The organism is Flavobacterium sp. LM4, assembly GCF_002017935.1.
In the GTDB taxonomy this organism is placed as follows: domain Bacteria; phylum Bacteroidota; class Bacteroidia; order Flavobacteriales; family Flavobacteriaceae; genus Flavobacterium; species Flavobacterium chungangense.
Genome location: NZ_MUFW01000001.1, coordinates 749,731 through 807,401 on the forward strand (window position 1 = coordinate 749,731; position 57,671 = coordinate 807,401).

Consider the following 57,671-nt stretch of genomic DNA (forward strand, 5'->3'; position numbering starts at 1 on the left):
GAGTAATTTCCTTTGTACTGATATAATTTTCCGTTATCTAACTCCAGAATTTCATTGCATACACGTTCTAAAAAGAAACGGTCGTGTGTTACCATAAACAGCGTGATATTTTCTTTAGCAAAATAACTTTCCAGCCATTCAATCATTTCAAGATCTAAATGGTTGGTTGGCTCATCCAAAATCAGTAAATCAGGTCGATTGATTAGAATTATAGCTAATGAAAGACGCTTTTTTTGTCCCCCGGAAAGATTTTTTACTTTCAGTTTAAAATCTTCTAGTTTTAATTTGAATAAAATCTGCTTGTATTGCGTTTCAAAATCCCACGCATTGTGCTGATCCATTCCGTCAAAAGCTTTTTGGTATGCTTCTTCGTCATTCGGGTTCTCTAATGCTTTTTCGTAAGCTTCAATAATTTTTAAAGTTTCATTGTCTGAAGCAAAAATACTTTCTTCAATAGTCAGTTCGTCCTGAAGATTATTATCCTGAGAAAGAAATGCCATTCTAATACCTTTTCTTAAAACAACCTGACCTGTATCTGGTTCATCTAAGCCATTAATAATGCTCATAATGGTTGTTTTTCCAGAACCATTTTTAGCAATAAAAGCAATTTTTTGATCTTTATTGATTCCGAATGAAATGTTGTCAAAAAGCGTTCTTTCGCCAAAAGACTTCGATATATTTTCTACAGATAGGTAATTCACTTTGTAAATTATGAGTTATAAATTATAAGTTATGAATGATTTACAAAACACAACTTTTTTGCAAAAGTAAACTATTATATTACGATTTGCGAATTATTTATGGAGATAGGAATTCAATATAGGACTTAAATCGAAGTAATGGATCTGTTGTCGAACATTTAAAATAGGTTTTTTAATTAAAGCTTCGTTGGTTAAATAATAATGCAAACCATCTTGGGTTGTAATTCCCTCTATCTGATGAAAAGAAAGTTTAAGACTTATTCTTCGTTTGTTTCCGGATAAAAAATCATGATTTTTAAAATCGTACAGAAGATATATAAACGATTTTCCTTTTGCTGAATAGCCACAAAGAGCAATTAGTTTTTTTGATTCTATATAAGTGGCACCTGTTACTAACCCTTTTGTATCAAGTGTTTCTTTTAGTATTGCTTTATGAATTCCGGATTTGTTTGGTAAAGTGTAAATACTTGTTTTTGATGATTTCCATTGTTTTGTAAACAAGTAGATACTATCCTTTGTGACAATAAAAGCTTCACAATCCAGATTTGTAGTGTTTGGTTTCTTTGAAGAAAAATCAGTTTGGTCTGAATATGAAAATGAAATAGTTTCAATTATTGGATCTTCTTTTAAAAATGATTTTTTCTCAATTTTTAAGATTTTCAAGTTGACTCTGTTTCCTGCATAATTATTTCCAAAATCCCCAATATATAAATACGAACTGTCTTGCGAGATTTCTTCCCAATCGTTATTTATGGTGTGTTCCAGAATTATTTTTTTTTTAATTTTTCCCAAAGAATCCAATCCGTAGATAGTTTTATCATGATCATCATTGTGGGTCCATAATAAATCTGCAAACGAAATAATTCCTGAAGTCTCGTTGATAGAATCGCTTAATGTTTTTGAGTATTCTGGTTTTATTTTGATTGTTTTGTACAGACAGCTTCCATCATTTAGAGTTGCATTCGAATTGTATGTTTTTGAAAAGGGATCTGTACATCCTGAAATTTGGCTGTAAGCTGTAGAGATAAAAAAAAAGCAAAAAATAAAATATTCTTTCATAATTAAAATGCAATAAACTAAAATATTAAAAGTTATGTTTTAGACATTATAATTTGAAATTAGTTGCAATATATAAAAAAAGACATGATTTAATTGTATAAATAGATTTAGTAATAATTTTGAAAAGTCAGAAATTTAACATTAAAAAATGTATTATTTTATTTTAAGTGGTACTAAATTAAATTTAACTTATTTTTTTATCAAAAATTAAAAATTGACCACAATTTGTGTTAATTTGTATGTGATTGATAATGAGATTAATGTATTTTTGTGTGGCTTTTATTCATTACCTCCTGATGTTTTTAAGTTTATAATCTAAAAAATGTCAATACATTTGCACAAATTTTATCTATTCTGAATTTCTTTAAAATGGGATTTAGAGGAGCGAAGCTCTGTTAAAATACAATTAATTTTGCAAATTTACAAAGAAAAATACTATTATATATTTTTAAATAATTTATTTTTAACGTTCGTATTAACTTTGTTTTTAAAAATTATGTATTTATTAATTATTTGACAAAATATTGATGATAAAAGAGAATAAAAAAGCAGCTTATGTTGTATGTTAGGAAATAATCTTTAAAAAATTTATTATAAATTATAACAATCCCAAAATTACCAACTTATGAAAAAAATGTTTTTTGCCTTATTATTAATTGCGACAGTTTCACAAGCTCAATACAGATTAAGATACGATAAGCTTTTTATGGAAGCCGGAATTGGATTGGCTGTTCCTTTATCTAAAGTTTCAGATGGAGATGGAAATAGACCTATATCAATTACCCATGGACAGGGTTCATTGCGTTATATGTTTTCTGAAAATGTGGGATTATTAGGTTCTTTGAGTTTTGATCAGTTTGAAAACAAAGCCAAAGACAAGATGAATCAGAAAATAGCCAGCTTAGAACTTTGCTACAATTTAGGCAATGTTATTGATATATCCAGAAATTCAGGAGGACAATTTGGGTTGCTGGTTCATGCAGGTGCAGGTGTTGGTCAAATGTCAAGTGAATATTATAATAGTGACTATGTTGGGGTTTTAATGTTTGGAGCAAAACCATTTATCGCGATAAATGAAAAAGTTTCTTTTTTTACAGATTTGACATATAAAGCTACTGTTGAGCAGAGTTTGAATTTTGATGGACATTTATCTAATAACGGAACAGGAAGCCAGTTGGGGATTACTTTTGGTTTTATTGTAGCTTTGGGACAAAATCGTTTCCATGCAGATTCAGCTTACTAATTTAAAAGAATTATAAAATCATTTTCATATAAATAAATAATGAAAATAGGAATTACTTTTAGTGCCTTTGATTTACTTCATGCCGGACATATCACTATGTTGGAAGAGGCCAAGCGTCAGTGTGATTACTTAATTTGCGCCTTACAAACAGATCCTACATTGGATCGGCCTGAAAAAAACAGACCTACTCAAACTGTGGTTGAACGTTATATTCAATTAAAGGGGTGTAAGTTTGTTGATGAAATCGTACCTTATGCTACTGAACAGGATTTAGAAGATATTTTGCGTTCTTTTAAAATAGATGTTCGTATTATAGGAGATGAGTATCGCGAAAAAAACTTTACCGGTCGTGAGTATTGTGAATCAAAAGGCATCGAATTATATTTTAATACCAGGGATCATCGTTTTTCAAGCAGCGGATTAAGAAAAGTTGTCGCTGAAAAAGAAGCTTTAAAAGTAATTTAAGTTAAAATGGAAAAGAATATTAAAATATATATCGCCGGTCATAATGGTATGGTTGGAAGTGCGATTTGGAGAACACTAGCAGATAAAGGATTTACAAATTTGCTAGGTGTTTCAAGTAAAGAACTTGATCTTCGTAATCAACAAGCTGTTCGTGATTTTATTGCCAGTGAAAAACCGGAAGTTATTATCGATGCAGCAGCAAGAGTTGGCGGAATATTGGCCAACAATGATTATCCATATCAGTTTATTATGGAGAACATGCAAATTCAAAATAATCTGATCGATTCGGCTTTACAAAATAATGTCGATAAATTTATTTTTTTAGGAAGTTCTTGCATATACCCAAAATTAGCACCGCAGCCTCTAAAGGAAGATTACCTGCTAACAGACACTTTAGAACCAACCAATGAATGGTATGCAATTGCCAAAATTACAGGTGTAAAAACGTGTCAGGCTATTAGAAATCAATTTGGTAAAGATTATGTAAGTTTAATGCCAACAAATTTATATGGTACGCATGATAATTTTGATTTAAATACATCGCATGTTTTGCCTGCTATGATTCGAAAATTCCATGAAGCTAAAGAAAATAATCATGCTCCCGTAACTCTTTGGGGAAGCGGAACTCCTATGCGTGAATTTTTATTCGTAGATGATATGGCGCAGGCCGTTATTTTTGCTTTAGAAAATAAATTACCGGATTATTTGTATAACGTAGGAACCGGAGAAGATTTAACCATTAAACATTTAGCAGAAACTATTCAGCAAATTACCGGACATAAAGGAGAAATTATCTGGGACGCTACTAAGCCGGATGGAACTCCACGAAAATTGATGGATGTCTCTAAAATGCATCATTTAGGCTGGAAACATAAAATTGAACTTCAGGAGGGAATTCAAAAAACCTATGATTGGTTTTTAGAAAATAGTGAAGCATTTAAGCAGGTAAAAATGGAATGAATGACTTAAATGTTTTAAGTATTTAGAACTTATCCAGTTTATCAAATAAATGTCAATTAATCAACTATCCAGTTGTTAACATAAAATATATGAGTACAAAAAAAGTTGCATTAGTAACAGGAATAACAGGTCAGGACGGATCTTATTTAGCTGAACTATTATTAGAAAAGGGATATCAGGTACACGGAGTTAAAAGACGAGCGTCATCTTTTAATACTCAACGGATTGATCATATTTATCAGGATCAGCATGAAACAAATGTTGATTTTAAGTTGCATTATGGAGATTTAACAGATTCAACAAATATTATCAGAATAATTCAGGAAGTACAACCGGATGAAATTTATAATTTAGGAGCAATGTCACATGTAAAAGTGTCTTTCGATTCTCCTGAATATGTAGCTAATGTTGACGGATTAGGGACTTTACGAATTTTGGAAGCAGTAAGAATATTAGGTTTAGAGAAAAAGACAAGAGTCTATCAGGCTTCAACCTCAGAGTTATATGGGGGTCTGGCTGAAAATAAAAATGAAAAAGGATTTTATGATGAGAACTCACCATTTTATCCACGTTCTCCATACGGTGCCGCTAAAATCTATGGTTTTTGGATAACAAAAAATTATCGTGAAGCTTATAACATGTTTGCATGTAATGGCATTCTTTTCAATCATGAGTCTCCAAGACGCGGTGAAACTTTTGTAACACGTAAGATTACGATGGCTACTGCCGCTATTGCAAAAGGGAAACAAGAATGTCTGTATCTTGGGAATCTAAACTCGCAAAGAGATTGGGGACATGCCAAAGATTATGTAGAAGCGATGTGGAGAATTTTGCAACAAGATACACCGGAAGATTATGTAATAGCGACAGGTGTAACTACCTATATCAGAGACTTTGTGACGATGTCTTTTGCAGAAGTAGGTATTGAACTGACTTTTGAAGGAGAAAATGAAAGTGAAGTAGCTAAAATTGCAGCCTGTAACAACCCATTATATCAATTAGAAAAAGGAAAAGTTGTAGTGCGTGTAGATCCGGAATATTATCGTCCTACAGAAGTAGATCTTTTAATTGGTGATCCTACTAAATCAAAAACTAAACTAGGCTGGAAGCCTCAATATGATTTAGCTGCTTTGGTAAAAGAGATGGTAGCAAGCGATTTGAAATTATTTTAAAAAAACTGTATTTGGAAAATATTAAATATAGTAAAGTAAAATTATTAATGAATGCTTGATAACACAAAAATTTATTTTGAAAATTTAAACGCAATAAGATTTATAGCAGCTTTACTTGTTATAGTACATCATATTGAGAACCAAAAATTTATTTTTAATATCACGCCCAATTTGTGGTTTGGGTGTGATACAATAAGGTTAATAGGTAGTCTGGGAGTAGTTTTGTTTTTTGTTTTGAGCGGATTTCTTATTACCTATCTTCTTTTTGTAGAAAAAAAAATGACTGATACGATAGATGTAAAAAAATTTTATATCCGTAGAGTTTTGAGAATATGGCCGTTGTATTTTTTTCTAATCATTATTTCTGCTTTCGTCTTACCGGAGATTGATTTTTTTACAATTCCGGGAGCTGGAAAAGAAATTGTTTCTCGAAATTTTATATTTAAAATAGTACTCTATGTTGTCTTTTTGCCCAATTTAGCATTAACACTTTTAGGTGGCATACCCTATGCTACCCAAGCTTGGTCTGTAGGAGCGGAAGAACAATTTTATTTAATATGGCCATTATTAAATAAATATATAAAAAATAAATGGTTGCTGATGTTTGGTATTATTGTAGGTTATTTGATTGTAAAATTTGCTATAAAATTAAATCGAATTAATCCATTAATGAATGAAATTGATCAATTTTGGGAATCAATTTCGATTGACTGTATGGCGATAGGGGGTGTTTTTGCTTTAATTCTATTCGAAAACAATAAGATTACTTATTATTTAAGAGAATTGTTGTTTGCCAAAACGATACAGTATTTTTCTTTGTTTTGTATTTTATTTTTTATAACCATTGGTTTGTTTGTGCCATTTTTTCAAAAAGAATTTTATTCTGTATTTTTTGGAATTATAATTATAAATTTTGCAGCTAATAAGCATAGAATTTTTTCAATGGAAAATGCTTTGACAAATTTTTTAGGAAGAATATCATATGGATTGTATATGTATCATTTAATAGCAATTACTATTGCAATTAAGATAAGCAAGAATTTTAATTACAGTAATTATATAATTTATCCGGTTACTATTCTTTTTACTATTGTGTTTGCAACCATTTCATATTATTTTTTTGAAGTGAAATTTATAAATAAAAAGAAAAAATATTCTCCTGTTTTAAGCGGTGATAATGCAAAATAATACATTATAATTAACTTATCTCGTCACGAATGTTTTAAAGAAAATATTTATTTATTGTTGGTTGTCTTGTTTATTAAATTATTTAAAATTACAAAATGACAAAAGATATATATGAAAGCAGAATACAAGGTAGGAGTTTGTTGAAGTTCTATATTGGTCTTTTGCCAAGATTTAAAAAATATCTTGAAATAAAATACTCAAGATATATTGCTCTGAAAAATGGAGCAACAATAGGAGAAAGTACAGTTATTCCATTGTCACTTGCGAAAAAAGCAAATTCAAATCTTAAAATTGGAAGCCATACTTCTGTTCAAACAAATAATATTGATTTGAGATCTAAAGTGACTATTGGGAATAACGTGATTTTAGGTCAGAATGTAGAAATTATTACAGCATCACATAATATTCATTCAGAAGAATGGGAACAAAAGAATTATGGAGTTGTAATTGAGGATTATGTTTGGGTTGCGACTAATGTTTTAGTTATGCCATCTTGCACAAATATTGGTTATGGTGCTGTCTGCGGTGGAGGAAGTGTATTAGTGAAAGATGTAGAATCAATGACAGTAGTTTCGGGCAATCCTGCTACTGTAATAGGACAAAGAAAAGTAGTGCATAAAAATCTTGTTGTTGAATCTTTATTAGGAGGTGACCTAAAAGCATATATAAGAACATATAAAAACCGATAATTTTAAATTAAGATTAAAATTATAATCAAATAGTGACAAATAATATATCAAAAAGCATAGTTTCAGGCGCAATTTGGAGTGCTTTCCAAATGATTGGGACAAAGGTTTTTTCAATGCTTGGGCAATTGATTTTAGCTTGGATTTTATTACCTCAGGATTTTGGTAAAATTAGCCTTGTTTATACGCTGACAAGTTTAGGTATTGTATTACAAAATTTTGGATTAACAGACGTTTTAATTAGTCGGGGAAAATCTTTCAATGTGTTAATACCTTTAGCAAAATCAATTACTTTAGTTTTAGCTGCAACCTGTTTGATTATTATTCTTATTTTAGGAGTAATTGGAGGAATAATTTATAACGATATTCAAATTACTTATTTAGTCTTAATTTTTAGTCTTTCTATTCCGTTTAATTCTTTTTCAGTTATACCGGATGCTAAATTAAGGCTTGCCCTGCGTTTTAAGCAGCTTTCTTTAGCTCAGTTTTATTCTGTTTTTTTAACACAGCTGTTTACAATTATTCTGGCATTATTATCCTTTGGAGTATATAGTTTTGTTATTCCAACAGTAATTGTGGCTTTTCTAAATTATATTTATCTTAATTTTCATTCAGGTATTGGATATGCTTTTAAAATAACTTTCAAACGATGGAATCATTTAGTAAGTAATAGTGCCTGGGGATTTATTTATGCAATTTGCCAGAGGGTTATTCAGCAATTTGATTTTGCAGTTTTGGGTTTATTTGCATTACAGTCTGAAGTAGGAATTTATTATTTAGCTTTTAGTTTAAGTGTTCAGGCAATAGGTTTATTAGTTGGAAGTATTGCTCCGGTTTTATTTCCGGCTTTAAGTAAAGTTCCAAAAGATGATAAAATACAATTAAAAGTAATAATACTTAGAATAACGTCTGTTTTAGCATTGCTAGGTATGCCTTTTGCTCTATGGCAGGCAGTTTCAGTGAAGCCATTAATTCTTCTGTTTTTGCCACAAAAATGGCATGACTGCATTTATTTAGTTCAAATTTTATCAATCGGGGTTGGTTTTCAGGTGGTTGGTTCTTTATGGACAGTAGCTTTGCGTTTAAAAGCGGATTTTAAAAAGCAGGCATTATATTCTGTTTTGTCTTCGATATACTTTTTAATGTTAATTATTCCATTTTCTTATTTCTATAAATCCACAGGAACAGCTATAGCAGTATCACTTTTTAATATTACTTCCAGTCCAATACTTATTTATTTTTCTTATAAATATTTTGATATTAATTTTAGAGAGGTGATATATCCTTTTATCAAATATTTTGTCATTAGCAGTATTATATTTGGAGGGATATTTTTAATAACTACACTTTTTGAAAACATCTATATCAATCTTTTCTTGAATAGTATTTTATCCCCAATTGTTTATGGGGTTATAGTTTTTATCGCTGATAGAAATCTGATTCTGGATTTGTTTTATAAATTTAAAAGAAGATAAAATTTTAGTAAGATATAATGATAAAAAAAATTTATAAAAAAATATTTATTTCCGGTGCTACCTTTTCTGTTTTTAAAACAATATTTATTCGTGTTTTTGTATTTAGAGATTTTAAGAAAAATATCTACACAGGAAAAAGAACTTTAATATTATTAGATAAAGGTGCTCAAATAAAAATAAAAGGATCTCTACATATTGATGCTAAAAATAATGGGCAATTTTGGTTTATAGCTCAGTAAGACTTTTAGAGAATACGATTGTGGATATTAAAGGGAGTGTAATTTTTTTTAGTGGATTACAATTAAAATTGTTTAAAAATGCGAGGTTGACAATAGGCAATGGTACTTATTTTTCAGGTCCAATAGTCATTCATGCAAGAGAGAATATTTCTATAGGCGAGAATTGTTGTATTTCTTGGTTTTACTCAATTCTTTACTCTAATTGTCATGAAATTGATGAAAACAGTGGAATAATAACGAAAGAAGTAATTATTGGTAACAACGTTTGGATTGGAAATAATGTAACAATATTACCTGGTACTAGCATCGAAAATGATGCAATTATAGGAGCTCAAAGCATTGTGAAAGGGCATTATAAATCTGGTGGAATTTATGCAGGTAATCCGGCAAAATTAATTAGCGAAAGACACTAAATATATTTTTTGTAAATTTTATTAAAATAAATTAATGAAAGTACTTGTTTCTGTAGTAGGACGATTTCATGCTTTTGATTTGGCAAATCAATTGCAAAAAGCAGGGGTATTGTCTAAATTAAATACGACTTACCCTAAAATAATAACAAAACGTTGGGGAATTAGGACAGAGAATATAAATAGCAATATATCATTAGAGTTTTTAAACAGGTATTTTATTAGATTGTTCCCATTTTTAAAAAATTCTATTTCTATTTTTTTATATAAAAAACAGGCAAATAGCAATAAGAAATTTTTATCAGATGCTGATGTTTTAATTTCCTGGAGCGGAGCAAGTTTAGAAGCTATAATTGAAGCGAAAAAATTAAATAAAATAACTATACTTGAAAGAGGAAGTAGCCACTATAGTTATCAAATGAGAATTCTTCAGGAAGAGTTCTTAAAATTCAGTAAAGTTTTTAAACCTAATTATAAAGTTTGGCAGAGGGAATTGTTAGAATATGAATTGACAGATTATGTTATGGTTCCTTCAACTTATGTAAAACGTTCGTTTATAGAACAAGGATTTCCAGAAAAAAAAATATTGCTTAATCCTTATGGAGTGGATCTTTCTTCTTTTAAACAAATTGAAAAACAGGATGATGTATTCAGGGTTGTTTTTGCAGGTGGTTTGAGTTTTAGAAAAGGAGCACACTATTTATTGCAAGCTTTTTATGAATTAGATTTGCCTAATAGTGAATTATGGCACTTGGGTACAGTCACTGAAGAAATTAAACCAATTGTAGAAAGATTCCAAAGTAATAAAATTAAATACTTAGGTCATAAGCCTCAAAATGAATTAAATAGATATTATTCTCAAGGCTCCGTGTTTGTTATAATGTCTTTAGAGGAAGGGCTTGCTTTAGTTCAGCCACAAGCCATGGCATGTGGACTTCCAATTATATGTACTAGTAATACAGGTGGTGAAGATTTAATTACGAAAGATGGAGAAGAAGGTTTTGTTATAGATATTAGAGATGTAAATGCATTAAAGGAAAAATTATTGTTTTTGTATCAAAATCCGGATGTTTGTCGTGAAATGGGACAAAAAGCAAAGCTAAAAGTCAGTAATGGTTTTACATGGAACGATTATGGAGTCAGATATTTAGAGATATTAAACAATATTATCAAATAAAAAAGCGATTACCCGAATCGATTACTTGTAAATGAAAAGAAGGCAAAATGTTAAGTTCTTTATAATTATTGTTTTAATTGTATGGCTATTAGCTTTTTATGGAGTTAGTATTTTATCCTCTATTGGATTATTAATAGTTATTTATATTGGGAATAAGTTTTTGGATGAACTAGGGAATACAATTCCAATTTTGGAGTTGATATTATTTATTAGTGGTTTTCAATGGATAGTTGGACCGTTTATATTATATAGAATAGAGCCAGATTTTATGCACGTCTCAGAAAATGAGTATATGGCCATTACTGTAGGTGCTTATTTAAGTTTTGTTACAGGATGTTTATTTATAAGAAATAAAAAAGCAATTCTTAATAAAACTAAGATTAAAGAAATTATGTCAAGGCCTAAGATAATTTCAATTATTAAATCCATTTATTGGGTTAGTATAGTTTTTTTTATTTTTTCTTTTTTTTTTAAAACATCTTTAGATTTTATTTTTACCACAATATATAGCTTTTCTTTTATTACGGCTATTATGTTATTGTATAGCCCTGTATCTAATAAAAATGTATATGTAATTGCTATTTATTCTCTACTTTTTCTTAAATGTATATATCAATCTGTTTTTGCAGAATTTATTTCACAATGTTTTTTGCTTATTATTTTTATTCCAAATATTTATTCTCTCAGCAAAAAAAAAATAATTATTCTTTTAGTTCTTGGTATGATAATGTTGTCAGTAATAAATACTGCTAAAACAGCTTACAGAAGTAAAGTCTGGAGTGACAGAAGCAGAGAGGTGAATATAAGTTTATTTTTTACGATACTTTTTAATTCTGAAAAATCTGAAAATGATACAGATAATTCTTTTCTTCAAAGAATTAGTTCCGGATCAGTGAATTCTAATATTTTTAGTTATGTGCCTAAATATAAACAACATACTCAAGGTGAGGTGCTTTTTGAAGATTTTGCAAATGCTCTAATTCCTCGATTTCTATATCCAGATAAAAAAGATATTGATAACAGAAAAAATTATATGTTATATACAGGGAGGTATTTAGAAGAGGGAACATCAGTAGGTGTTAATGCTCTTGGAATAGGTTATGCAGAATTTGGGGTATTTGGAAGTTTTGTTTTTATGCTACTATATGGGTTACTACTTAGTAGGATATTAATTTTCATTATTAATAGATCTAAAAGAAACATTTTATATCTTTTTAGTATAATTGTGATTTTTATTGGAGCTACTAAGGCTGAAACAGAATTTGTAGGTTCACTAAACAGCCTTTTGAAAACATTATTTTTTGTATTGTTTTTTGTATATGTGATTAGTAAAAATAAAACTAGATTATTTGTATATGAAAGGTAATTTGAAAATTCTATCTATAGGAGGTTTTTCAGGATATGGAGAAAGCAATACTTGTTTGCATCGTACGTGGGCATTAGAAGAATTGGGAGAAGTAGATAGAATAGATACAGCATCAAAACCTTATACGATTTATTTAAGAGTAATTAATCGCTTATTCCACAAAGGGTTTAATGTGAGATTTCCGGATTTTTTATCTGTTAATGAAAAAATTATAACTCAAGTTAATACTAAAAAGTATGACTTTATTTGGATAGACAAGGGATTGTTTATTAATAATTCAACATTACAAAAAATAAAATTAATAAACCCTAAAGTAATAATTATAGGGTACTCTCCAGATGATATGTCGCAACGACACAATCAAAGTTTAAATTTTATCGAAAGTCTTCCTCATTATGATTATTATATAACTACCAAATCATATATTGTTGAGAAATTAAAAAGGATGGGAGTTAAAAAAGTTTTTTTTACTGATAATGCTTATGAAGATAAATTCCATTTTCCTCGAATTCTGAATGATGTTGAAAAAGAAAAATTAGGTGGAGATGTAGGTTTTATAGGTGTATGGGAAGAAGAAAGAGCAAATAGTATTTTATATCTCGCTAAGAATGGAGTAAAAGTACGAGTTTGGGGTGGTGGAAAGTGGATTGATTATAAAAACAAATTTGCTAATCTTCAAATTGAAGATAAAGGATTGTTTTCTGAAGATTACTCTAAAGCATTGTCTGCTTTTAAAATTTCTCTTTGTTTTTTAAGAAAGATGAATTTTGATTTACAAACAACGAGAACAATGGAAATTCCTGCTTGTGGAGGATTTATGCTGGCAGAAAGAACTACTGAACATTTAAATTTATTTGAAGAAGGAAAAGAAGCTGAGTTTTTTTCAACAGATGAAGAGTTGTTGCAAAAATGCAAGCAATATTTAGATGATAATGAAAAAAGAAATAAGGTAGTATTAGCAGGCATACAAAGATGCAGAGATTCAGGATATTCAAATAAAAAGAGAATAAAGTCTATTTTGAATGTTATTTTGGCAGAGTTGGCTTGATCTTTTTTTATTGTAAATTAAGACAAATGGAAGTAAATTATTTTTTTCGTTCAAAAAATAAAGCATACAGTATTGAAAAGGTTTTTAAAACAATTATCGAGGCTATGCCTGAAAATGTTGTTTCAAAAAATATTTACATGCCCAGAGCTGATGCTTCGCCTATATCTATTGTAAAAAATATTTTGTTTACATACAAAAACAGGAATAAACATGGTATAAATCATGTTACAGGAGATATTCATTATTGCATACTTGGACTGATAGGAAGTAAAGTAGTATTGACTATACATGATTTAGTTTTCATTAAAAATGCCAGAAATCCTATTGATCGATTTTTTAAATGGGTTTTATGGCTGTATATACCTGCTAAAATAGCTAATAAAGTGGTTTGTATTTCAGAAAAAACAAAATTAGATTTGTTAAAATATGTGAAAGTTAAAAATGTATCAGTAATTTATAATCCTGTTGATCCTACGTTAAAAAAAAATATAAAAGAAATTAATGATATACCTGTGATTTTACATATTGGAGTTGGCTGGAATAAAAACTTGGAAAGAGTGATTAACGCAATTTCAGGTATAAATTGTCAATTAAGAATAATTGGTAAGATCAAAGAAAAACAATTAGATTTATTAAATAAATTCAATATCAATTATTCAAATGCGTACTCGTTATCTGATCAGGAAATTGCCGATGAATATAGAAAATGCGATATTGTAAGCTTTCCTTCGTTATATGAAGGTTTTGGTATGCCAATTATTGAAGGACAAATTGTTGGTAGAGCAGTTTTAACATCACAGATTGAACCTATGACAGAAATTGGAAATGATGCTGTTCATTATGTCAACCCGTACAGTATTGAGTCAATCGCTGATGGTTTTAAAATGCTTATAATTAATAAAGAGTACAGGGAAAATCTTATAAACACAGGATTAATCAATGTTGAGCCATTTAAAAGAAAAAATATTACTTATTCTTATTTTAAATTGTATAATATTTTATTAAAATGAAAATAACCCATTGTATTTCATCCATTGACGAATCTACAGGAGGCCCTGCAAGAAGTGTAACCCATTTAGTTGAAGCTTTAGGAAAAATTAAAGTAATTTCAGAAGTTAACTTATTGACGATTAAATCTGAAAGCCCTTTAATATCAAAATTTTCGAATACCAAATTGCACATTGAATTTTATGCATCTGGATTGTTACAATACTCATCAGGACTGTGTAGTAAACTGCGTTCTGTTCAAACAGACTTGTTCCATGGTCATGGTATTTGGCAACAACCAGTACACCAAATGGCAAGAATTGCAAGAGAAAGAAAGTTGCCTTATGTTGTTTCTGTTAGAGGAATGCTTGAGCCTTGGTCTTTAACTCAGGGAAAGCTCAAGAAAAAAATTGCCTTAATGTTATTTCAGTATAAAGATTTACAAAAAGCGAATTGTTTGCACGCTACCGGTAAAATGGAATTGGAAAGTATAAGGGCATTGGGATTTAAGAATCCAATAGCCGATATACCTAACGGAATAAAAATAGATCAATATCCTATTAAAGATTTTGCTAAAAAATCAGATTTAAAAAAAATACTTTTTCTATCCAGAATACATCCAAAAAAAGGGATAGAGAATTTGATTAATAGTTGGGGAGATTTAAATGCTGTTATTCGCAAAAATTGGATTATAGAAATAGTAGGTAACGGAGAAGAAAATTACATAAAATCTTTGCATAGTATAATACAGGCAAAAAATCTGGAAGACCAAATAACTATTATTGGACCAGTATTTGGCAATGAAAAAGTTAACTGTTACCAAAATGCAGATATATTTGTCCTGCCTACCTATAGTGAAAACTTCGGAATAGTAATTGCAGAAGCATTATGCTGTGGAGTTCCTGTAATTACTACTAAAGGAACACCATGGGAAGAATTAGAAAAAATGGATGCAGGGCGATGGATAGATATGGGTGAAGAACCCTTAAAAAAAGCCTTGTATGAGTTAATGATGAAAAGTGATTTACAAAGAGAAACAATGGGCAAAAATGGAAGAAAATTAATTGAAGAAAGGTATTCCATTGAAGCGGTTGCAAAAAAAATGAAACAGTTGTACGAATGGATTCTTTTTAAAGGAGAGAAACCTGATTTTGTATATTTATAACGGTAAAAATAGCAACTTGTATCTTAAGCATATTAGAATAATATATAAATGAACAACAAAAAAATATTAATTTGTGGTTATAAATCTTTTGCAGCTGAAGGGCTTGCAGCATTATTAACAGCTTCAGGATATTCTGTAGATTGTTTTTCAAGAGGAATTGAGAATAAAGCAGGTACTCTGATTAGCGGTGATGTTAATAAGATGCATACGAATAAGTATTTGGAAAAAGAATATGATATATTAATCAATTTTACTATTATAAAAGATGAAAGTGTTGAGGAGAATATAAAATATTTAGAGTCACTTCATTTATATTGCAATAAATATGTGAAAAATTTATTGCATGTATCTTCAATAAGTGTTTATAAAAATGAAGAGAGTGTTGTAAATGAAGAAACTGAAATTGAATTTGATAGTGCAAAAAAAGGGAGTTATGCTGCCCTTAAAGTAGAATCAGATAAATTTTTATTAAAACAAACTAAAAATTATAATCTTAGTTTTCTTAGACCTGGTTTTATTGTTAGTTCGGAAAAAGAATCTTCTACTGCTGGAATTTGTATTCATCTGCCCTTTAATTGTGCTCTTTTATTAGGAAATAAAAAAACTTCTTTGCCTTTAATAGACCGTCAAAGAATGCATTTTGCAATTGAAAAAATTATTGCATCTCAAAATAGATTGTCCTGTTATTTATTATTGGAAAACCGAAATGAAACTAAAATTAGTTTTTTAAAAAAGAGGTTTAAAGGAAAAGTTTTTCAACTGCCTTCATGGGGAATTTTACCTATTGCATCATTGTTTAATAGAATTAAATTACTTAATAAAACAAAGTATTGGCAAATTAGAGGTCTGTTTAAAGCTACTTATTTTGATTCATCGATTACAGAAAGTAATCTTAAATTATCTTTAACATATCGTTCTGTGTGCGTAATAGGGTCAGGAGTATATGGAAGTTATGCTATTCATACCATTACGGAAAAATATCCAGATTCAAATATTACACTTTTAGAAGTTGGAAATGATAAGATTAAGACTGAAAAAGAAATTGGTTTTTCTACAAAATTGCTAAATGAAAAATATTCAGGATTATCAGATGGAAGATATTTTGGATTAGGTGGTACTTCAAATAGATGGGGCGGACAATTGTTGTTTTTTACAAAAAATGATTTTAAAAAACCTACTCAATTTATCAAGGATATAATTGAAATTAGTGAAAAATATAAAATTGAAATTTTCAGAAAATTTAAAATTAAAGACAAATTTGAAGAGAAAATATTAAATGAGAATCAATTCTCAAAAACGGGTTTATGGTTGGGGTATTTTGATAGAAATTTATTTAAATTTTTTAAAATAGAAAAGTTAAAAAATGTCAAAATTGAGCAAAACACTCGTGTTGTTAAATTAATTTCAGAAAGAAATAAAATTGTAGCTGCAGAAATAGAACATAATAAAGAGGTTAAAATTGTATATTTTGATTCTTTTATTTTAGCAGCCGGAGCATTTGAAAGTAATAGGATTTTATTGCAATCAGGATTAATTAATGAGGAAAAGATTTATTTTTCAGATCATCTTTCTCAAAAAGTTTTTAAGATAATTGGTAATAGTCGTATTGGTGAAGAGGATTATAAATTTAAAGTTTCTGGGGCAGCATTAATTACCAAAAGAATTATTGGAGAAGTTGATGATTATTCTTATTTCGCAAATCCAATTTACAACTCAGATTTTCCTTTTTTTCAAAATTTTAAAAAGTTACTATTTAAAAAAGAAATTAGCTTCGATATTATTAAAAGTATACTTTTAGATTTACCGTATGTCGTAAAATTTATTTATTGTATGTTACTTAAAAAAGAGGTATATATTTATAAAAACATGTGGAATTTATATGTAGATATTGAAAATCCAAAATCAAATAGTTTTATAACTTTAGGGAAAGAAACCCAGAAACAAAGTGTGATTAAAGATTTGGATGTTTATTTTGATTTAGATAAAGAGAAAATAAATGGACTTTACACACAAGCCATTGAGGAAGTTAAAAACTTACTTGTATCAAATAATATAAAATTTGATTTGTTAAGCGATGACTTTTCTTTTGAAAAAATAGAGGATACTTATCATCCTTACAATATGGCTATGAGTGACTCAGAAAATTTAAGGTCATTTTACAATCGATATAATTCTTTATTAATTGTAAATACAGGAGTCTTACCAAGAGCGGGAGGTATAAATATTACTGCTGCGTTATTTCCATTAATTGATGATTATGTTGATAATTTACTCTATAAAAATATACAATAATGGAAAGAAATGATCGTATGAATCGTATTTCAACTATAAATCGTTTTAAACGATTATTATGGAATATTATATATCTGTTTTTATTTAGACCCTTTCCTACAAAGTTTTTTAGAAGTTGGAGGAACGTCCTTTTAAGGCTGTTTGGTGCCAAAATTCATAGTAAAGCAGGAGTATATTCATCTGCCATTATTTGGGCTCCTTGGAATTTAGTTTTAGAAGAAAATGCATGGATTGGCCCGAATGTTAATTGTTATAACGTTGACAAAATAATAATGAAAAAAAATGCAACAGTATCTCAGGGAACACATTTATGTACGGCTAGTCACGACGTTTTTTCTATTGGTCATGAATTAATTACAGCACCAATTCTAATAGAATCCGATTCTTGGGTTGCAGTTGATGCATATGTACATAAAGGAGTCATTATAGGAGAAGGTGCTGTTGTTGGAGCAAATGCTTGTGTATATAAGAATGTTGAGCCTTGGACAATTGTAGGGGGCAATCCTGCAAAATTTATTAAAAAAAGAATATTTGAAAATGAATAACCCCCCATCACTTACTGCAATTGTATTAACTTATAATGAAGAAATTCACCTGCAACGTTGTTTGGATTCTTTAAAAGGAGTATGTAGTGAAATAGTTGTGATTGACTCTTATTCAACTGATAAAACAAAAGAAATTGCTATTCAAAACGGAGCACGTTTTTATCAAAACAAATTTTCTAATCATGCCAATCAATTGAATTGGGGGATTGAGTTTGGACATATTACAACAGATTGGGTAATACGTGTAGATGCGGATGAATATTTATCTGAAGAATTGGGCAGGAATATTAAAAAAGACCTAATAACAATGAATGCTAATGTTCATGGAATAAGAGTAAAGCGGTTGATGTACTTTTTTGACAGACCCTTAAAAAAAGGAGGAATGTATCCTATTTGGCATACAAAATTGTGGCGTAATGGTTCTGCTTTTTGTGAACAACGCTGGATGGATGAAAGGATGAAGCTTAATCAGGGAGAAACGGCATCTTTAGAAGGAGACTTAGTAGATCATAATTTAAATAATTTGACATGGTGGATTCAAAAACATAATGGATATGCTACCAGAGAAGCTATTGACATTTTAGATAAGATTTATAATTTTACAGATGCTGAATTAGTACCATCTAATTTATTTGGTAATGGAGAAGAACGCAGGAGGTGGTTCAAACAAAAATATTTGATGTTGCCCTTGTTTGTTAGACCTCTTCTTTTTTGGTTTATTAGATATGTTTTGCAAGGAGGTTTTTTTGAAGGGAAGAGAGGATTTATTTGGAACATTCTTCAATGTGGATGGTACCGCTTTTTAGTGGATGTAAAAATTTATGAGGCATATAAAAAAGCTGGTTATAATAAAGAAAATCTTATTTTGTTTTTCAAAAAAGAGTATGGCTATGATGTAACAAAAATAGGTTAATAAATAAAGAAATGAAAATTACCATAATAACAGTTTGTTACAATAGTGCTACTACGATTGAAAAAACAATTCTTTCAGTAGCAGAGCAAACTTATAAAAATATCGAATATATAATAGTGGATGGCAATTCAAAAGATACTACACTTCAAATAATACAAAATCACGAAGATAAAATTACTAAATGGATTTCTGAGCCCGACAAAGGACTTTATGATGCTATGAATAAAGGAATAGCTTTGGCAACTGGAGATATTATTGGAATTTTAAATTCTGATGATACTTTTTACTCAACAACAGTATTAAAAGAAATTGCAGCCTTTCATGTTAATAATAGCATTGATGCATCAGTAGGGAATATAATACAGCATAAGGAAGACGGAAAGGTTGTTCGTCTTTATTCTTCGAAATACTGGAATCCGGAGAAATTAAAAATTGGTTATATGCCTCCGCATCCTTCCATTTTTTTTAAGAGAGCCTTGTTTACACAGTTAGGTTTTTATGAACTTGGATTTGCTATTGGTGCGGATTATGAGTTGATTACTCGTTTTTTTCTAAAAGGAAAAATTAGCTGGAAATATTCAGGAATAACCACTACAGCTATGTTAGTTGGTGGGCTAAGTAGTTCAGGCAGGAGTTCCTATAATTTAATTACCAAAGAAATCCAAAAAGCCCTTCATATGAATGCTATCGATTTCTCAGGTTTAAAAATCAGGATGAGATTTGTTTGGAAAACAATTGGATTTTTAAAGAAATGAAAATAAACAAACAAATTTTAATTACAGGAATCACCGGATTTGTAGGTCAGAATCTCAGTGTATATTTAGCCGATGATTTTGATGTGAAAGGCATTACAAGAAAAGGATATAATGGATTAACCTACGAAGCTTTCCTGGAAGGCAGTAATCCATATGATGTAATGATCCACCTTGCCGGTAAAGCACACGATCTGAAAAAAACGTCCAATGACAACGAATATTATGAGGTTAATTTTGAGTTAACAAAGAAATTATATAACCAGTTTTTGCAGTCTGAAGCTAAGCAATTTATTTACATAAGTTCTGTAAAGGCGGTTGTAGATTCTATAGATGGAATTTTGACAGAAGATGCCATTTCAAATCCGGTAAGCGTTTATGGAAAATCAAAACGAATGGCTGAAGATTACATTTTAGCAAATTTGCCTGAAACTAAAAAAGTGTACATTTTACGTCCCTGTATGATTCATGGCCCGTTAAATAAAGGAAATTTAAACTTGTTATTTGGTTTGGTTCAAAAAGGCTTTCCCTGGCCTTTAGGAGCTTTTAATAATCAGCGTTCTTTTTTAAGTGTAGAAAATTTATGTTTCGTTATTAAAGAATTATTAATTCAGGAAACAATTCTTTCCGGAGTTTATAATATAGCAGATGATGATTCAATTTCAACTAACGAATTAGTAACTTTAATTTCTAAATCTCAAAATAAGAAAGCTAGAATTCTTTCTCTTCCAAAAAAAATGATTATCAATATTGCAAGAACAGGAGATTTTCTTAGTCTCCCATTGAATATGGAGCGGCTCCATAAATTAACAGAGAGTTTTGTAGTATGCAATTTAAAAATTAAGCAGGCTATTAATAAACCATTTCCTGTAAATGTTAAAGATGGTTTGCTGAAAACTTTTACTTCATTTAAAATGTAGAATGATAGTGTGTTAGTGTCATTTATTCAAAATAATTAAAGCCGATAACATTTTAATTTATTTTTTTTTTTTGTAAACAACTATTTTAAAGTATAAGAATTTAAAGAATTTATTGCACTACCTTAGTAAGACTAAAAAAAATATTTTAATTATGGATACAGAGAAGCAGGAAATTTGATAAGAATAAAAATGTACTCATAAATCTTTGAACCTGTTTCTTATTATCTATCTTTGCAAATTTTAAAATCTCAAACCGCATGAAATATGTATTTTTAATGAAAAAAACATTTCCACTTTTCGTTTTTTTCTTGTTTTTCTCCTGTGCATCTAAAAAAGATATTGTCTATTATCAAAATATTGATGGATTGAACAGACCAGAAAATGCTTCTTCTTATGAAGTGAAAATTCAGCCTGATGATTTATTGATGATTATAGTTTCTGCTGAAGATCCTGAAATTGCTATGCCTTTTAATTTGGCATCAGTTACAGTGTCAAGTACAGCAAATTTAATGTCGGCAACTGGACAACAGACTATTCAGCCTTATTTGGTTGATAAAAATGGAGACATAGAATTTCCTGTTTTAGGGAAATTAGCTGTAGGGGGATTAACCAGAACAGAAGTGTTAAAATTGTTAAAAGATAAAATAGGAATTTACATTAAAAATTCAATCATTAATTTGCGAATCATAAACTTTAAAGTTTCCTTACAAGGTGAAGTTAATTTACCAGGTACATATACTGTTGCTTCTGAAAGAATTACTTTGATTGAAGCTTTAAGTATGGCGAAAGATTTAACTATTTATGGAAAACGGGATAATATTTTGGTTATTCGTGAAATTAGTGGCGTAAAGTCATATAACAGGATAGATATTACCAAGGCAGATTTTATAAATTCCCCTTTTTATTATCTGGCGCAAAACGATGTGGTGTATGTAGAACCGAATAAGACTAAGATAAATGCTGCAGCTGTAGGCCCTAATACATCTGTCATTATATCTGCGATTTCTATTTTAATATCGCTTTCTGTTCTACTTTTTAAATAAAACTGATAAATTAAGACAAATGCAAGATTTTTATAATGAAGAGTCAGAGGATGAAATTAATGAAATAAATCTTCGGGAACAACTGAATAAATATTTAATTCACTGGAAATGGTTTGTTTTAAGTGGATTCCTTTGTTTGGTTTTTGCGTTTTTATATTTAAGATACACTACTCCAAGTTATGAAGCCAGCACCTCTATCTTAGTAAAAGATGAAAAAAAAGGAGGTATGCTTTCTGAATTATCTGCTTTTTCGGACTTAGGACTTGGTGGAGGTTCTGTAAATAATGTTGATAATGAGATTGAGGTATTAAAGTCTAGGACTTTAGTAGAATCAACGGTGAAAAAACTAAATTTAAATATCAGTCTTCAGGTTGAAGGGAATGTGGTCGATCGTGATATTTACGGAGGAGCACCTGTAAATGTTTTCTTTATCAATAAAACAGAATTATTTGAAGAGGCTAATGTAGTTTTAAAATTTGATTTATTACCTCATGATAGTTTCTCTTTACAGAATGCTGCAACTAAAGCTGCAGTTGATAATATTATTTTGTCATCTAAAAAGGAATTTAAATTTGGAGAAAAAATTCCTACAACTATAGGTGTTTTAATTATTGCTAAGACCGCATTTTACAAACAAAATAATATAGGGAAAAATAAATCAATTCGAATAGTAATTAATCCGATTGAGAGTATAACAGCAAGCTTTAGAAACAGATTAAAAGTAGAAGCTATAAGTAAATCAAGTAGTGTAGTTAATGTTTCTATCACTGATCCTGTTCAAAAAAAGGCTGAAGAGTTTTTGGATAATATGATTCAGATTTATAACGAAGATGCAGCTGAGGATAAAAATTTTATTTCTGAGAATACCTCCAAATTTATTGCTGAGCGTTTAGCATTAATTACTCAAGAATTGGATGGTGTAGAACAAGACGTAGAAAGTTTTAAAAAATTAAACCAATTAACGGACATTGAATCCGAAGCAAAACTTTTTATTGAAGGCTCAAATGAGTATGATAAAAAAGGAGTAGAAGCTGAAATTCAATTAAATGTGGTTTCTTCTCTGCTTGATTTTATTAAAAAAAGTACTAATGCCGATTTATTACCCACCAACATTATCGCTACTGATGGTGATGCAGGCGGTTTAATTACATCTTATAATCAGTTGGTTTTGGATCGTAACCGAATTTTAAAATCGGCGACTACTGAAAATCCTTCGGTGATAAAATTAGATCAGCAAATTTCTTCTTTGAAAGCTAATGTAGCGACAAGCTTAAGAAGGATGCAGTCGAATTTACAAATTCAAAATCGTGATTTAAAAAATCAGGAAACCTTATTGAATAGTAAAATTGGTAAAATTCCAGTACAGGAACGACAGTTCAGGGTAATTGCAAGACAACAAAAAGTAAAAGAGGAATTATATTTGTATTTGCTGCAAAAGCGTGAGGAAACTGCTATTTCATTAGCGGCTACGGAACCTAATGCGCGTATAATTGATGCGGCAAAAGCTAATAAAACTCCAGTAAGCCCAAAGAAAAGAGTTATTTACTTAGCAGGGTTGTTAATTGGACTGTTAATTCCGTTTGGGATTATATATGGTCATAATTTATTGGACACTAAAATTAAAAGCAGATTAGATTTGGAAGGTAAAACCCAGATACCTTTTATTGGAGATATTCCAACATCTGAAGATGCTAATGAATTGATCAAAACAGACAGTAGAACGAGTTCAGCTGAAGCGATACGAATTGTCAGGACAAATCTTGAATTTATGTTAACAAATGTACCGGAGGGCAGAGCAAAAACAATTTTTGTAACCTCTACTTTTCCAGCAGAAGGAAAAACCTTGGTATCTGTAAATCTTGCTGCTACATTTGCGCTCTCAGGAAGAAAAGTTTTGCTAATAGGTATGGATATTAGAAATCCTAAATTTATGGATTATTTCGCAATGCCTAATTTGGGATTGACTAATTATTTGTCTTCAAATGATATTGATATCAACAAATACATTATTAAGCATAATGATTATGAAAATTTCTATATATTACCTTCCGGTGTAATTCCTCCAAATCCGGCAGAATTGCTGATGAGTAAAAATGTTGATAAGCTTTTCGAAATAGTAAAAAAAGAGTACGACTATATTATTGTTGATACTGCTCCTGTAAGTTTAGTTGCTGATACATTATTGGTTGCAAAAAATGCCGATACTTTTGTATATGTAATGCGTGCGAATGTTTTAGAGAAGCGCATGTTGTCTATCGCAAACACTTTTTACAGGGAAAAGAAATTACCAAATATGTGTTTGGTACTTAATGATACTGATTCAACGAAAGGGTACGGATACGGTTATGGATACGGGGTTAAATCAGAGAGTAAATCCTGGTTTAAAAAAATCAAAAATCCAAGTTAAACTTAATGAGTTTTCATAAAAAAAGTCCAGCATTTGGACTTTTTTTATGAAAGTTATTTTTTTTAACGAGAGTTAAAATTTAAAAAACTGATTGTTAGATATGATTTTTTTTAATGCATCAAGTGAATTGACTTTTATTCTTTGTTCAAATGCTGCTATATGGTTATCATGATGTACATCGGTGCCTACAAAATCATACATGCCTTTTTTTAATAATTGTTCAGAAATTTTAGCGATCTCTTCACCATAATAGCCTACAACAGCTAGTAGATTTAATTGAAACAAGCAGCCTGCTTTTTTTAACCTTTCGTATTCATTAAAGTTTTTGTGATAAAATAAATATCGTTCCGGATGCGCTAAAACCGGTATGTATCCTGCAACTTGCAAATCGAACAGTATTTTATACAATTGTATTGGAGCATTCATGTAAGACATTTCTACTAATACATAATTGTCTTTTAGAGGAAGAAGTTTTTCTGTTTTAAAATGCTTTTCGAACCAATCGTCCATAAAGTATTCTGCTGCTGCCTTAAAAGGGTCTTTGATATTATTTTCAGATAACAATAGTGTGGTTTCGTAATGATTATCACAAACTGCTTTAGGAGAATTATTCCATATGTAATGGCTAATATGGGGTGTGGTAACAAATTGTGAAATTCCGATCTTTTTAAGCGCCTTTATTAATCGTACAGTGTCAGAGATCGTTTTTGCACCATCGTCAATTCCGGGCAGTAGATGGGAATGTATATCGATAAAATTATCCGATAAAAGATCTTTTAAGTATGGTTTTTGTTTTAAGAATGATAGCATAGTAGCAAAAATAAATAAAATTGGTAGAAATATTAAGAGTAAAGAGCATAAAGATTTATTTTGTTTTTAAAACCCTTATGCTGACTTAACTGAAATTATTAAATCACTGCAATCTTCCCGTTGGAATTACTTTATGTATTAAATGATATAAAAAGAGAACATGAATTTATAGAAGATTTTCTAAATATTGTAAAAACGATTGGTCAACAACGTTTTTATTGAAGTGAAAATTTTTAACTTTCCCAAAATATTTTAATTTCATGCAATTATCTGTTATTATTCTTAATTATAATGTGCGCTACTTTTTAGAACAGTGTGTTTTAAGTGTTCAGGAAGCTCTTTCGGTAATTGATGGAGAAATTATTGTAGTAGATAACAACTCGGATGATGACAGTTGTCAGATGATTAAAAATAGGTTCCCAGAGGTAAAGCTTATTCAAAATAAAGAAAATTACGGGTTTCCAAAAGGGAATAATATTGGTGTACAACAAGCAAAGGGGAAATATATTTGCATTCTTAATCCTGATACGGTAGTAGCCGAAGATACATTTTCTAAAATTTTGGTTTTTGCTGAAAGGCAAACAAATCCTGGAATTATTGGATGTAAACTTATTGACGGTACAGGTAATTTTTTACCTGAAAGCAAACGAGGAGTTCCAACCCCCTGGGTAGCTTTTACCAAAATTTTTGGATTGTATAAAATTTTCCCTAATCTAAAACTTTTCAATCAGTATTATGCACAGCATTTAAGGGATAACCAAACAGGAAAAGTAGATATTTTGGTAGGTGCTTTTATGGTAATGCAACGTGAATTGTATCTGGAAACAGGCGGATTTGATGAAGATTGTTTTATGTATGCTGATGATATTGATTTGTCCTATTCCGTTTTGCAAAAACAAAAAAGCAATTACTATTTTCATGAAACATCAGTCATACACTATAAAGGAGAAAGTACCATAAAAGATGAGAAATATATGAGAAGATTTCAGGAAGCAATGGAGTTTTTTTATCAAAAGCATTTCAGAAAATCGATATTTTTCTCTGTTTTTATTAAAATCGGAATTCTCTTTTTTTCGTTTATAAAAATGTTTCAGGGAAAACCAAAAGCAAATCTATTACCGGAAAGCTATATTTTCTTGTCTTTAAATAAAATATTGAGCGAACAATTGTCTTTGAGTTTAAAAAATAAAGTTTCTTTTTTGGATTTAAAAAGGGAAAAAATGGTAAATTCGTGCCTCGTTTCAAAGGGTAAAAGAGTTGAAATTATTTTGGATAATCATTATGTTTCTTTTAAAAAATGTATCGAAATCTTAGAAACTCTTAGAGATAAGCGTATTACTTTTAAAATTTTACCTAAAAATGCTAACTTTATTATTGGAAGTGATTCTAAAAATGAACGTGGTAAAATGGTGAAAATTGATTAAAAATTATATTTTATGTAATTTATATTTAAAATATTCAGTAATTTCGCAATATCAAAATCGAAATCACCTTTTAGGTTAATAATATGGCAAGATTTGAATTAAGGCTTCCAAAAATGGGAGAAAGTGTAGCTGAAGCAACCATTACAAATTGGTTGAAGCAAGTGGGAGACAAAATTGAAGCTGATGAAGCGGTGCTTGAGATTGCAACAGATAAGGTTGATAGTGAAGTACCAAGTGAAGTGTCAGGAGTTTTGATCGAGCAATTATTTGATAAAGATGATCTGGTTCAGGTTGGTCAAGTTATAGCGATTATTGAAACAGAAAGTGATGGTGTATCAGAGGTTGAGTCTGTAGAAGAAGTTGTCATTCCTGCTGAAGCAGTTGAGATTGAAAAAACAATCGATGTAGTAAAAGAAGCTGTTTTAGCTCCTCAGGTTTTCTCTAATTCGGATAAATTCTTTTCGCCGTTAGTAAAAAACATTGCTAAAGAAGAAGGTATTTCTCTTTCTGAATTGGAAAGTATTCCGGGTTCAGGAAAAGAGGGGCGAGTTACAAAAGAAGATATTTTAAAATATATTGAGAACCGTAAACCAGATGTTGAGGAGGTAAAAGTTGCTCTTGCTCCAAAATCAATACAACCGACAGTTCAAAAAAGTCAACAAGTAGTTCCGGTTTCTGTAAACGGAGAGGATGAAGTAATTGAAATGGATAGAATGCGTAAGCTTATCTCAGGTTACATGGTGGCTTCGCTTCAAACTTCTGCTCATGTTCAGTCTTTTATAGAGGTAGATGTGACCAATATTGTAAAATGGAGAGATAAGGTTAAAGCGGCTTTCGAAAAAAGAGAAGGTGAAAAACTTACGTATACTCCTATTTTTATGGAGGCGGTTGCAAAAGCGATAAAAGATTTTCCGGGAATCAATATTTCTGTTGAAGGTGATTATATCATTAAAAAGAAAAATATAAATTTAGGAATGGCTGCTGCTTTGCCAAACGGAAACCTAATTGTTCCTGTTATTAAAAATGCAGATCAATTGAACCTCGTCGGAATGGCAAAAGCTGTAAATGATTTGGCAAATCGTGCAAAAACCGGAAAATTAAAACCGGATGATACCCAGGGAGGGACATATACAGTGACGAATGTTGGTACTTTTGGAAGTGTTTTTGGTACTCCAATAATCAATCAGCCACAGGTTGGAATCCTTGCTTTAGGAGCAATTCGTAAAGTACCTGCGGTTATTGAAACGCCTGATGGTGATTTTATAGGGATTCGTCAAAAAATGTTTTTATCGCATTCATATGATCACAGAGTGGTTGATGGTGCTTTAGGTGGAAGCTTTGTGAAGCGTGTAGCTGAGTATTTAGAGGCTTTTGATTTGGATCGGGATTTCTAAATAATACATTTATAATATTTAATCCGGCAGAGTTTTGAATTTTGCCGGATTTTTTCGTTTTATAAATGTAAACTTTCTAAAAAATAATTTTAACAGTTGTTTTGAGAGATAAGTTTGTGATAATTCGTCTTTAAAAATTACATTTGTAAATTCAAAAAAAAATAAAAAAAATGGAACTCAAACTTACCAGGCCAATCTGCTTTTTCGATTTAGAAACCACTGGAATAGATATCGGGAAAGACAGGATTGTGGAAATTTCAATATTTAAAGTTTTTCCAAACGGTAATAAAGAAAGTAAAACCTGGTTAGTGAATCCAACAATTCCAATTCCTCCGCAAACGACAGATGTTCATGGAATCACAGATGAAAAAGTAGCTAATGAGCCAACATTTCGTGAATTAGCACCTCAAGTGTACAATATGATTAAGGACAGCGATTTAGGAGGTTTTAATTCAGATCGTTTTGATATTCCTTTGTTGGCAGAAGAATTGCTTAGGTCAGGTGTTGATTTTGATATGAAAAATAAAGTTTCTGTAGATGTGCAGACTATTTTTCATAAAATGGAAGAGCGTACTTTAAGTGCTGCTTTAAAATTTTATTGCGGTAAAAGTTTAGAGAATGCACATTCAGCAGAAGCAGATACAATGGCAACTTATGAGATTTTAAAAGCGCAGTTAGACCGCTATCCTGAACTTGAAAATGATATAAAAGTATTGTCGGAGTTTACGACACGTAAAAAAATTGCTGATTTTGCCGGAATGATTGCCTTTGATAAAGATAACGAAGAAATCTTTACTTTCGGAAAACACAAAGGAGCGAAAGTTGAGAAGGTATTAGAAACCGAACCGGGATATTTCAGCTGGATCCAAAACGCTGATTTTCCTTTGTATACAAAAAAAGTTTTGACGGCAATTAAATTAAGAAAGTTAAATACTAAATAAGTTCTTATTGACTTAGTGTTTTAGTTTCTTGGTAACTTTAGAAAAAATGAAAATAATCTGCATCGGTAGAAATTACACCAATCATATTGAAGAATTAAAAAATGAAAGACCTTCAGAGCCTGTTGTTTTTATGAAACCGGACTCTGCGGTTTTATTAAAACAGCATCCGTTTGTTATTCCTGAATTTTCAGAAGATATTCATCATGAAATCGAGATTATTGTAAAAATTAATAAAGTAGGAAAGTATATTGAGCCTAAATTTGCACATAAATATTACGACGAAATAAGTGTAGGTATTGATTTTACGGCTCGTGATTTACAAACGAAATTAAAAGAAAAAGGTTTGCCATGGGAAAAAGCAAAAGCTTTTGACGGATCGGCAGTAATTGGGGATTTTTTACCGAAGACACTTTTTAGTTCCGTTGAAAATATTAATTTTGAATTGACAAATAACGCTAAAACAGTTCAAAAAGGCAATACAGCTCTCATGCTATGGAAAATAGACGAGCTTATTTCGTATGTATCACAGTATTTTACACTAAAAATTGGTGATATTATATTTACGGGAACTCCTGCTGGAGTAGCGGCAGTTAAGCCAAATGATGTTTTAGAAGGCTTTTTAGAAGATAAAAAATTATTCAGAATACAAGTAAAATAATGGCATTAAAATACAATTTATCAAAAGTATATGCGCTTTCAGACAATGATTCAGAATTTGTAAAAGAGATTCTAAGGTTGTTTGTTACTGAAGTGCCGGAAGATTTAAAACAGATAAAAGAAGGTATTAAGAAAAAAGATCACAAACATGCCTATTCTTATGCGCATAAGATCAAACCTACCCTTGATTTAATGGGGTTAAATGTAGCTTTTGAGGAAATTTTGCAAGTTGAAGCATGGACGAAGGCAGGAGGCAAAAAGAAAGAAATTGTAGAAACTTTTAAAAGTATCAGAAAACAGGTCAATGATGCTATTAAAGAAATTAAGAAAGACTTTGATCTTAATTAAGGCTTATCTATTTTGCCTTTTACATAGACTGAAAAATCAGGTAGGGTTACTCACTGTTTCTTTTGTTTTGAAAGAAAATATTTAATTGGGTATTATTCTTTGACAATTAAGGATGTCGTTTCTATATCTCATGCAAATCTAGCTAGAGAGCTTCTTTTTTAAATAACTTTTTGTAAGTAAAATATCTTATAAATATGAAGGCAACTATTATTACAATTGGAGATGAAATTTTAATTGGTCAGATTGTAGATACAAATTCAGGCTTTATTGCCAAATCACTTGATAGAATTGGAGTTGAAATTGTTGAGATGATTTCGATCAGTGATAATAAAAAACATATTTTAGATACTTTTGCAAAGTTCCAAAATAAGGTTGATATAGTAATTGTTACGGGAGGATTAGGTCCAACAAAGGATGATGTGACTAAAAAGACTTTTTGCGAATATTTTGATGATGAACTTGTTGTGAATCCGGAAGTTTTGGAGCATGTAACCCAGTTAATAGAGGGTTATTTTAAAAGGCCAATCACTCAAATGAATAAAGATCAGGCGCTGGTTCCTTCAACTTGTACAATACTGCATAATCAGGTTGGTACTGCGCCAGGAATGTGGATGAAAAAGGAGAATACGGTGTTTGTGTCTCTTCCTGGAGTTCCTTACGAAATGAAATATTTGGTCGAGGAAGAAATAATTCCGAAAATAGTTCGTGAATATAAGCGTCCATATATAATTCATAAAACTATTTTGACTTATGGACAAGGCGAGAGTTTAGTTGCAGAACGTATCGAAAACTGGGAAAATAATTTGCCGGATTTTATCAAGCTAGCCTACCTGCCGAATCCTGGCCGTGTACGTTTGCGTTTAACCGCAAGAGGAACTGATAAAGATGAGCTGGAAAAAGCAATACAGGATAACGTTAAGTCATTAGATGCGATAATTCATGATATAATAGTAGGTTACGAAGAAAACGAAACAATCGAAACGGTAATAGGGAAGCTCCTTTCGAAAGAAAATAAAACTATTTCAACTGCTGAAAGTTGTACCGGAGGAAGGATTGCTTCACTTTTGTCAGCTGTGCCGGGTTCGTCAGCTTATTTTAAAGGCAGTATTGTTTCCTATGCAAGTGAAACGAAAGTCAATGTTCTCGGTGTTTCACAGGATTTAGTTGATCAGTATTCGGTGGTGAGTACGCAAGTCGCATCGGCTATGGCCCTGAAAGTGAAAGAGATGCTTAAGACCGATTATGCAATCGCGACAACAGGTAATGCGGGACCTTCAAAAGGTGACTCGGACGCTGAAATCGGGACTGTTTTCATTGCTTTAGCTACCCCAAATGGTGTGATTACAGAAGAATTTAACTTCGGACAACCGCGTGAAAAAGTGATAGATAGAGCCACGATTAAGAGTTTGGAAATATTGCAAAAAGAAATTTTGAAAATTGTGTAACATTTTTTTGCTACAATCGTTTATTTTTCTTTTCTTTGCACCCTGATTTTGAATAACGATAAAAGATAAGTATAATGTCAAGAGTTTGTGACCTTACAGGTAAAAGAGCGATGGTAGGAAATAACGTTTCTCACGCTATGAACAAAACTAAGAGAAAGTTTTCTGTAAACTTAGTTAAAAAGCGTTTTTATCTTCCAGAAGAAGATAGATGGATTACTCTTAGAGTAGCAGCATCTACGATAAAAACAATTAATAAAAATGGAATCACTGCTGTTTTGAAAAAAGCACAGTCAGAAGGATTTATCAAATAATCTTTTCCTAAATAAATATATAGCAAGATGGCAAAGAAAGGTAATAGAATCCAGGTAATTTTAGAATGTACTGAACACAAGACTTCTGGTGTTGCAGGTACTTCAAGATACATTACAACAAAGAACAAAAAAAATACTCCGGACAGATTAGAGATTAAAAAATTTAATCCAATCTTGAAAAGAGTAACAGTTCACAAAGAAATTAAGTAATAATTAGAGGTTTAATAAAATTTCAAATCCAGTCATTTGTTTTTTTATTAATTTCAATAACATTTGAATCATGGCAAAGAAAACCGTAGCATCGTTACAAACAGCTTCTAAGAGATTATCAAAAGCCATCAAAATGGTGAAATCTCCAAAAACTGGTGCATATACATTCGTAGAATCTATTATGGCTCCTGAAGAAGTTGATACTTTCTTGAAAAAGAAATAATTACAATTACAGTATATAGAAAAGCTACTTTCACTCCGAAAGTAGCTTTTTTATTTTTATATTTGTCTTAAATTTAGAGAAAGCCAGGCATTAGCCCTTGTTTTAATTATGGTTTCCTACCATTAATCTGTCTTTTCCTGTCTGAAGAAGTTTGGAAAATGATGTTGTTTCTGTCGGGGCTAAATAAAATCAATTTGCTTTCTTTAAAGATTTGGATTTCAGGTCATCTAAAGCCGAAAAGTCCCAACAATTCTAAAAACCTACAAAACAAATGAGTTTTTTAAAAAAATTATTCTCTACTGATAAAAAAGAGACTTTAGACAAAGGTCTTGAAAAAACAAAAACAACTTTTTTTTCAAAGTTAAGTAAAGCCGTAGCGGGAAAATCTAAAGTCGATGATGATGTTTTAGATAATCTGGAAGAAATTCTGGTAGCATCTGATGTTGGAGTAAATACTACTTTGAAAATCATCGAAAGAATCGAGAAACGTGTTGCTGAAGATAAATATCTTGGTACAGACGAATTAAATCAGATTCTTCGTGATGAAATAGGAGCTTTATTGTCTGAAACCAATACAGGTGAAGCAACAGAGTTTGAAATTCCGAAAGACAAAAAGCCTTATGTTTTAATGGTTGTTGGGGTTAACGGTGTCGGTAAAACAACAACTATTGGTAAACTGGCTTATCAGTTTAAAAAAGCCGGGCATAAAGTGGTTTTAGGAGCAGCAGATACGTTTCGTGCCGCCGCAATCGATCAGCTGCAGGTTTGGGCAGACCGTGTTGATGTTCCAATTGTGAGACAAAATATGGGTAGCGATCCTGCTTCTGTTGCTTTTGATACTTTGCAGTCTGCCGTAGCACAAAATGCTGATGTGGTTATTATTGATACAGCAGGTCGTTTGCATAATAAAATCAATTTAATGAACGAATTGACAAAAGTAAAACGTGTAATGCAGAAAGTAGTTGCTGATGCGCCTCACGATGTGCTTTTGGTTTTGGATGGTTCTACAGGTCAAAATGCTTTTGAACAGGCGAAACAATTTACTGCTGCAACTGAAGTGACTTCTCTGGCTGTGACAAAATTGGATGGAACTGCAAAAGGCGGCGTTGTAATTGGAATATCAGATCAGTTTCAAATTCCGGTAAAATACATTGGCGTCGGCGAAGGAATTGAAGATTTGCAAGTCTTTAATAAATATGAATTTGTAGACAGTTTCTTTAAATAATTTATTAAACAATAAAATGAGTTTTTCTTCTTTTAAAAATATATCCCCTATTGCATTTTATTTTGCAAGCGTTTTAAGTTTTGTTTTAGCGAATGTATTAAAGGATAAAAGTTTGTCTTTCTACTATGTTTTATTGGTTTTAGGGCTTGCTTTCTTTTTTGCAGGAATGTTGAAAAGAATCCGTACAAAACGATAGTTGTGTAAAAAACAATTTTAAACCATGTAAGAAATATAAGGTCATTTAAGTAGTGTTAATATTTTGCTTACGTGTACTTATATTTCTTATCTGGTTGAATTTTTATATCGTTTTTTTGATTTCTACTGATACAAAGCATTAATTTTCTCCCATAAAACTTTATCAAAATCAGATAAAGCAAGATTTTCGTCATCTGCAGCATCTCCCATTCTGATGACTACCATTTTTTTGCTTGGAATAACATAGATTTTTTGATCATTTTTTCCCAGAGCCATAAACATATCGCTTGGTGCAGTTGGAATTATACTTCCCTGAAAAGTAAGCGGCGATTGAGGAAGGTGATAATTCGCTTTTCCGTTTAGCCACCATAGGTAACCATATGCTAAATTAATGTTTTGAGATGTAGTAGTAGCTTCATTGAAATAAGCTTCATTCAAAATAGTGTTGTTCTCCCATTTTCCTTTGTTCAGCATCAATAAACCAAAACGTGCCATGCTTCTTGTGGTGCTTGTGTAAACACTATTTACGTCTATTTTGACCCATGTCCCATCCATACCAATTTTGTCTCTCAATTTAGCGTTGAAATAGGTTGACCAGTTCTGTTTACTTGCAGCAGCAGCAGCGTCTTGTAACTTTACGTAAACATTATGATATGCCCAGCGTGTTCCTGCATCGGCTTTGTAGATTAAATCGGCAGGTTCAACATCATCTGTGCTGTCATCAAGGCCTGATGTCATCGTTAACAGATGTTTGCACGTAATTAGATTTTCTTTAGCAAGTGTTTCGCTTGTCCAGCCCGTACCAAGATATTCAGACACTTTATTATTAATGTTGAGTATGCCTTCCTGTTGAGCGATTCCTGTAACGGTGGAGGTTAACGTTTTTCCTGCACTTGCCCAATACCAGTTTTTGGTTGCTGAATGGTCGTTGAAGTAGTTTTCTAAAACGATTCGGCCATTTACCAATATGATAAATGATTTAGAGTTTTTGAGTTCTAAATAATCTAATAGTGGCTGAACAGCATTCTGATTCCATTTTAGGTCAGAAATAGATTGGGTTTCCCAAGCATTTCCGGACAGAGGCGGAAAATACATGCTTTGAGTGGTGGGTGTGTCAGTAGTGTTGTCTTCTTTACTACAGTTGACGAAGAATAATAAAATCAGGATTTTACAAATTGTTTTAGTCATGGTTTGTCTTTTTGGTTTGTGGTATGACCAAAAATATGTAAAATAGTTTAATGTGTTTAGCAAATTTTCATCTCTTTTCAACTTTATAAAGTTTAACTTTGTAGTTCTCTAAAAATCTTTTGAAAACGGAATGTTTAGCCCTGATGGAAGCGGCATCCTTTTATGGCAGGGTTTGCCATAAAAGATAGAGCGGACAGCGGGAAATAGCTTCTTATAAATAATACAATATGAAAAACACTTTTATGATTTTGGTTTTATCGCTTTTGTTTGTAAGCTGCAAACAGGAAATTAAACCGGCAGATATTGCAAAACTGAATGGCTACTGGGAAATTGAAAAGGTGGTTTTTGATAAAGGAGAGGAGAAGGTTTACGGAATGAATGAGAATTTTGATTATTTTCAGATTAAAGGTACTAAAGGTACCCGGACAAAAGTAATGGCGCAGCTTGACGGAACTTTTTTGACTACAGATACTTTTGAAAATGTGTCGGTTCGGTTTACAGATAAAGGGACGTTTTTGGACTATAAAACGAATTATGCTAAATGGAGTGAGGAATTGATTTCGATTTCGGATGAAGCTTTTGTGGTAAAAAACGATCAAAATAAAGAATACCATTATAAAAAATCAGGACCAGTAAATTTATTAAACGATGGCAAAAAGACTAAATAACGAAAGTACAATTGGAGCTGTTTTGCAACAGATTATCCAGGTTAATAAATTGCAGCCTGGAATGGATCAGATTGATGTAAAGGAGGCATGGGCAAATTTGATGGGGAATGGTGTAAAAGCGTACACAAAAAATGTTGTTTTGAAAGGAAGTACGCTTTACGTAGAACTTGGATCAGCTGTTTTGCGTGAAGAATTAAGTCATGGGAAATCTAAAATAGTGAAAATGATTAATGAAGAATTAGGGCGTGAGGTTGTGAAGGATGTGGTTTTGAGATAGTAATCAGTGGTCAGATCTTAGTGTTGAGTTTCAGTATCCATAAAAAAATCCCGATTCCATTTTAGAATCGGGATTTTTTTATCAGTAAGTACTGCCAACTTAAAGCTGAACACTGAATACTAAAATTGTTCTCTTCCTGCAAAGTGGAATGCGCCTTCGATAGCAGCATTTTCATCGCTGTCCGATCCGTGAACTGCATTTTCTCCAATAGAGGTTGCGTATGCTTTACGGATAGTTCCCTCAGCAGCTTCGGCAGGGTTTGTAGCTCCGATTAAAGTTCTGAAATCTTCTACAGCGTTGTCTTTTTCTAAAATTGCAGCAACGATTGGTCCGCGTGACATGAATTCTACCAATTCTCCGTAGAAAGGTCTTTCGGCGTGAACTGCGTAAAATGCTTTTGCATCTGCCACAGTTAATTGCGTTAATTTTAATGAAACGATTTTGAAACCTCCGTTAGTAATCATTGCAAGGATATTCCCGATGTGTCCGTTTGCAACAGCATCCGGCTTAATCATTGTAAAAGTTCTATTTGTAGCCATTTTTTGTGTTTTTTAAATTTGGTGCAAAAATAGAACTTTTTTACGAATTGATTTTAATAAATTCATAATTAAAGCACAGTAGAATGAGGTTTTGATTAAGAAAATCGAGAATTGTGAATTGCGAATCAAAAAAAGATGCTCAGCTGTGCGTCCCTATATATTGCGTTTTGAAAAATTAGACTTTGAAAATCAATTTGTTTCTGTAGAAAATCCATAGAATAAAGGTCCAGATTCCAACATAAACCAATGCTCCTGCTAATGAAGCTGTCATTGGATTACTGAAAAACGGCGCAATCCAGAAGCGATATAAAAAATCTAAAAGGTTGGTCTGATCTTCGGGTTTTTTGGAATTTTGGAATTGAATCATGACCAAAGCCTGAGGAATAATCTGTGAACAGAAGAAAACAATCATTGGATTCATTCCCCAGATTAAGAATGGTTTAAATCCTTTTTTGTAATCTGCAATATCAATCAGGTAATATAATATGGTAAAAAATACGGTTGCCAATCCTGTTGTAAATAAAACATAACTGCTTGTCCAAAGCGATTTGTTGATTGGAAAAATCAAATCCCAAATTAATCCTAAAACGATCAGTCCGGCGCCGATCCTGCCCATTTTTAGTGCTTTTTTAATTTTAGAACTATCACTTTGTAAAAATTGTCCAATGAATAATCCTATAATTCCATTTACTATTGATGGAATTGTGCTTAAAATTCCTTCCGGATCCCATGTGACAGTACCGCTGTACATATGACCTTTTAGCAAAATACGATCCAGCCATGATGCCAGATTGGTTCCTTTTTCAAGATTTGCTTCTCCAATTCCGGGAACAGGAATTAGTGTCATTATACCCCAATATCCTAATAATAAAACTGCTCCGGTTATAATTTGTGTTTTTAAAGTCGTTTTTAGATATAAAAGGGAGACTACGAAATATACAATGGCAATTCGTTGTAAAACTCCCGGAAGTCTTACGTCATGATATGCTTCAATACCACTGTAAGCCAGAACCAGATAAATAAGCAGAATTGAAAAAGCTAAAATGTTTTTTACTTTAGAACTAAAACTTCCCATTAAGGCATAACCAACAGCGATAGTTATGGCTAAACGACCAATAAGAAGTGGAATTCCATCAAGCCCAAATAATTGAATTTTACCAAAAAAGTTGAAGAAAATCCCCAGACACAACATTCGCAACGAACGAATCAGGATTTTACTGAAAGTAGTATTGTCATAAAATTTGTCAGGCATTGCAAGTGGAACAGCAACTCCCATAATAAAAACAAAAAAAGGGAATACCAAATCGGTTGGCGTGCATCCGTGCCAGTCGGCATGTAACAGAGGAGGATAAACATTGCCCCAGTCTCCGGGATTGTTGACAATTGTCATTAATAAAACAGTGAGTCCACGAAAGACATCTAGCGAAATTAAGCGTTCTTTTACCATTGGTTTTGGGCAAATGGGTTAATTAATTATTTTAAAAATCGCTATTTGGTTTAGGGAATAATAATTTTGAGAAGAGAGGTGGTTATTTGTTTCTCAAGATTATTACAATATTATTTTTGCTCCAAATTAATCTTTTTTTTGATGAGTAATTCAGTAATATATGCTCTGTTTATATTGTTATAATATCGAAATTGTGTTCTAATGGCTTTAATTTCTGAATCAAAAGCGGAATCAGTTGTTCCCCTTTCTCTAAATAAAATTCAGAAAAATTTGCCTGACGTTCCTGTAAACTGTTATTTGGAAAAAGCTCACACTGCAAATCAGTAACTCTTTCTAATTGATCCTGCAATTTTCTTTTTTGTGCTTTAAGCAAACGCTTTTCAAGATTTTCCAGCCCTTTTTTCTGTTTGGCTTCCTGTGCTTTTACGGCACCGGAAAATGATTTATCCGTTTGATCCGCTAACTCGTAAAGATATTTAAATTGTTGTTCTAATGTTTCTTTTTGAACAGATAAATCAATTGGAAAAGCAGATAATTTATGTGTGATTGTATTCACTAAATCAGCAGGTTTAGTAAACAGATCTGCCCAGCTTAAATTTAAATTATCGGCTTTTTTAGCTTGTTTTTCAGTTGCTAAAAGAACTGAGTTTCGAACTAAAAGCATTGGGAAAGAAATATTTACTGCATCAAAAAATGACTTTAATTCAAGCCAGTAAGCAATTTCTCCGCCTCCGCCAATATAACACAGATTTGGTAAAATAATCTCCTGATAAAGTGGGCGCATGATTACGTTTGGGCTGAATTTTTCAGGATTGCTTTCCAGTAGTTTTAGTATTTCTTCTTTTAAAAATGAAATCCTAGTATTGTTAACATAATATTTGTCTTTTTCAAAAATGATTCTTTCGCGCAGATTATCTTCAATATAAAACAAATTTATCTCGCGCGGATTTACCTGAACACTGTAATCCTGAAGCTGTTCAATGGTTTTTTGAACCGTTTTGAAAGAAGTCTGCTTTTCTAATTCTTCTTTTACAAAAGGGATAAAAGCACGTTTTAAATCTGCATCATCAGCGTCTAAAATAATTAAGCCATAATTAGCAAATAAATTATTGGCTAAAAAACGTGTTGCATCAGCAAGATTATCATGTTTCAGATAAGCATCTTCAAACAGTTTTTTCAGAGTATTTGCATTCGTGCTTGATCCTAATTCCAAAGCATAAATTTCCAAAAATTCGGCTAAACCTTCAGTTGAAAGTCTCCCAACAGGCCCTGTGCTTTCTTTGTTCCAACGAAATTTTTTTCCTTTGAAATTGAAATAATTGATCTCTTCAAAGTCATGATCTTCAGTTGCCATCCAGTAAATCGGAATAAAATTATTCGATGGGTATTTCGACTTTAATTCTTTGGTAAGATTAATAGTTGAAATAATTTTATAAAGAAAATATAATGGACCGCTGAATAAATTTAGCTGATGTCCTGTGGTAATTGTAAATGTATTTTCGAGCGCTAAAAGCTCAATATTTTGTTTAGTCGAATCTGAGATTTCGATATTTTGATATTGTTTTTTTAACGTATTTACTAACGGAATTCGGTTTGCATTATCAAAATTTGATTGCTTTTCAACGATTTGTTTTTCGAAATTTTCTAGTGTTGGAAAGTGATTGTACAGCGGTTTTAATTCTGGTTTCTGATCTAAATAGTCTTGCATCAATTTAGAGAAATACCCTGAGGTTTGATAGCTGATACAGTCGGTTGGCATAATTTTGAATTTATTTTTGACAGCTGTAAATTTAATGAAAATATGCAGTTAAAAATGGTTTTAACGATTGCTTATGATTTGATTTTTGTTTTTTGGTTTAAAAACTTTGTAATCAGGCTTTTAGTTTTTGAGAAGTTGTGTAACATTGAAAATTTATAAAATTTGTTAAAAAACGCGAGTGTTGTGAAACTAATTTTTCTAAAACTGAATTATTTACAATGAAACTCTATTTTTGCAAGTAAAAAAGTTATATCACAGTAATATGAAAAGTAATCCCAATCAAAAGAACTCCTTAAAGCATGTTCTGTTTGGAAGCCTTATTGGTACCACAATTGAATTTTTTGATTTTTATATTTATGCCAATGCGGCCGTATTGGTTTTTCCTCAATTATTTTTTCCCGGTTCAGATGCTACCATGGCAACTTTAGAATCATTAGCCACTTTTTCAATTGCCTTTTTATCACGTCCGCTGGGTTCTGCTTTTTTTGGACATTATGGAGATAAAATCGGCCGAAAATTTACCTTAGTTGCTGCCTTATTGACTATGGGAATCTCGACAGTTACCATAGGATTTTTGCCTGGTTATGCCAGTATTGGTGTTGCCGCTCCGTTATTATTGATGCTCTGCCGATTCGGGCAAGGTGTTGGTTTAGGAGGAGAATGGGGAGGAGCCGTTTTATTGGCCATTGAAAATGCACCACCGCATAAACGTGCCTGGTACGGAATGTTTCCGCAACTGGGAGCGCCAATTGGATTACTGCTTTCAGGAGGAACATTTTTAATACTGACGGATTCAATGAGCAATGAAGATTTTATGAATTATGGCTGGCGGATTCCTTTTATAGCCAGTTCACTTTTGGTTATAGTTGGTTTTTATATCCGAACTAAAATCTCTGAAACGCCATCCTTTGAAAATTCTAAAAATGCACATGAAGAAGTAAAAGTTCCGTTTTTAACTTTGGTAAAATCGTATAAAAACCAATTGATTTTTGGAACATTAGGAGCTGTGACAACCTTCTTGGTATTTTATTTAATGACAGTGTTTACCCTGAGCTGGGTTACCTCAGATTTAGGTTATGGAAAAAGAGATGCCTTGTTGATTCAATTGTTTTCGGTATTATTTTTCGCTCTTTTTATCCCGATTTCAGCTTTGGTTGCGGATAAAATTGGCCGTCGTAAAATATTAATTTTCACTACAATTGCAATTGCTGCTTTTGGATTTTTCTTTTCATTATTCCTTAATTCAGGAAGCCCGTTTTTAGTAACGGCTTTTGTTTGTATCGGAATGTCTTTAATGGGATTTACTTACGGACCTCTGGGGACATTTTTATCAGAGTTGTTCCCTACCACTGTTCGTTATTCAGGAGCTTCGTTAACGTTTAATCTGGCTGGAATTTTGGGAGCAGCATTTGCACCCATGATTGCAATTTGGCTGGCAAGTACGTATGGTTTGAATTATGTTGGTTTTTACCTGACAATTGCAGCTATTATTTCTTTAGTTTCCTTTTTAGTAATTTCTAAAAAAGTACACCAGTTTTAATATTCCTAAAATCTAATTTATAGGGAGGTAACGAGTCATTCGTTACCTCTTTTTTTTTGTAAAAATCTTAAAATAGTTGATTAATTTATGTTTTATGAAATTTTATTTACGTGTTAAGTGTTTGTATTTTAGTGCTTTAAAAATATTTTTAAGAAAATTTTATGATTTAATTTGTTTATTAAAAAAATAATTCACAAAATTTGCATCAGAAAATAAGTAATTAACTATTAATAAACGAAGACAATGTTTGTATTAAACCTTACCTCTCAAAACATCGCATCAGGATCAGATTCTGTTGGCATGTGTCTTCGTGGCTTTTCTCAATCATAGCAAATCAATTTAGAGATATGAACAAGCCCGAAGGAAAATAACTTTCGGGCTTTTTTTTATTCTAGACACTTCAGAAATTCCCGAATATCCGAACTGAATTTATCTGTTTCAGATAAAAATGCTGTTGCCTTTATTTTTTAATATCTGGTACAAAAGAAAATAATTTAATTTTTTTTAAATGGAGAATTATTTTTTAGATGATTACATAAACGGTAGTCGTTTAAAATCCAAAAGAAAGAAAAAACAATTAGTCAAAAAAGATTTTGAAAAGCAATTAATTCAGTTGTCGAAACTGGAAAAAGAACTTTGGAAAAAGCGTAATAATTTACCATTAATACCTTTAGAAACACCTTATCAAAAAGGATGGCAGCGTTACTTTATTTTGAGAGAAGATGTAGCTAGATCAAACGATGCGTTATTTTATAACAATTTGCTCGAAAAAATAAATACAGTACAATACTCTTCTGAAAAATCTTTTAAGAAAAAGAAAAAAAAGAGCAGAAAGTACGTCTGTAATGATAGATCACAATTTTTGAAAGAGTTTTTTGAATATGAATGGGCGAGTCCAAAGTTAGACTTGACAGAAAAGGAAAAAGCACATTTTCATAAAGTTCAACGCTGGTGGCCAAATTGGAAATGCTACAGAATTCATTATGTGTTTGATGAGCCATGGCGATTCGTTTTTCGGGTCAGACCCAATATGATAACGCATACCAAAATGGTTGACGCTGATTTGGAAAGTGAAATTGATCAGTTGGACAATTACATTACAAGTAATTTTTTACGGAATTCGATGGTACGAATTGTACACGGCCGTGTAAAACACAAAAGATTGAAAGAAAAAGAAATCTCAAAATATTAAGACCCTTTGACTAATATACAAATTCATGCGATGATGTATGAATTTAATGAAGAGAAAGAAAAATCAAATAATGAGTTATTTAAACTCAAAAGATAAAGATAATGGGAAATAAATTATCCGGAAAAGACCTGATTAAAATAGGTTTTCCAAAAAATAATAGTATCAATATTGCCTTGGGGCAAATCAACCGATACAGAAAACGAGAAAAAAAAGAAAGTATATTAACCGAAGCAAAAGAAGTTTTACTGTTTCCGGAAAAATTTACCGGACACGGAACCTGGGGAAAAGTTGCCGAAGGATTGGTAAATCCGGTACAAGTGAGAATGCATCAGCTTAACAATACAAGAGCGCCTTTCTCAATTTTCGGAGAAAATGAAATTGATGAACAGGCAAAATATCAATTGTATGATTCCTTAAAACTGCCAATTTCAGTAGCAGGAGCTTTAATGCCGGATGCGCATTCCGGTTACGGATTACCAATTGGCGGAGTTCTGGCAACAGATAATGCCGTGATCCCGTACGGAGTTGGAGTAGATATTGGCTGCCGAATGAGTTTGTCAATTTTTGATATACCAGCTTCTTTCTTTAAAGGAAAAGAGCATCAGCTGGAAGCTATTTTAAAAGACAATACCAAATTTGGAATGTATGAAACCCACACCATTCGGGCAGATCACGAAGTGTTTAGCCGAAGCGAATTTCAGGATATTCCGCTTTTGAAAAACCTTTTGAGTAAAGCTTACAAACAATTAGGGACATCTGGTGGAGGAAATCACTTTGTTGAATTCGGAATTGCAAAAATCACCGATCCGCTTAATGAATGGAAGATTGGAGTTGGTGAATATTTTGCAGTGCTTTCGCATAGCGGTTCCCGTGGACTGGGTGCTAATATCGCAAAGCATTATACGTATCTGGCAACCAAACAATGTCCGCTGCCTAAAAATGTTCAGCATTTAGCATGGCTCGATCTGAATACTCATGACGGTCAGGAATACTGGCTTGCTATGAATTTAGCAGGGGATTATGCCAAAGCCTGCCATGATGATATTCACCGCCGAATTGCAAAAGCGATTGGTAAACGTGTTGTTGTGACAATTGAAAACCATCACAATTTTGCATGGAAGGAAATCGTAAACGGCAAAGAGGTTATTGTGCATCGTAAAGGAGCAACTCCGGCAAATAAAGGTGAATTGGGAATTATTCCCGGTTCGATGGCAGCACCCGGATTTATAGTTCAGGGAAAAGGAAATGTAGCGAGTTTAAATTCGGCATCTCATGGTGCAGGAAGATTGTTTTCGAGAAAAAAATGCAAAGAAACTTTTACGCAAAGCGAAATTAAAAAAGTGCTCAAAGCAAATGATGTGACTTTGATTGGAGGTAATATTGATGAGGCTCCTATGGCTTACAAAGACATTAATAAAGTAATGGCAAACCAAACAGAACTGGTGGATTTGTTAGGAACATTTACACCAAAAATCGTTAGAATGGACAGGTAATTATGGAAAAAATAATTCAAATAACTTCAGGTCGCGGTCCGGCTGAATGCAGTTGGGTTGTAGCCCAAGTGCTGAAAACTTTTCTGGAAGAAGCAAATGAGAATAAAATAAAAACAACCTTGCTTCAGCGTGAAAAAGGAATTGAAAACGGAACGGTAGAAACAGCTACAATTTTACTCGAAAGTGATAAGCTTACAGCTTTTATAAATTCATGGGTTGGCACAATTCAGTGGATTGGTCAGAGTCAGTTTAGAAAATTTCACAAACGGAAGAATTGGTTTATCGGAGTTTTTGAAGTTGATAAAGTAACAACTACCGAAATAACAGAAAAAGATATTCAGTATCAGGCTATGCGCAGTTCCGGAGCCGGAGGACAACACGTAAACAAAGTAAGTTCAGCAGTACGGGCAACTCATGTGCCAACAGGAGTTAGCGTAGTAGCAATGGATTCACGATCGCAACACCAGAATAAAAAACTGGCAACCGAAAGATTGCTTCAGAAGTTTAAGGACGAAACGGTAAAACAATGCAAAGCCGAATTTCAGGCACAGTGGATGAACCAATTGCAGATTCAGCGTGGGAATCCGATTCGGATTTTTGAAGGATCCGATTTTAAGAAACAAAAACAAGTAAAAAATTACAAACAGGAACGGCAAAGATTAAAACGGGAAGATTATCTAGACCGCGAATAAGGATAAAATCTTTGCATTCCGAATAGAAAAAATTATGAAAACAGTAGATAAATATCTTTTTCAGGCATTAGACAATTATCCGTATTCACTGGAAGAAACCATCGAATCATTGGATTATGCTTTGTCTTACGATGATAAAAATACCATGGCCTTGTGTTTATACGGTCAGGTTTTCTCAGATCAGTTATCCAAATATGAAGAAGCCAAAGAGTATTTTCAGAGAGCACTTTCAATTAATATCCATGCTTTAGAGGTATATCCTTTTTATATTCATACTTTAATTTTAAATGAAGATTACGAAGAAGCAATGAAACTGATTGATTTTGCATTGACTGTCAAGGGAATCAATAAAACAGAAATTCTTTTGAAGAGAATCATACTTTTAGAACGTCAGCAAGAATTTAAAAAAGCATTGAAAGTGATTAAAAAGGTAAAACTTACCACAATCAATACATGTTATGATTATGCGATTGAAGAATCTGAAAAAAGGCTGAATAAAAAATTGAACGGAGATTCGAAAAAGGATAAATCGGCCAGGAAAAAAAAGAAGAATAAGTAAAAAAGAAAGGATGTCAATTAAGGCATCCTTTTTGGTTTAAGGTCAGTACCAAATCTTTTCCTGAAAAGATTATAAATATCCCGTATTTTTGCAGAAAATTATTCTTTTGAAAACCAAACTCTTTCTAATCGCACCACCCTTTACCCAACTGAATACGCCGTATCCAGCAACGGCTTATATCAAAGGGTTTCTGAATATGGAATTTAATTAGTAAATTCGCTAAAATTACTTTTTTATGAAAATTAAAAATCTTTCACTCAAAAATATAGGTCCATTTCTTGATGACCATCTTGATTTTATTACGGATGAAAATCAAAACCCGCCTGTTATTATAATTACTGGTGAAAATGGAACAGGGAAAACTATTGTTTTAGATGCAATAAGAGGAATTTTATTAGGAACAAATGATGGACATAGGGGGAGTTTGCAAAGGAATATTATTAGAGATGAAAATGATTTTCAAATTAAGTCAAATTTAGATTTCAATAATTCAAATTATACCTTGATTAGTGAAGAAATAGATGATTTTAATAAATTTCAAATCAAATCTGATGAAATTAAATCATTTTATAATGTTTCTAATGGTTTTGGAGGGTATGAAGGAAACATTTGGGTAGCTAGTTATTGGACGTCAAAAACTGACAACTCAAAATTTAAATTAGATTCTTTAGTTTCTTGGAATTCTAAAGGTTATTTGAACGGTGCTTTTACTGGGGTTCAATCTAATGTTGAAGTATTGAAGTTGATAACAGCCTTTGACTATTATAGGTCTAGCGATAATCCAAAGGAAAAAGAAGAAGGAGAGTTTTTATATTCAATTATAAAAAAAATATTTAAACTTGGACTTTTTGATGGCGAGTTGAAATATGTGGAAAGAAAAACAAATATGCCAATTGTTTCTCAAAATGGCTTTGATGTTTCGTTAGATAAATTGAGTAGCGGAAATTTATATTTGATTCAAAGAATGATTTCTCTTTTAGGACAAATGTATTCAGTATATGAATTAAATAATTTAAAACTGGAAGAATTACTTTTGACACCAGGCTTATTGTTAATTGATGAAGCTGAAAATCATTTGCATCCAAAATGGCAAAAAACGTTTTTGAATTCTATTTTAGATATTTTTCCAAATTTACAGATTATTATTACGACACATTCTCCGTTTATAGTTTCTTCAGTGGAAAATGCGAAAGTATTTGTTTGTAAATCGATGAAAGATCATTCAATAATTGTTGATGAAACCGATCTTTATTCGAATAAACCAATAGAAGAAATTTTGCAATCGGAGGTCTTTAGTACAAATCCTTTCAATGCTGAAATTTCAGAATTAATGAACAAGAGAAAAATTGCTATTGAAAGCAAAGATTTTGTTAGGAAAGAAGAGATAGAAGAAAAATTGAAAGCAATCAATCCTGAATATTTCTCCTATTTTGATATAGATAAACTCATTAAAAGTATTTCAAAATAGTTTTATGAGACATTTAGATCGACTACCAAAACCAAATAAACTTATTCAAAAAGAAGAAGAATGGACTAATTTATTTGTTGAATCAGGAAAGCTACGTCCAGATAATAGTAAATATGGTCATAAAGATATTCTTGCTGATTTGAATACAATCAGTTATTACAAATGTTTTTATTCTGAACAAAAGTTAAAAGGAATTCCAAAAGAAATAGACCATCATATTGAAGTTGCTGAAAGGAAAGATTTAGCTTATGATTGGGATAATTTGTATTTATCTTCAACAATATGTAATAATAAATTGCCAAATAAAACTATTTCTGTAAATGATGTGCTTAATCCATTTACAAATTCAGATGAAGAAATTGAAGCACATTTAACTTTTGAAGATGAGTGTATAACTGCAAAAGATGGTTCTAAGTTAGGTTTTGATACTATAAAAAAATACCGTTTAAATTCTGAATTATTAGATAGTTTGAGAGGTAAACAACTTATTATGTTTTATAAGGTTTTAGACATTGTCAGACAAAATCAAGTTAAGGAACAGCGAGATGTGTTTTCGGAAGATGAGAAAGAAGCATTATGTCGCTTTGTTCAGCCAGATTACTCTTTTTCTCTAATGTTTCGACTTTTACTCAAAAAACACAATCTTTGAAAACAAAACTTTTTGTAATCACTCCACCCTTTACCCAACTGAATACACCGTATCCGGCAACTGCTTATATAAAAGGTTTCCTGAATACGAAAAATATAGAATCTGTTCAGGCAGATTTGGGTATTGATGTGATTTTAGAACTGTTTTCGAAAAAAGGGCTTATTGATTTGTTTGAAGTTTCAAGTTTCAGGTTTGAAGTTTCTAATCAAGAAGTTTTAGATAATTCTAAACGCATTTTTGCTTTACAGGACGAATACATCAAAACCATAGATGCTGTTATTCAGTTTTTACAAGGAAAAAATCCAACATTGGCGTTACAAATTTGTCAGGAAGATTTTCTTCCCGAGGCCTCTCGTTTTGCACAATTAGAGGAACTCGACTGGGCTTTCGGAACCATGGGAACTCAGGACAAGGCAAAACATCTGGCGACTTTATATCTGGAAGATATTTCAGATTTTATTGTAGAATGTGTCGATGAAAACTTTGGTTTTAGCCGGTATGCAGAACGTTTAGGCCGAAGTGCCAATTCTTTTGATGAATTGTACGAAGCTTTACAAAAAGAACCGACTTATATTGATTCGATTTTAATTTCACTTCTGAAAGAAAAAATAGAAGCTGTAAACCCAACGTTGTTTTTAATTTCTGTTCCCTTTCCGGGTAATTTATACAGCGCTTTTCGATCTGCGCAATGGGTGAAACAAAACTATCCCGAAATTAAAATTTCGATGGGAGGCGGTTTTCCGAATACAGAATTACGCTCACTTTCTGACAAGCGCGTTTTTGAATTTTTCGATTTTATTACTTTGGATGATGGCGAAGTTCCGATTGAAGAATTAATTTTCAATTTAGAAAATCCGGATTACAATTCATACAAAAGAACTTTTTTACTGGAAAACGGAGAAGTTGTCTATAAAAACAATTCTCTAAAACACGATTATAAACAAGCATTTGTAGGAACTCCTGATTATTCTGATCTGCCTTTGGATAAATACATTTCAGTTATCGAAATCGTAAATCCGATGCACCGAATGTGGAGTGACGGACGTTGGAATAAACTTACGATGGCACACGGCTGTTATTGGGGAAAATGTACTTTTTGCGATATTTCTTTAGATTATATAAAAGTTTACGAACCTGTTGCGGCCAATTTACTTTGTGACCGAATAGAAGAATTAATTGAAAAAACGGGACAAAATGGTTTTCATTTTGTAGACGAAGCCGCTCCGCCTGCCTTAATGCGTGCTTTGGCGCTTGAAATCTTAAAAAGAAAATTAGCTGTAACCTGGTGGACAAATATTCGATTCGAAAAAAGCTTTTCAAAAGATTTGTGCTTATTGCTAAAAGCTTCTGGCTGTATTGCAGTCTCAGGTGGTTTGGAAGTGGCTTCTGATAGATTATTAAAATTGATTGATAAAGGTGTAACCGTTGAGCAAGTTGCAAAAGTAACCAGCAATTTTACCGAAGCCGGAATCATGGTGCATGCGTATTTAATGTACGGATATCCAACACAAACGATTCAGGAAACAGTTGATAGCTTAGAAATGGTACGACAATTATTCGAAGCCGGAATTCTGCAATCGGGATTTTGGCATCAGTTTGCGATGACGGCTCATAGTCCGGTTGGTTTGTATCCGGAGAAATTTGGCGTAAAAAAAGTAACGGAAAACATTGGAACTTTTGCCAATAACGACATCGATTATACAGATGATACCGGAATCAATCATGATAAATTCAGCTTCGGATTAAAAAAGTCACTTTTTAATTTCATGCACGGAATCTGTTTTGATTATGAATTACAGGATTGGTTCGATTTTAAAATTCCGAAGACAAAAATTGATCCTGATTTTATTTTTAATGCTCTTGAGGAGTACAACGATTTCAATACCAAGCCAAATGCAAAAGTGGTCTGGCTGGGCGGAAAACCTTCGGCAGAAAACTTTACAAAATCAAAAAAAGGAAGAAGCTGGGAAATGATGGCATTGACTTTTCATGATAAAAAAGAAAGTTTTACTATTCAGACGAGTAAAGGCGAAGGCGAGTGGCTGGTCGAAATCCTAAAGAAAATCACAGTTTCAAACAGTAAAAATTATACTTTTCAGGAAGTCAAAAATGATTTCGAAATCACATTAGAAGATTTTGAATTATTTTGGTATTCTAAACCAGTTAATACCTTACGGGAATTTGGCTTGTTGGTTTTATAATCAGTATTCCACACATTCCCCATCATTAGGAACAGCCGTTTTGGATAAAAGATTATTTTCGGCCAAAGCCTTTTTTAATTCTTCCCTTGTTGTCGGACAATGGTTTAGAGCCTCTAAATGATTGGCAAAAACTTTCCAGGGTGCCAGTGCGGCAAATTTAAGAATGTCATTCATTCGCATTAATAATGGCTGCCCAAAATCTAATCTTGCTGTGCCACAGGCTACAGTCGCAATATCAGGTTTTAGTTCGGTAAGGACTTTTTCTGTATCTTTTGTGAAAATGGTATCAGAACTGATGTAAATCGTTTTTTCATTCAGAAGTTCTATAAAAAAGCCCATTACATTTCCCATTAATTTGGCGATAAAGCCATATCCGTGAACGGCCGGAATACCCGTTATTTTTCCGTCCAGAAAATTTTGAGGTTTCCAGTACTCCAAAGTTTGTATCACGGTTAAACCTCGCTGCGTTATCTTTTTTTCGTCTTTAATACTGCAAATCACCGGAATTGATTTTCTTTTTAGAAAAACTTCGCCGGCTTTATCAAGATGATCTGGATGCAAATGTGTTATCAGACAATGAGTGACTTTACTCAAAATTTCCCTGCTGTTTTTAGGAAGTGCCGTCAGCGGATTTCTTTTTGGCTGATAACGAAAAAGGGTAAAAGGAGCGATAGTTTTCCTTTTACCTAACATGGGGTCAATTAAAAGGACATGCTTTTCTGTTTCAATGACTAAAGTCGCATTTCGTAGATGATGCAGTTTCATATCTAAAAGTTTACTATTAAAAATACGAAATTTTTTATAATCATAATCTGTAAATTACATTACAAACTTAAATCCGATTCCATGCAGGTTTTCAATAGAAATACCTTTTTCATTGGCTAAAATCTTACGAAGGCGCGAAATAAAAACATCCAGGCTTCGTCCCATAAAATAATCATCGGTTCCCCAAAGCGCTGTTAAAATCTGTTCTCTCTTTAAAACCGTATTTTTATTGTCCAGAAATAATTTCAGCAATTCGGCTTCGCGTTGTGTCAGACCAATTTTTTCTTCCGCATTAAAAAGAATAAAATTTTTAGTATCAAATTGATATTTACCAATTTCGTAAATCGATTTTTCGACCTTGCTGTTTTTTTGAGAACGCTTTAGAAAAACTTCAATCTTTAGCATTAATTCTTCAATACTAAAAGGTTTTACCAAATAATCATCAGCACCCAAACGCAATCCTTTGATTCGATCTTCTTTTAAAGTTTTGGCCGAAAGAAAGATAATAGGAATGTTAGTGTCTATTTTTCGAATTTCTTCTGCCAGTTCAAAACCATCCATTTTTGGCATCATAATATCAAAAATGCAAATGTCAAAATGCTGATCTCTAAAAGACTCTAAACCTGATTTTCCATCAGGACAATGAATCACTTCATAATTATTCTGCTCCAGATTATCTTTTGTCAAAAATGCCAGAGTTTCATCATCTTCGGTATAAAGGATTTTGCTTTTTATCATTTTTTATAAGGAATAGACAATGTTACAGTAATGCCTTTTGTTAGGTTATTTACAGCTGAAATTTTCCAGTTTTGTAAGTTACAAATCTTTTTTACATAGTACAATCCAAGTCCAAAACCATTCACCTCGTTGCTTTTTTGATTTTGGATCCGGTAAAATTTATCAAATATAAAAGATATATTTTTTGAAGCAATTCCAATTCCGTTATCAATACATTCTAATTTCAAAACAGAAGCTTCTGTAGTTATTCTGATGGTGATTTCAGGTTTTGTATCACAATATTTTACAGCATTATCCAGTAAATTATAAATTAGGTTAGCAAAATGAAAAGTATCTGTTTCAAGTTGATACTCTTTCGAAAGAGAATCTATTTTAATGACGGCTTCAGGATATTTTAAAACAATATTTTCAATTGTTTCTTCAATAACAGGAATAATTAAAAACGATTCCTTTTTTAATTCTAAAGTGGTATAATCAGATTTGGCAATATTTAGGATCTTCTCAATATGATGATTTAACTTTTGGCCCTGATTGATAATGATATTGGTGTAGGTATGAAGTTTTTTATCTTCTTTGATTAGGTTTTGCTCAGCTAAATATTTCGAAGCAATTAAAATAGAAGATAAAGGCGTTTTAAATTCGTGTGTCATGTTATTGATGAAATCGCGCTGTAACTCAGAATATTTTTTTTGCTGTAAAAGAGTGAAAATAGAGTAAACGTAAATCAGTAAAATAAAAATCAGTAGAATAGATAGTACAAACCAAAAACGCATCGAACTAAATAAATAAGTAGTTTCGTGCGGAAACCGAACTGCAAAATAATAAACCAGATTTTTGTGTTTAGGGAAATAAACGGTTTGTTTTACTTTTTGCTTTTCAGATAATGAAACGTAATTTCCATAAATCATTTCGTCGCTTTGACAGTTGTACATGGCGTATTCAAAATCTGTCGTGATATTCATTTTTTTAAATTCAGTTTTCAGATAAAACTCCAGAATATCAGGTTCAAAATCATTATCAATGTTTACAATATAATAGTCATTGGCAATTTTCTGTACCGGATTTTGTGCCGGCAATTCGTGATTAGTGCCTTCATATAATTTTTTTGCGACTTCCAGCAGGGCAATATGTGTTTTCTGGCTCAGCTTTTTTTGTTCTAATGTAAAAGCTTCTTTTGTCCACAGTAATTGAGCAATCAATATACCGATAATGGCTATTAATCCGAGGATAATGATGCTGTTGAGTCTGTTTACTTTCAAGGGAACCTGCTTTTTAGAAAGTGTAATATTAATCAAATTTTAAATTAAAAACAGCGGTTAACAGGTCATTAACAAACATTTGAAACCGGTTAACAGCGAATTGATTTTTTGTAAGGTACTTTTGAAATATAAAATTAAACCATTTACCAATTTAAATAAATATACTATGAAAATTTTAAAAATTACAATGTTGGCATTAGCATTAGGATTAATGTCCTTTTCGGCAATTACACCTATAAAAGTGATCGCTTCAAAAGTAGAAAGTAAGTTTGATGCTTCTGCTATTGTATGGAAAGCAGAAACAATTGATGTGGGGCAAATTCCGCAAGGAACTCCAAAAGCAATTGTTTTCGAATTTAAAAATACCGGAAAAACAGCTGTCGTAATTACAAATGTACAAGGTTCATGCGGCTGTACCGCAACAGATTATACTAAAGAGCCAATTCTTCCTGGTAAATCTGCAAAAGTTACAGCAACTTATAATGCGGCAAACAAAGGAGCTTTTACCAAAACGGTTACAGTTACAACGAGTGGAGAAACAACTCCTAAAGTCCTGACTTTGAAAGGAACAGTTATCTAAAATAAAGTTGATTATATAAAGGGGGAAAACTCCGGTCATGTGATGTGACCGGAGTTTTTTTATGCCAAAATATTATTTGAGAATGAATTTGTTTTTACTAAAACTTTTCTATTTTTATTAAAAAAATCATTATGAAAATTTGGTACAGGTTTGCTGTTATTATGCTTGTTTTTATTGCTGTTTCATGTAATTCAAAAGGAGATAAAAAAGAGGGAAACCAAAAAGAAGAGAAGGTTGTAATACCGGAACTTAAGCTTTCAATTGACAGCCTTGCAATCGCGGGATTTTATGAAACATATCCGAAACTTAAAAATTTTCAGGATGAGGTTGCTGCTTTATACATCAAAAAACAATCGACTCAATTATGGCTTGATAACAAAGGCGTTGTTGAGTTCGGAAATACTTTGTATGATAAATATAAAGGTTTGGAAAATGAAGGTTTGAAAGCCAATTTTCCGTACAAAGAAATCAATTCCATTTTTGAAAACAATTCGGTAAACAAGCTTTCAAAAGTCAATACCGATTTGATGATTACCAATTTGTATTTCTATTATGCCGAAAAAGTATACAGAGGTTTTGACGAAAAAACATCGATTTCATTAGAATGGCTGCTTCCGCGAAAAAAACTCAATTATCAGGTTTTAACCGATTCTATTTTTGAAAAATCAACTATAAGTGATGATAAGAAGAGTAAAATGTTCAGCCAGTATTACAAGCTCCGCGATGCACTTCATCAATACAGAGGCATTGAAAAAAATGGAGGCTGGAAAACAATTGAAGTTGATGAAGATTATAAAGGTTTAAAATTAGGAGATTCTTCGACAATAATTGGTCAAATCAGAGAGAGACTTTTTGTAACTGGAGATATTAAGGAGGATAACAAAAGTGCTGTTTGTGATACGGTTTTAATGAAGGCAGTCAAAAATTACGAATTGCGTCATGGTTATGCACCAAAGAATACGATTTTATTAGAGCATATCAATGATTTGAATATTCCGGTTTCTGACCGAATCAAAACGATTATTGCCAACATGGAGCGCTGCCGCTGGATTGACCCTGAATTGGAAAAAGGCAAAAAGTATATCGAAGTTAATATTCCGGAATTTAGATTGTATATAGTCGAAGATGGTAAAATTACCTTTATATCACCGGTTGTGGTGGGCAGGACAATGACAAAAACAGTTGTTTTCAGCGGAATGATGAATAATATTGTTTTTAGTCCGTACTGGAATGTTCCGCCAAGTATTATCAAAAGCGAAATTAAACCCGGAATGACAAAAGACAAAGACTATCTGGCAAAGAAAAACCTGGAATGGAATAACGGAGCCGTAAGACAGCTTCCGGGGAAAAATAACTCACTAGGGCTGGTTAAGTTTTTATTTCCAAATTCCAGTAACATCTATCTGCATGATACGCCCGCAAAAAGTCTGTTCGAAAGAGAAAGCAGGGCTTTTAGTCATGGCTGCGTACGTGTAGCAAAACCACGTGAACTTGCCATCGAATTATTAAAAGTAGATCCAAAATGGACTCCGGAAAGAATTGACAAAGCCATGCATGCGGGAAAAGAAAGCTGGTATACTTTGAAGAAAAAAGTTCCGGTTTATATTGGCTATTTTACCGCCTGGGTTGATCGCGAAGGCCAGCTGAATTTTTACAAAGATATTTATCAAAGAGACGAAAGTCTTATCAAGTTATTGACAGAAGAGTAAATAAGGCAGCTAAGTTAATTTTTTACGCAGATTTTGGCAGATTACATTAGATTTAAAAAGATTTAATTAGATTTTTTTTTGGCATGTCTCAATAAAAAAATCTAATTAAATCTTTTTAAATCTGCGTGAAAAAACATTTTGTAAAATTCTTAGCATGTTTGCTAAAGGCGCCTCGGGTTGTGAAAAATTATTCAGACAAAACATCAACACATTTATAAAAACGTCGGGTATAATGCTCTTCATCAAGTGCCGTGATCGTAACTTTTTGTGCTTTTCCGGAGGATGCGTGTATAAATTTGGACTGCATTCCGTTAGCTTCACAGATGATGCCAACGTGCCCTATAACATTTCTGTCTTTGTATCCATAAAATACTAATACATCTCCTACTTTAAATTCCTCAGGTTTTAAAGACTTACCTATGTTTTTATAACCACCTGAACTTCTCGGTAAGGTTAAACCAAAATTTTTGAAGACATAATAGACAAACCCCGAACAGTCAAATCCTTTGCTGGGATTGCTGCTTGCATATAAATATCGTGTTCCTAGATGTTGTTTTGCATACGAAATAATTGAATCCCGCTCAATTGCAGTCTGGATTTTAACCGAATCAGATTGCATTTTATTGTTTTTTTTTAAAGTAAAAGAAGAAAACAAAATAATAAACAGAAGAAGTAGGACAGGAACAGTAGTTTTCATTTTTGGGGCAGATAAAAATATTAGTTTATAAAGATAAGGCGTTTAGTCAGAATATCAAAAAAGAGGTGAAATCGGAGAAATGCTTTTTGGTGTTTTTTTATTACTTTTTGACATTTTAGTATCTTTCTGTAAAATGTAATTCGGATATATTTGTGAAATGTATTTATATTTTAACGAATAAATTATGTTTATCAAAAAAATACCACTTTTAATTTTGTTTTTGTTGATTTCAGTACTTTCGATTTCACAAACCCAACCACAAACTTTTTTGTATGCAGGTAGAGTTGACGTGCTGGAGGATAATAAAGCTGTCCTGATTGGAACAGCATCGTCTGTATCCTTTAATTTTTCAGGAAATAAATGTGCTGTTACGCTGCAAAGTATCGATTCATGGGAACATCATAATTATGTGGTATTAGAATTAGATGGTCAGTATATGGGAAAAGTCACTGTTGAGAAAGGCCCTGCCCAGTCTTTTAATATTAGAGCTACTTCAAATCAAAAAGTGCATACACTAACCATTTACAAAGCTACAGAAGCTACGATGGGAAATGTTTTGTTTGTAGGGACTACAGCAAAATTAATGACTATAACTTCTGTAAAGAAGAAGAAGATCGAATATATTGGAGATTCCATAACAAGTGGTGCAGCAAATGATCCGTCAACGATTCCGTGTGATCAGGGTCAATATTTTGATCATCATAATGGTTATTATGCTTATGGGCCTATTATTTCAAGAAATATTGATGTCGACTATTTGATGAGTTCCGTTTCCGGAATCGGGATTTACCGTAACTGGAATGAAGAAGGTTCTGATGCACCAATTATGCCTGGTGTTTATGAAAATTTGTATTTGACAAAAGACGCTTCAAAACCTAAATATGATTTTGCTTTTCAGCCTGAAATTATCAGCATTGCCTTAGGAACCAATGATTTTTCTAATGGTGACGGGACAAAAGAACGTTCGCCTTTTAGTCCTGAAAAGTATGTTTTGAATTATGTCAATTTTATAAAGATGTTATACCAGCATAATCCAAATGCACAATTGGTTTTAACAAACAGCCCAATGGTAAACGGAGAAAAAGCCGTAATTTTTGAAGACTGTCTGAATAAGATAAAAACGGAATTTGATGCTGATAAATCACACAAGCCAATTCTGATTTTTAAATTTAAGCCTATGACACCAAGCGGATGTTCCGGACATCCGAATATTGTAGAGCACAAAATTATGGCTGCCGAATATGGTCCTTTTTTAAAAAATCTGCTAAATGAAAAATAATATATTTAAGTTTGTTTTTTCTCTGATTTCAGGTACGATGATGGCAAACGTTTCCCTTCCGAATATTTTTGGCGATAATATGGTATTGCAGCGCAACTCCGAAGTCAAAATTTGGGGCTGGGGCAATCCAAAAGAGGAAATCAAATTGGTTTCCAGCTGGAACAATCAGGAATATAAAGTTACAACAAACAATCAGGCACAATGGGAATTTAAGATCAAAACGCCTGAAGCGGGAGGTCCTTATTCGATCTCTATAAAAGGCTATAATGAAGTGGTGCTGAAAAACATTTTAATTGGCGAAGTCTGGGTTTGTTCGGGTCAGTCCAATATGGAAATGTCTGTAAGCTGGGGAATCGATAATGGGGAGGAAGAAGCCAAAAATGCTGCGAATCCTAATATTCGTTTTTTTACAGTTCCGAAATTAACGGCGACGACACCACAGAATAATTTATTAGGCAACTGGACCGAATCGACTCCGGAAACCATGAAATACTTTAGTGCGGTGGGCTACTTCTTTGCCAAACGCCTAAGAGAAGATTTGAAAAATGTTCCCATCGGATTAATTTCTTCCAATTGGGGAGGAACTCCCGCAGAAATCTGGATGCCTGAAGAAGTCGTTCAGAACGATGCTGTTTTATTGGAAAATGCCAAAAAACTAAACGAACAGGAATACGGACCAAGGCAGCCGGGACGTGCCTACAATGCGATGATTTATCCATTCGTTGGATTTAAAATTGCTGGTACTCTTTGGTATCAGGGCGAATCCAATGTAGGTTCAGAAGTTTATGATAAAACATTATCGGCCTTGATTACTTCATGGCGAAAAGGCTGGCAGGATGATTTTCCGTTTTATTATGTACAAATTGCACCTTTTAAAACAGGCAGTAACAACTTTTCAAATGTTACGCTCCGCAACTCCCAGCGAAAACTTTTAAAAGAAATCAATACTACTGGAATGGTCGTGATAAGTGACGTTTCGGATACAATTGATATTCACCCGAAAGATAAAAAATCAGTTGGAATTCGTTTAGCAAATTTAGCATTGGTGAATACTTATAAAACCAATTCTAATCTGGTAAACGGTCCGCTTTTTAAAGAAATCAAAATGGATAAAAACAAGGCTATTGTTTCTTTTGATTATGCTGATGGATTACATTTTAAAGATAAAATCACGAAACAGTTTGAAATTGCCGGTGCTGATGGAACTTTTTATCCTGCGGAGGCTTCGATAAAAAATAATCAGGTAATCGTAATGAGTAAAAAAGTACCGAATCCTGCAAAAGTAAGATTTGCATGGGGAAATACAATTCAGTCCGATTTGTTTAATAAGGCTAATTTACCGGCTTCCTGTTTTATTTCGGAGTAAAGGATTGCATGCTTTTTTGTCATTTCGACGAAGGAGAAATCACACAAGTAATTCCACAATGAGAATCGCCAATCTTTGTCGAGCTACTTACGAAGATTCCTCGTTCCTCGGAATGACAAGATTGTGGATAACAGGGATTCCTTAAAAAAACCGAAAAATTTCTCGTTACCCGTCGCGTGAGGGATAGAGGCGGTATCCTTTTGTGAAGAG

56 protein-coding genes (1 of these 56 running past the window's edge) are annotated in these 57,671 nt (G+C 32.0%); 45 read left to right on the forward strand and 11 right to left on the reverse strand.

Annotated features, from left to right (window positions below):
• Window positions 1–701, reverse strand: the start of a protein-coding gene (locus tag BXU10_RS03440; protein WP_078226105.1) for an ABC-F family ATP-binding cassette domain-containing protein. Its footprint begins 1,162 nt before the window's first position; the window shows 701 of its 1,863 coding nt (coding positions 1–701); the start codon lies at window positions 699–701; its stop codon lies beyond the left edge, outside the window.
• Between the two features lie 93 nt (window positions 702–794).
• Window positions 795–1,760, reverse strand: coding sequence for a hypothetical protein (locus BXU10_RS03445; RefSeq protein ID WP_078226106.1), 966 nt, complete (start codon window positions 1,758–1,760; stop codon window positions 795–797).
• Between the two features lie 625 nt (window positions 1,761–2,385).
• Between BXU10_RS03445 and BXU10_RS03450 the strand changes: the two genes are divergently transcribed.
• The 21 genes from BXU10_RS03450 to BXU10_RS03550 all read left to right on the forward strand — a co-directional run bounded on the left by BXU10_RS03450 (window position 2,386) and on the right by BXU10_RS03550 (window position 24,213).
• Window positions 2,386–3,003, forward strand: a complete 618-nt coding sequence (locus BXU10_RS03450; protein ID WP_078226107.1) for an outer membrane beta-barrel protein — start codon at window positions 2,386–2,388, stop codon at window positions 3,001–3,003.
• A gap of 39 nt (window positions 3,004–3,042) precedes the next feature.
• Entirely contained in the window at window positions 3,043–3,468 is a 426-nt protein-coding gene (locus BXU10_RS03455; RefSeq protein ID WP_078226108.1) for an adenylyltransferase/cytidyltransferase family protein, read from the forward strand.
• Window positions 3,469–3,474: 6 nt separating this feature from the next.
• Window positions 3,475–4,428, forward strand: a complete 954-nt coding sequence (locus BXU10_RS03460; protein WP_078226109.1) for a GDP-L-fucose synthase — start codon at window positions 3,475–3,477, stop codon at window positions 4,426–4,428.
• An 89-nt stretch (window positions 4,429–4,517) separates the two neighbouring features.
• Window positions 4,518–5,600: a GDP-mannose 4,6-dehydratase gene (gene gmd / locus BXU10_RS03465; protein ID WP_078226110.1), complete on the forward strand. Its 1,083-nt coding sequence runs from the start codon at window positions 4,518–4,520 to the stop codon at window positions 5,598–5,600.
• 51 nt (window positions 5,601–5,651) lie between these two features.
• Window positions 5,652–6,788, forward strand: coding sequence for an acyltransferase (locus tag BXU10_RS03470; RefSeq protein WP_078226111.1), 1,137 nt, complete (start codon window positions 5,652–5,654; stop codon window positions 6,786–6,788).
• A gap of 95 nt (window positions 6,789–6,883) precedes the next feature.
• Window positions 6,884–7,477 carry an acyltransferase gene (locus BXU10_RS03475; protein ID WP_078226112.1) on the forward strand — a complete coding sequence of 198 codons (594 nt, stop codon included), beginning with the start codon at window positions 6,884–6,886 and terminating at the stop codon, window positions 7,475–7,477.
• 32 nt (window positions 7,478–7,509) lie between these two features.
• Window positions 7,510–8,949 carry an oligosaccharide flippase family protein gene (locus tag BXU10_RS03480; protein WP_078226113.1) on the forward strand — a complete coding sequence of 480 codons (1,440 nt, stop codon included), beginning with the start codon at window positions 7,510–7,512 and terminating at the stop codon, window positions 8,947–8,949.
• Between the two features lie 17 nt (window positions 8,950–8,966).
• Window positions 8,967–9,188: a hypothetical protein gene (locus tag BXU10_RS03485; RefSeq protein WP_078226114.1), complete on the forward strand. Its 222-nt coding sequence runs from the start codon at window positions 8,967–8,969 to the stop codon at window positions 9,186–9,188.
• Window positions 9,170–9,601, forward strand: a complete 432-nt coding sequence (locus tag BXU10_RS03490) for an acyltransferase (protein ID WP_189328051.1) — start codon at window positions 9,170–9,172, stop codon at window positions 9,599–9,601. The genes BXU10_RS03485 and BXU10_RS03490 overlap by 19 nt, the downstream gene beginning before the upstream one ends.
• 34 nt (window positions 9,602–9,635) lie before the next feature.
• The gene (locus BXU10_RS03495) at window positions 9,636–10,775 is read left to right on the forward strand and encodes a glycosyltransferase family 4 protein (RefSeq protein WP_078226116.1); all 1,140 of its coding nucleotides are present in this window, start codon (window positions 9,636–9,638) and stop codon (window positions 10,773–10,775) included.
• Between the two features lie 31 nt (window positions 10,776–10,806).
• Window positions 10,807–12,141: a hypothetical protein gene (locus tag BXU10_RS03500; RefSeq protein ID WP_078226117.1), complete on the forward strand. Its 1,335-nt coding sequence runs from the start codon at window positions 10,807–10,809 to the stop codon at window positions 12,139–12,141.
• Complete coding sequence (locus tag BXU10_RS03505; protein WP_078226118.1) at window positions 12,131–13,189, forward strand: glycosyltransferase; 1,059 nt, start codon at window positions 12,131–12,133, stop codon at window positions 13,187–13,189. The genes BXU10_RS03500 and BXU10_RS03505 overlap by 11 nt, the downstream gene beginning before the upstream one ends.
• 26 nt (window positions 13,190–13,215) lie before the next feature.
• The gene (locus BXU10_RS03510; protein ID WP_078226119.1) at window positions 13,216–14,199 is read left to right on the forward strand and encodes a glycosyltransferase; all 984 of its coding nucleotides are present in this window, start codon (window positions 13,216–13,218) and stop codon (window positions 14,197–14,199) included.
• Window positions 14,196–15,341 carry a glycosyltransferase gene (locus tag BXU10_RS03515; protein WP_078226120.1) on the forward strand — a complete coding sequence of 382 codons (1,146 nt, stop codon included), beginning with the start codon at window positions 14,196–14,198 and terminating at the stop codon, window positions 15,339–15,341. Before BXU10_RS03510 ends, BXU10_RS03515 begins: the two co-directional genes overlap by 4 nt.
• 48 nt (window positions 15,342–15,389) lie before the next feature.
• A complete protein-coding gene (locus tag BXU10_RS03520) occupies window positions 15,390–17,633 on the forward strand; it encodes an NAD-dependent epimerase/dehydratase family protein (protein WP_078226121.1) in 2,244 nt (747 codons plus the stop codon).
• The gene (locus BXU10_RS03525; protein ID WP_078226122.1) at window positions 17,633–18,178 is read left to right on the forward strand and encodes a putative colanic acid biosynthesis acetyltransferase; all 546 of its coding nucleotides are present in this window, start codon (window positions 17,633–17,635) and stop codon (window positions 18,176–18,178) included. The genes BXU10_RS03520 and BXU10_RS03525 overlap by 1 nt, the downstream gene beginning before the upstream one ends.
• Window positions 18,171–19,091, forward strand: a complete 921-nt coding sequence (locus BXU10_RS03530) for a glycosyltransferase family 2 protein (RefSeq protein WP_078226123.1) — start codon at window positions 18,171–18,173, stop codon at window positions 19,089–19,091. The genes BXU10_RS03525 and BXU10_RS03530 overlap by 8 nt, the downstream gene beginning before the upstream one ends.
• A gap of 11 nt (window positions 19,092–19,102) precedes the next feature.
• Window positions 19,103–19,846, forward strand: a complete 744-nt coding sequence (locus BXU10_RS03535; protein ID WP_078226124.1) for a glycosyltransferase family 2 protein — start codon at window positions 19,103–19,105, stop codon at window positions 19,844–19,846.
• Window positions 19,843–20,763, forward strand: a complete 921-nt coding sequence (locus BXU10_RS03540; RefSeq protein WP_078227901.1) for an NAD-dependent epimerase/dehydratase family protein — start codon at window positions 19,843–19,845, stop codon at window positions 20,761–20,763. The genes BXU10_RS03535 and BXU10_RS03540 overlap by 4 nt, the downstream gene beginning before the upstream one ends.
• A 275-nt stretch (window positions 20,764–21,038) precedes the next feature.
• On the forward strand, window positions 21,039–21,806 hold the full coding sequence (locus BXU10_RS03545; RefSeq protein ID WP_123921945.1) for a polysaccharide biosynthesis/export family protein: 768 nt from the start codon (window positions 21,039–21,041) through the stop codon (window positions 21,804–21,806).
• Between the two features lie 19 nt (window positions 21,807–21,825).
• On the forward strand, window positions 21,826–24,213 hold the full coding sequence (locus tag BXU10_RS03550) for a tyrosine-protein kinase (RefSeq protein WP_078226126.1): 2,388 nt from the start codon (window positions 21,826–21,828) through the stop codon (window positions 24,211–24,213).
• 72 nt (window positions 24,214–24,285) lie between these two features.
• Here the strand turns inward: BXU10_RS03550 and BXU10_RS03555 are convergent, their stop codons facing one another.
• A complete protein-coding gene (locus tag BXU10_RS03555) occupies window positions 24,286–25,023 on the reverse strand; it encodes a tyrosine-protein phosphatase (protein ID WP_031456102.1) in 738 nt (245 codons plus the stop codon).
• A 260-nt stretch (window positions 25,024–25,283) separates the two neighbouring features.
• Between BXU10_RS03555 and BXU10_RS03560 the strand changes: the two genes are divergently transcribed.
• The 10 genes from BXU10_RS03560 to ftsY all read left to right on the forward strand — a co-directional run bounded on the left by BXU10_RS03560 (window position 25,284) and on the right by ftsY (window position 33,201).
• Window positions 25,284–26,447, forward strand: a complete 1,164-nt coding sequence (locus BXU10_RS03560; protein WP_078226127.1) for a glycosyltransferase family 2 protein — start codon at window positions 25,284–25,286, stop codon at window positions 26,445–26,447.
• A gap of 83 nt (window positions 26,448–26,530) precedes the next feature.
• Complete coding sequence (locus tag BXU10_RS03565) at window positions 26,531–27,841, forward strand: dihydrolipoamide acetyltransferase family protein (protein ID WP_078226128.1); 1,311 nt, start codon at window positions 26,531–26,533, stop codon at window positions 27,839–27,841.
• Between the two features lie 170 nt (window positions 27,842–28,011).
• Window positions 28,012–28,782 (forward strand): 3'-5' exonuclease, encoded by a 771-nt coding sequence (locus tag BXU10_RS03570; RefSeq protein ID WP_078226129.1) that lies wholly within the window; start codon window positions 28,012–28,014, stop codon window positions 28,780–28,782.
• Between the two features lie 46 nt (window positions 28,783–28,828).
• Window positions 28,829–29,440 (forward strand): fumarylacetoacetate hydrolase family protein, encoded by a 612-nt coding sequence (locus BXU10_RS03575; protein WP_078226130.1) that lies wholly within the window; start codon window positions 28,829–28,831, stop codon window positions 29,438–29,440.
• Window positions 29,440–29,787: an Hpt domain-containing protein gene (locus tag BXU10_RS03580; protein WP_078226131.1), complete on the forward strand. Its 348-nt coding sequence runs from the start codon at window positions 29,440–29,442 to the stop codon at window positions 29,785–29,787. The genes BXU10_RS03575 and BXU10_RS03580 overlap by 1 nt, the downstream gene beginning before the upstream one ends.
• Window positions 29,788–29,981: 194 nt before the next feature.
• A complete protein-coding gene (locus BXU10_RS03585; protein ID WP_078226132.1) occupies window positions 29,982–31,232 on the forward strand; it encodes a competence/damage-inducible protein A in 1,251 nt (416 codons plus the stop codon).
• Between the two features lie 74 nt (window positions 31,233–31,306).
• Entirely contained in the window at window positions 31,307–31,543 is a 237-nt protein-coding gene (rpmB, locus tag BXU10_RS03590; protein ID WP_008468080.1) for a 50S ribosomal protein L28, read from the forward strand.
• A 27-nt stretch (window positions 31,544–31,570) separates the two neighbouring features.
• A complete protein-coding gene (gene rpmG, locus BXU10_RS03595) occupies window positions 31,571–31,753 on the forward strand; it encodes a 50S ribosomal protein L33 (RefSeq protein ID WP_017495179.1) in 183 nt (60 codons plus the stop codon).
• A 70-nt stretch (window positions 31,754–31,823) separates the two neighbouring features.
• Window positions 31,824–31,976, forward strand: a complete 153-nt coding sequence (locus BXU10_RS03600) for a DUF4295 domain-containing protein (RefSeq protein WP_072961632.1) — start codon at window positions 31,824–31,826, stop codon at window positions 31,974–31,976.
• A gap of 271 nt (window positions 31,977–32,247) precedes the next feature.
• Window positions 32,248–33,201 (forward strand): signal recognition particle-docking protein FtsY, encoded by a 954-nt coding sequence (gene ftsY, locus BXU10_RS03605; protein ID WP_078226133.1) that lies wholly within the window; start codon window positions 32,248–32,250, stop codon window positions 33,199–33,201.
• Between the two features lie 318 nt (window positions 33,202–33,519).
• Here ftsY and BXU10_RS03615 read toward each other — a convergent pair whose 3' ends face one another.
• The gene (locus BXU10_RS03615; RefSeq protein WP_078227902.1) at window positions 33,520–34,584 is read right to left on the reverse strand and encodes a serine hydrolase; all 1,065 of its coding nucleotides are present in this window, start codon (window positions 34,582–34,584) and stop codon (window positions 33,520–33,522) included.
• A gap of 227 nt (window positions 34,585–34,811) precedes the next feature.
• Here BXU10_RS03615 and BXU10_RS03620 point away from each other — a divergent pair, with 227 nt between their 5' ends.
• Together BXU10_RS03620 and BXU10_RS03625 are read left to right on the forward strand one after the other, a co-directional pair.
• A complete protein-coding gene (locus tag BXU10_RS03620) occupies window positions 34,812–35,252 on the forward strand; it encodes a hypothetical protein (protein ID WP_078226135.1) in 441 nt (146 codons plus the stop codon).
• Window positions 35,233–35,529 carry a DUF721 domain-containing protein gene (locus BXU10_RS03625; protein ID WP_078226136.1) on the forward strand — a complete coding sequence of 99 codons (297 nt, stop codon included), beginning with the start codon at window positions 35,233–35,235 and terminating at the stop codon, window positions 35,527–35,529. Before BXU10_RS03620 ends, BXU10_RS03625 begins: the two co-directional genes overlap by 20 nt.
• A 119-nt stretch (window positions 35,530–35,648) precedes the next feature.
• On the opposite strand, the gene BXU10_RS03630 is transcribed toward BXU10_RS03625, so the two are convergent.
• The 3 genes from BXU10_RS03630 to bshC all read right to left on the reverse strand — a co-directional run bounded on the left by BXU10_RS03630 (window position 35,649) and on the right by bshC (window position 39,274).
• A complete protein-coding gene (locus BXU10_RS03630) occupies window positions 35,649–36,068 on the reverse strand; it encodes a nucleoside-diphosphate kinase (RefSeq protein ID WP_031456090.1) in 420 nt (139 codons plus the stop codon).
• Between the two features lie 175 nt (window positions 36,069–36,243).
• The gene (locus BXU10_RS03635; protein WP_078226137.1) at window positions 36,244–37,515 is read right to left on the reverse strand and encodes an acyltransferase family protein; all 1,272 of its coding nucleotides are present in this window, start codon (window positions 37,513–37,515) and stop codon (window positions 36,244–36,246) included.
• A gap of 169 nt (window positions 37,516–37,684) precedes the next feature.
• Window positions 37,685–39,274, reverse strand: a complete 1,590-nt coding sequence (bshC, locus tag BXU10_RS03640; RefSeq protein WP_078226138.1) for a bacillithiol biosynthesis cysteine-adding enzyme BshC — start codon at window positions 39,272–39,274, stop codon at window positions 37,685–37,687.
• A 262-nt stretch (window positions 39,275–39,536) separates the two neighbouring features.
• On the opposite strand from bshC, the gene BXU10_RS03650 reads away from it, so the two are divergent.
• The 8 genes from BXU10_RS03650 to BXU10_RS03685 all read left to right on the forward strand — a co-directional run bounded on the left by BXU10_RS03650 (window position 39,537) and on the right by BXU10_RS03685 (window position 49,068).
• Window positions 39,537–40,814, forward strand: coding sequence for an MFS transporter (locus BXU10_RS03650; protein ID WP_078226140.1), 1,278 nt, complete (start codon window positions 39,537–39,539; stop codon window positions 40,812–40,814).
• Window positions 40,815–41,322: 508 nt separating this feature from the next.
• On the forward strand, window positions 41,323–42,006 hold the full coding sequence (locus BXU10_RS03655) for a hypothetical protein (RefSeq protein ID WP_078226141.1): 684 nt from the start codon (window positions 41,323–41,325) through the stop codon (window positions 42,004–42,006).
• A 101-nt stretch (window positions 42,007–42,107) separates the two neighbouring features.
• Entirely contained in the window at window positions 42,108–43,499 is a 1,392-nt protein-coding gene (locus BXU10_RS03660; protein ID WP_078226142.1) for an RtcB family protein, read from the forward strand.
• Window positions 43,500–43,501: 2 nt separating this feature from the next.
• Window positions 43,502–44,191, forward strand: coding sequence for a peptide chain release factor H (gene prfH / locus BXU10_RS03665; protein WP_078226143.1), 690 nt, complete (start codon window positions 43,502–43,504; stop codon window positions 44,189–44,191).
• A 34-nt stretch (window positions 44,192–44,225) separates the two neighbouring features.
• Window positions 44,226–44,750 (forward strand): hypothetical protein, encoded by a 525-nt coding sequence (locus BXU10_RS03670; RefSeq protein WP_078226144.1) that lies wholly within the window; start codon window positions 44,226–44,228, stop codon window positions 44,748–44,750.
• A gap of 235 nt (window positions 44,751–44,985) precedes the next feature.
• Entirely contained in the window at window positions 44,986–46,218 is a 1,233-nt protein-coding gene (locus BXU10_RS03675) for an AAA family ATPase (RefSeq protein ID WP_078226145.1), read from the forward strand.
• Window positions 46,219–46,222: 4 nt separating this feature from the next.
• The gene (locus BXU10_RS03680) at window positions 46,223–46,867 is read left to right on the forward strand and encodes a hypothetical protein (RefSeq protein ID WP_078226146.1); all 645 of its coding nucleotides are present in this window, start codon (window positions 46,223–46,225) and stop codon (window positions 46,865–46,867) included.
• Complete coding sequence (locus BXU10_RS03685; protein WP_078226147.1) at window positions 46,864–49,068, forward strand: radical SAM protein; 2,205 nt, start codon at window positions 46,864–46,866, stop codon at window positions 49,066–49,068. Before BXU10_RS03680 ends, BXU10_RS03685 begins: the two co-directional genes overlap by 4 nt.
• Here the strand turns inward: BXU10_RS03685 and BXU10_RS03690 are convergent, their stop codons facing one another.
• Genes BXU10_RS03690 through BXU10_RS03700 form a run of 3 tightly spaced genes read right to left on the reverse strand, consistent with a single transcriptional unit; the run spans window position 49,069 to window position 51,830 of the window.
• Window positions 49,069–49,833 (reverse strand): MBL fold metallo-hydrolase, encoded by a 765-nt coding sequence (locus tag BXU10_RS03690; RefSeq protein WP_078226148.1) that lies wholly within the window; start codon window positions 49,831–49,833, stop codon window positions 49,069–49,071.
• A gap of 54 nt (window positions 49,834–49,887) precedes the next feature.
• Window positions 49,888–50,571, reverse strand: a complete 684-nt coding sequence (locus BXU10_RS03695; protein ID WP_078226149.1) for a response regulator transcription factor — start codon at window positions 50,569–50,571, stop codon at window positions 49,888–49,890.
• The gene (locus BXU10_RS03700; RefSeq protein WP_078227903.1) at window positions 50,568–51,830 is read right to left on the reverse strand and encodes a sensor histidine kinase KdpD; all 1,263 of its coding nucleotides are present in this window, start codon (window positions 51,828–51,830) and stop codon (window positions 50,568–50,570) included. Before BXU10_RS03700 ends, BXU10_RS03695 begins: the two co-directional genes overlap by 4 nt.
• A gap of 166 nt (window positions 51,831–51,996) precedes the next feature.
• Between BXU10_RS03700 and BXU10_RS03705 the strand changes: the two genes are divergently transcribed.
• On the forward strand, window positions 51,997–52,410 hold the full coding sequence (locus tag BXU10_RS03705) for a DUF1573 domain-containing protein (RefSeq protein ID WP_078227904.1): 414 nt from the start codon (window positions 51,997–51,999) through the stop codon (window positions 52,408–52,410).
• Window positions 52,411–52,541: 131 nt separating this feature from the next.
• Window positions 52,542–54,119 carry a murein L,D-transpeptidase gene (locus BXU10_RS03710; protein ID WP_078226150.1) on the forward strand — a complete coding sequence of 526 codons (1,578 nt, stop codon included), beginning with the start codon at window positions 52,542–52,544 and terminating at the stop codon, window positions 54,117–54,119.
• Between the two features lie 187 nt (window positions 54,120–54,306).
• Here BXU10_RS03710 and BXU10_RS03715 read toward each other — a convergent pair whose 3' ends face one another.
• Window positions 54,307–54,816 carry a C40 family peptidase gene (locus BXU10_RS03715; RefSeq protein WP_078226151.1) on the reverse strand — a complete coding sequence of 170 codons (510 nt, stop codon included), beginning with the start codon at window positions 54,814–54,816 and terminating at the stop codon, window positions 54,307–54,309.
• Window positions 54,817–55,000: 184 nt separating this feature from the next.
• On the opposite strand from BXU10_RS03715, the gene BXU10_RS03720 reads away from it, so the two are divergent.
• On the forward strand, window positions 55,001–56,095 hold the full coding sequence (locus BXU10_RS03720) for an SGNH/GDSL hydrolase family protein (protein ID WP_078226152.1): 1,095 nt from the start codon (window positions 55,001–55,003) through the stop codon (window positions 56,093–56,095).
• Window positions 56,085–57,461 carry a sialate O-acetylesterase gene (locus BXU10_RS03725; RefSeq protein WP_078226153.1) on the forward strand — a complete coding sequence of 459 codons (1,377 nt, stop codon included), beginning with the start codon at window positions 56,085–56,087 and terminating at the stop codon, window positions 57,459–57,461. The genes BXU10_RS03720 and BXU10_RS03725 overlap by 11 nt, the downstream gene beginning before the upstream one ends.
• The last annotated feature ends 210 nt before the right edge of the window (window positions 57,462–57,671 follow it).

What these genes read in the sequence shown, in the direction of transcription:
- BXU10_RS03445 (WP_078226106.1), bottom strand. Translation starts at nt 1,760, where the DNA reads ATGAAAGAATATTTTATTTTTTGCTTTTTTTTTATCTCTACAGCTTAC.
- BXU10_RS03450 (WP_078226107.1), top strand. Translation starts at nt 2,386, where the DNA reads ATGAAAAAAATGTTTTTTGCCTTATTATTAATTGCGACAGTTTCACAA.
- BXU10_RS03455 (WP_078226108.1), top strand. Translation starts at nt 3,043, where the DNA reads ATGAAAATAGGAATTACTTTTAGTGCCTTTGATTTACTTCATGCCGGA.
- BXU10_RS03460 (WP_078226109.1), top strand. Translation starts at nt 3,475, where the DNA reads ATGGAAAAGAATATTAAAATATATATCGCCGGTCATAATGGTATGGTT.
- gmd (WP_078226110.1), top strand. Translation starts at nt 4,518, where the DNA reads ATGAGTACAAAAAAAGTTGCATTAGTAACAGGAATAACAGGTCAGGAC.
- BXU10_RS03470 (WP_078226111.1), top strand. Translation starts at nt 5,652, where the DNA reads ATGCTTGATAACACAAAAATTTATTTTGAAAATTTAAACGCAATAAGA.
- BXU10_RS03475 (WP_078226112.1), top strand. Translation starts at nt 6,884, where the DNA reads ATGACAAAAGATATATATGAAAGCAGAATACAAGGTAGGAGTTTGTTG.
- BXU10_RS03485 (WP_078226114.1), top strand. Translation starts at nt 8,967, where the DNA reads ATGATAAAAAAAATTTATAAAAAAATATTTATTTCCGGTGCTACCTTT.
- BXU10_RS03495 (WP_078226116.1), top strand. Translation starts at nt 9,636, where the DNA reads ATGAAAGTACTTGTTTCTGTAGTAGGACGATTTCATGCTTTTGATTTG.
- BXU10_RS03500 (WP_078226117.1), top strand. Translation starts at nt 10,807, where the DNA reads ATGAAAAGAAGGCAAAATGTTAAGTTCTTTATAATTATTGTTTTAATT.
- BXU10_RS03505 (WP_078226118.1), top strand. Translation starts at nt 12,131, where the DNA reads ATGAAAGGTAATTTGAAAATTCTATCTATAGGAGGTTTTTCAGGATAT.
- BXU10_RS03510 (WP_078226119.1), top strand. Translation starts at nt 13,216, where the DNA reads ATGGAAGTAAATTATTTTTTTCGTTCAAAAAATAAAGCATACAGTATT.
- BXU10_RS03515 (WP_078226120.1), top strand. Translation starts at nt 14,196, where the DNA reads ATGAAAATAACCCATTGTATTTCATCCATTGACGAATCTACAGGAGGC.
- BXU10_RS03520 (WP_078226121.1), top strand. Translation starts at nt 15,390, where the DNA reads ATGAACAACAAAAAAATATTAATTTGTGGTTATAAATCTTTTGCAGCT.
- BXU10_RS03525 (WP_078226122.1), top strand. Translation starts at nt 17,633, where the DNA reads ATGGAAAGAAATGATCGTATGAATCGTATTTCAACTATAAATCGTTTT.
- BXU10_RS03530 (WP_078226123.1), top strand. Translation starts at nt 18,171, where the DNA reads ATGAATAACCCCCCATCACTTACTGCAATTGTATTAACTTATAATGAA.
- BXU10_RS03535 (WP_078226124.1), top strand. Translation starts at nt 19,103, where the DNA reads ATGAAAATTACCATAATAACAGTTTGTTACAATAGTGCTACTACGATT.
- BXU10_RS03540 (WP_078227901.1), top strand. Translation starts at nt 19,843, where the DNA reads ATGAAAATAAACAAACAAATTTTAATTACAGGAATCACCGGATTTGTA.
- BXU10_RS03545 (WP_123921945.1), top strand. Translation starts at nt 21,039, where the DNA reads ATGAAAAAAACATTTCCACTTTTCGTTTTTTTCTTGTTTTTCTCCTGT.
- BXU10_RS03550 (WP_078226126.1), top strand. Translation starts at nt 21,826, where the DNA reads ATGCAAGATTTTTATAATGAAGAGTCAGAGGATGAAATTAATGAAATA.
- BXU10_RS03555 (WP_031456102.1), bottom strand. Translation starts at nt 25,023, where the DNA reads ATGCTATCATTCTTAAAACAAAAACCATACTTAAAAGATCTTTTATCG.
- BXU10_RS03560 (WP_078226127.1), top strand. Translation starts at nt 25,284, where the DNA reads ATGCAATTATCTGTTATTATTCTTAATTATAATGTGCGCTACTTTTTA.
- BXU10_RS03565 (WP_078226128.1), top strand. Translation starts at nt 26,531, where the DNA reads ATGGCAAGATTTGAATTAAGGCTTCCAAAAATGGGAGAAAGTGTAGCT.
- BXU10_RS03570 (WP_078226129.1), top strand. Translation starts at nt 28,012, where the DNA reads ATGGAACTCAAACTTACCAGGCCAATCTGCTTTTTCGATTTAGAAACC.
- BXU10_RS03575 (WP_078226130.1), top strand. Translation starts at nt 28,829, where the DNA reads ATGAAAATAATCTGCATCGGTAGAAATTACACCAATCATATTGAAGAA.
- BXU10_RS03580 (WP_078226131.1), top strand. Translation starts at nt 29,440, where the DNA reads ATGGCATTAAAATACAATTTATCAAAAGTATATGCGCTTTCAGACAAT.
- BXU10_RS03585 (WP_078226132.1), top strand. Translation starts at nt 29,982, where the DNA reads ATGAAGGCAACTATTATTACAATTGGAGATGAAATTTTAATTGGTCAG.
- rpmB (WP_008468080.1), top strand. Translation starts at nt 31,307, where the DNA reads ATGTCAAGAGTTTGTGACCTTACAGGTAAAAGAGCGATGGTAGGAAAT.
- rpmG (WP_017495179.1), top strand. Translation starts at nt 31,571, where the DNA reads ATGGCAAAGAAAGGTAATAGAATCCAGGTAATTTTAGAATGTACTGAA.
- BXU10_RS03600 (WP_072961632.1), top strand. Translation starts at nt 31,824, where the DNA reads ATGGCAAAGAAAACCGTAGCATCGTTACAAACAGCTTCTAAGAGATTA.
- ftsY (WP_078226133.1), top strand. Translation starts at nt 32,248, where the DNA reads ATGAGTTTTTTAAAAAAATTATTCTCTACTGATAAAAAAGAGACTTTA.
- BXU10_RS03615 (WP_078227902.1), bottom strand. Translation starts at nt 34,584, where the DNA reads ATGACTAAAACAATTTGTAAAATCCTGATTTTATTATTCTTCGTCAAC.
- BXU10_RS03620 (WP_078226135.1), top strand. Translation starts at nt 34,812, where the DNA reads ATGAAAAACACTTTTATGATTTTGGTTTTATCGCTTTTGTTTGTAAGC.
- BXU10_RS03625 (WP_078226136.1), top strand. Translation starts at nt 35,233, where the DNA reads ATGGCAAAAAGACTAAATAACGAAAGTACAATTGGAGCTGTTTTGCAA.
- BXU10_RS03630 (WP_031456090.1), bottom strand. Translation starts at nt 36,068, where the DNA reads ATGGCTACAAATAGAACTTTTACAATGATTAAGCCGGATGCTGTTGCA.
- BXU10_RS03635 (WP_078226137.1), bottom strand. Translation starts at nt 37,515, where the DNA reads ATGGTAAAAGAACGCTTAATTTCGCTAGATGTCTTTCGTGGACTCACT.
- bshC (WP_078226138.1), bottom strand. Translation starts at nt 39,274, where the DNA reads ATGCCAACCGACTGTATCAGCTATCAAACCTCAGGGTATTTCTCTAAA.
- BXU10_RS03650 (WP_078226140.1), top strand. Translation starts at nt 39,537, where the DNA reads ATGAAAAGTAATCCCAATCAAAAGAACTCCTTAAAGCATGTTCTGTTT.
- BXU10_RS03655 (WP_078226141.1), top strand. Translation starts at nt 41,323, where the DNA reads ATGGAGAATTATTTTTTAGATGATTACATAAACGGTAGTCGTTTAAAA.
- BXU10_RS03660 (WP_078226142.1), top strand. Translation starts at nt 42,108, where the DNA reads ATGGGAAATAAATTATCCGGAAAAGACCTGATTAAAATAGGTTTTCCA.
- prfH (WP_078226143.1), top strand. Translation starts at nt 43,502, where the DNA reads ATGGAAAAAATAATTCAAATAACTTCAGGTCGCGGTCCGGCTGAATGC.
- BXU10_RS03670 (WP_078226144.1), top strand. Translation starts at nt 44,226, where the DNA reads ATGAAAACAGTAGATAAATATCTTTTTCAGGCATTAGACAATTATCCG.
- BXU10_RS03675 (WP_078226145.1), top strand. Translation starts at nt 44,986, where the DNA reads ATGAAAATTAAAAATCTTTCACTCAAAAATATAGGTCCATTTCTTGAT.
- BXU10_RS03680 (WP_078226146.1), top strand. Translation starts at nt 46,223, where the DNA reads ATGAGACATTTAGATCGACTACCAAAACCAAATAAACTTATTCAAAAA.
- BXU10_RS03690 (WP_078226148.1), bottom strand. Translation starts at nt 49,833, where the DNA reads ATGAAACTGCATCATCTACGAAATGCGACTTTAGTCATTGAAACAGAA.
- BXU10_RS03695 (WP_078226149.1), bottom strand. Translation starts at nt 50,571, where the DNA reads ATGATAAAAAGCAAAATCCTTTATACCGAAGATGATGAAACTCTGGCA.
- BXU10_RS03705 (WP_078227904.1), top strand. Translation starts at nt 51,997, where the DNA reads ATGAAAATTTTAAAAATTACAATGTTGGCATTAGCATTAGGATTAATG.
- BXU10_RS03710 (WP_078226150.1), top strand. Translation starts at nt 52,542, where the DNA reads ATGAAAATTTGGTACAGGTTTGCTGTTATTATGCTTGTTTTTATTGCT.
- BXU10_RS03715 (WP_078226151.1), bottom strand. Translation starts at nt 54,816, where the DNA reads ATGAAAACTACTGTTCCTGTCCTACTTCTTCTGTTTATTATTTTGTTT.
- BXU10_RS03720 (WP_078226152.1), top strand. Translation starts at nt 55,001, where the DNA reads ATGTTTATCAAAAAAATACCACTTTTAATTTTGTTTTTGTTGATTTCA.
- BXU10_RS03725 (WP_078226153.1), top strand. Translation starts at nt 56,085, where the DNA reads ATGAAAAATAATATATTTAAGTTTGTTTTTTCTCTGATTTCAGGTACG.